55 protein-coding genes, 3 tRNA genes and 1 other RNA gene (2 of these 59 only partly in view) are annotated in these 55,518 nt (G+C 67.6%); 35 read left to right on the plus strand and 24 right to left on the minus strand.

Translation table 11 applies throughout. From position 1 onward, the window contains the following. The 5 genes from AC1DXI_RS07165 to AC1DXI_RS07185 all read left to right on the plus strand — a co-directional run. On the plus strand, positions 1-48 hold the final stretch of the coding sequence (locus AC1DXI_RS07165; protein WP_476938036.1) for a YraN family protein. It extends 309 nt beyond the left edge of the window; the window shows 48 of its 357 coding nt (coding positions 310-357); its start codon lies beyond the left edge, outside the window; the stop codon is at positions 46-48. Then, positions 49-1,596, plus strand: coding sequence for a YifB family Mg chelatase-like AAA ATPase (locus tag AC1DXI_RS07170; RefSeq protein WP_476938037.1), 1,548 nt, complete (start codon positions 49-51; stop codon positions 1,594-1,596). It begins immediately after the preceding gene. 45 nt (positions 1,597-1,641) lie between these two features. Then, entirely contained in the window at positions 1,642-2,829 is a 1,188-nt protein-coding gene (gene dprA, locus AC1DXI_RS07175; protein ID WP_476938038.1) for a DNA-processing protein DprA, read from the plus strand. Between the two features lie 129 nt (positions 2,830-2,958). Continuing rightward, complete coding sequence (locus AC1DXI_RS07180) at positions 2,959-3,858, plus strand: tyrosine recombinase XerC (protein ID WP_476938119.1); 900 nt, start codon at positions 2,959-2,961, stop codon at positions 3,856-3,858. Positions 3,859-4,238: 380 nt separating this feature from the next. Then, positions 4,239-4,742, plus strand: a complete 504-nt coding sequence (locus AC1DXI_RS07185; protein WP_026266435.1) for a DUF3145 domain-containing protein — start codon at positions 4,239-4,241, stop codon at positions 4,740-4,742. A gap of 122 nt (positions 4,743-4,864) precedes the next feature. Here AC1DXI_RS07185 and fabF read toward each other — a convergent pair whose 3' ends face one another. The 6 genes from fabF to aceE form a co-directional block, all read right to left on the minus strand. Further along, the gene (gene fabF, locus AC1DXI_RS07190) at positions 4,865-6,100 is read right to left on the minus strand and encodes a beta-ketoacyl-ACP synthase II (RefSeq protein WP_018773435.1); all 1,236 of its coding nucleotides are present in this window, start codon (positions 6,098-6,100) and stop codon (positions 4,865-4,867) included. 167 nt (positions 6,101-6,267) lie between these two features. Further along, complete coding sequence (locus AC1DXI_RS07195) at positions 6,268-6,513, minus strand: acyl carrier protein (protein WP_018773434.1); 246 nt, start codon at positions 6,511-6,513, stop codon at positions 6,268-6,270. 200 nt (positions 6,514-6,713) lie between these two features. After that, complete coding sequence (locus AC1DXI_RS07200) at positions 6,714-7,775, minus strand: beta-ketoacyl-ACP synthase III (RefSeq protein ID WP_026537071.1); 1,062 nt, start codon at positions 7,773-7,775, stop codon at positions 6,714-6,716. Beyond that, positions 7,772-8,701 carry an ACP S-malonyltransferase gene (locus tag AC1DXI_RS07205; RefSeq protein WP_018773432.1) on the minus strand — a complete coding sequence of 310 codons (930 nt, stop codon included), beginning with the start codon at positions 8,699-8,701 and terminating at the stop codon, positions 7,772-7,774. Before AC1DXI_RS07205 ends, AC1DXI_RS07200 begins: the two co-directional genes overlap by 4 nt. Positions 8,702-8,788: 87 nt before the next feature. Further along, positions 8,789-10,033, minus strand: a complete 1,245-nt coding sequence (locus AC1DXI_RS07210; RefSeq protein ID WP_018773431.1) for a PucR family transcriptional regulator — start codon at positions 10,031-10,033, stop codon at positions 8,789-8,791. A 229-nt stretch (positions 10,034-10,262) separates the two neighbouring features. Further along, positions 10,263-13,016, minus strand: a complete 2,754-nt coding sequence (gene aceE / locus AC1DXI_RS07215) for a pyruvate dehydrogenase (acetyl-transferring), homodimeric type (RefSeq protein WP_476938039.1) — start codon at positions 13,014-13,016, stop codon at positions 10,263-10,265. A gap of 436 nt (positions 13,017-13,452) precedes the next feature. On the opposite strand from aceE, the gene AC1DXI_RS07220 reads away from it, so the two are divergent. The 4 genes from AC1DXI_RS07220 to AC1DXI_RS07235 all read left to right on the plus strand — a co-directional run bounded on the left by AC1DXI_RS07220 (position 13,453) and on the right by AC1DXI_RS07235 (position 15,514). Next, positions 13,453-13,872, plus strand: a complete 420-nt coding sequence (locus tag AC1DXI_RS07220; protein WP_018773429.1) for a DUF3052 domain-containing protein — start codon at positions 13,453-13,455, stop codon at positions 13,870-13,872. A 44-nt stretch (positions 13,873-13,916) separates the two neighbouring features. Then, positions 13,917-14,411 (plus strand): peroxiredoxin, encoded by a 495-nt coding sequence (locus AC1DXI_RS07225; RefSeq protein ID WP_476938120.1) that lies wholly within the window; start codon positions 13,917-13,919, stop codon positions 14,409-14,411. Positions 14,412-14,415: 4 nt separating this feature from the next. Continuing rightward, positions 14,416-15,348 (plus strand): NAD-dependent protein deacetylase, encoded by a 933-nt coding sequence (locus AC1DXI_RS07230; protein WP_476938040.1) that lies wholly within the window; start codon positions 14,416-14,418, stop codon positions 15,346-15,348. Between the two features lie 90 nt (positions 15,349-15,438). Continuing rightward, positions 15,439-15,514: transfer RNA gene (locus tag AC1DXI_RS07235), tRNA-Val, on the plus strand. Between the two features lie 68 nt (positions 15,515-15,582). Here AC1DXI_RS07235 and AC1DXI_RS07240 read toward each other — a convergent pair. Further along, positions 15,583-15,768 (minus strand): hypothetical protein, encoded by a 186-nt coding sequence (locus AC1DXI_RS07240; protein WP_476938041.1) that lies wholly within the window; start codon positions 15,766-15,768, stop codon positions 15,583-15,585. 160 nt (positions 15,769-15,928) lie between these two features. Between AC1DXI_RS07240 and AC1DXI_RS07245 the strand changes: the two genes are divergently transcribed. The 5 genes from AC1DXI_RS07245 to AC1DXI_RS07265 all read left to right on the plus strand — a co-directional run bounded on the left by AC1DXI_RS07245 (position 15,929) and on the right by AC1DXI_RS07265 (position 21,179). Next, complete coding sequence (locus AC1DXI_RS07245; protein ID WP_476938042.1) at positions 15,929-17,242, plus strand: glycosyltransferase; 1,314 nt, start codon at positions 15,929-15,931, stop codon at positions 17,240-17,242. A gap of 93 nt (positions 17,243-17,335) precedes the next feature. Then, positions 17,336-17,614 (plus strand): hypothetical protein, encoded by a 279-nt coding sequence (locus AC1DXI_RS07250; protein WP_018773424.1) that lies wholly within the window; start codon positions 17,336-17,338, stop codon positions 17,612-17,614. Between the two features lie 246 nt (positions 17,615-17,860). Continuing rightward, positions 17,861-18,691 carry a fumarylacetoacetate hydrolase family protein gene (locus tag AC1DXI_RS07255; protein WP_476938043.1) on the plus strand — a complete coding sequence of 277 codons (831 nt, stop codon included), beginning with the start codon at positions 17,861-17,863 and terminating at the stop codon, positions 18,689-18,691. A gap of 174 nt (positions 18,692-18,865) precedes the next feature. Beyond that, a complete protein-coding gene (locus AC1DXI_RS07260) occupies positions 18,866-19,663 on the plus strand; it encodes an IclR family transcriptional regulator (protein WP_476938044.1) in 798 nt (265 codons plus the stop codon). A gap of 166 nt (positions 19,664-19,829) precedes the next feature. Beyond that, positions 19,830-21,179, plus strand: a complete 1,350-nt coding sequence (locus tag AC1DXI_RS07265; RefSeq protein ID WP_476938045.1) for an MFS transporter — start codon at positions 19,830-19,832, stop codon at positions 21,177-21,179. 117 nt (positions 21,180-21,296) lie between these two features. Here the strand turns inward: AC1DXI_RS07265 and AC1DXI_RS07270 are convergent, their stop codons facing one another. Then, positions 21,297-22,361 carry a D-2-hydroxyacid dehydrogenase gene (locus tag AC1DXI_RS07270; protein ID WP_476938046.1) on the minus strand — a complete coding sequence of 355 codons (1,065 nt, stop codon included), beginning with the start codon at positions 22,359-22,361 and terminating at the stop codon, positions 21,297-21,299. Between the two features lie 64 nt (positions 22,362-22,425). Here AC1DXI_RS07270 and AC1DXI_RS07275 point away from each other — a divergent pair, with 64 nt between their 5' ends. Genes AC1DXI_RS07275 through AC1DXI_RS07285 form a run of 3 tightly spaced genes read left to right on the plus strand, consistent with a single transcriptional unit; the run spans position 22,426 to position 25,245 of the window. Continuing rightward, the gene (locus AC1DXI_RS07275; protein ID WP_476938121.1) at positions 22,426-23,397 is read left to right on the plus strand and encodes an NAD(P)-dependent oxidoreductase; all 972 of its coding nucleotides are present in this window, start codon (positions 22,426-22,428) and stop codon (positions 23,395-23,397) included. 13 nt (positions 23,398-23,410) lie between these two features. Continuing rightward, positions 23,411-24,181, plus strand: a complete 771-nt coding sequence (locus AC1DXI_RS07280; RefSeq protein WP_370122576.1) for an SDR family oxidoreductase — start codon at positions 23,411-23,413, stop codon at positions 24,179-24,181. After that, a complete protein-coding gene (locus AC1DXI_RS07285; protein ID WP_476938047.1) occupies positions 24,181-25,245 on the plus strand; it encodes an L-idonate 5-dehydrogenase in 1,065 nt (354 codons plus the stop codon). Before AC1DXI_RS07280 ends, AC1DXI_RS07285 begins: the two co-directional genes overlap by 1 nt. Positions 25,246-25,280: 35 nt before the next feature. On the opposite strand, the gene AC1DXI_RS07290 is transcribed toward AC1DXI_RS07285, so the two are convergent. After that, complete coding sequence (locus AC1DXI_RS07290; protein WP_476938048.1) at positions 25,281-26,009, minus strand: FadR/GntR family transcriptional regulator; 729 nt, start codon at positions 26,007-26,009, stop codon at positions 25,281-25,283. Positions 26,010-26,284: 275 nt separating this feature from the next. On the opposite strand from AC1DXI_RS07290, the gene gndA reads away from it, so the two are divergent. Together gndA and AC1DXI_RS07300 are read left to right on the plus strand one after the other, a co-directional pair. Further along, complete coding sequence (gene gndA, locus AC1DXI_RS07295; protein WP_018773415.1) at positions 26,285-27,721, plus strand: NADP-dependent phosphogluconate dehydrogenase; 1,437 nt, start codon at positions 26,285-26,287, stop codon at positions 27,719-27,721. 115 nt (positions 27,722-27,836) lie between these two features. Next, entirely contained in the window at positions 27,837-28,679 is an 843-nt protein-coding gene (locus AC1DXI_RS07300) for an oxidoreductase (protein WP_476938049.1), read from the plus strand. Positions 28,680-28,715: 36 nt separating this feature from the next. On the opposite strand, the gene epsC is transcribed toward AC1DXI_RS07300, so the two are convergent. From epsC to msrA, 3 genes are all read right to left on the minus strand, one after another. Continuing rightward, complete coding sequence (gene epsC, locus AC1DXI_RS07305) at positions 28,716-29,300, minus strand: serine O-acetyltransferase EpsC (protein ID WP_018773413.1); 585 nt, start codon at positions 29,298-29,300, stop codon at positions 28,716-28,718. 34 nt (positions 29,301-29,334) lie between these two features. Further along, positions 29,335-30,270: a cysteine synthase A gene (gene cysK / locus AC1DXI_RS07310; RefSeq protein ID WP_476938050.1), complete on the minus strand. Its 936-nt coding sequence runs from the start codon at positions 30,268-30,270 to the stop codon at positions 29,335-29,337. Between the two features lie 65 nt (positions 30,271-30,335). After that, on the minus strand, positions 30,336-30,860 hold the full coding sequence (msrA, locus tag AC1DXI_RS07315; RefSeq protein WP_476856936.1) for a peptide-methionine (S)-S-oxide reductase MsrA: 525 nt from the start codon (positions 30,858-30,860) through the stop codon (positions 30,336-30,338). 99 nt (positions 30,861-30,959) lie between these two features. Here msrA and AC1DXI_RS07320 point away from each other — a divergent pair, with 99 nt between their 5' ends. Further along, positions 30,960-31,883, plus strand: a complete 924-nt coding sequence (locus AC1DXI_RS07320; protein ID WP_476938051.1) for a Nif3-like dinuclear metal center hexameric protein — start codon at positions 30,960-30,962, stop codon at positions 31,881-31,883. Positions 31,884-32,006: 123 nt separating this feature from the next. Further along, positions 32,007-32,744, plus strand: a complete 738-nt coding sequence (locus AC1DXI_RS07325; protein ID WP_018773409.1) for a zinc ribbon domain-containing protein — start codon at positions 32,007-32,009, stop codon at positions 32,742-32,744. 7 nt (positions 32,745-32,751) lie between these two features. Here the strand turns inward: AC1DXI_RS07325 and AC1DXI_RS07330 are convergent, their stop codons facing one another. The 3 genes from AC1DXI_RS07330 to AC1DXI_RS07340 form a co-directional block, all read right to left on the minus strand. After that, positions 32,752-33,516 carry a YaaA family protein gene (locus AC1DXI_RS07330; protein WP_476938052.1) on the minus strand — a complete coding sequence of 255 codons (765 nt, stop codon included), beginning with the start codon at positions 33,514-33,516 and terminating at the stop codon, positions 32,752-32,754. A 72-nt stretch (positions 33,517-33,588) separates the two neighbouring features. Then, positions 33,589-34,497, minus strand: a complete 909-nt coding sequence (locus tag AC1DXI_RS07335; protein ID WP_476938053.1) for an alpha/beta hydrolase — start codon at positions 34,495-34,497, stop codon at positions 33,589-33,591. Positions 34,498-34,527: 30 nt separating this feature from the next. After that, the gene (locus AC1DXI_RS07340) at positions 34,528-35,379 is read right to left on the minus strand and encodes a slipin family protein (protein WP_476938054.1); all 852 of its coding nucleotides are present in this window, start codon (positions 35,377-35,379) and stop codon (positions 34,528-34,530) included. Positions 35,380-35,489: 110 nt separating this feature from the next. Here AC1DXI_RS07340 and rnpB point away from each other — a divergent pair. The 8 genes from rnpB (at position 35,490) to AC1DXI_RS07380 (ending at position 42,842) form a co-directional block, all read left to right on the plus strand. Next, positions 35,490-35,883: RNase P RNA component class A (gene rnpB, locus AC1DXI_RS07345), an RNA gene on the plus strand. Between the two features lie 150 nt (positions 35,884-36,033). Then, entirely contained in the window at positions 36,034-37,704 is a 1,671-nt protein-coding gene (locus AC1DXI_RS07350) for a GMC family oxidoreductase (protein ID WP_476938055.1), read from the plus strand. 229 nt (positions 37,705-37,933) lie between these two features. Then, a complete protein-coding gene (locus AC1DXI_RS07355; protein ID WP_476938056.1) occupies positions 37,934-39,424 on the plus strand; it encodes a glyceraldehyde-3-phosphate dehydrogenase in 1,491 nt (496 codons plus the stop codon). A gap of 88 nt (positions 39,425-39,512) precedes the next feature. After that, the gene (locus AC1DXI_RS07360) at positions 39,513-39,722 is read left to right on the plus strand and encodes a hypothetical protein (protein WP_018773403.1); all 210 of its coding nucleotides are present in this window, start codon (positions 39,513-39,515) and stop codon (positions 39,720-39,722) included. 109 nt (positions 39,723-39,831) lie between these two features. Next, on the plus strand, positions 39,832-40,629 hold the full coding sequence (locus tag AC1DXI_RS07365) for an HNH endonuclease family protein (protein WP_476938057.1): 798 nt from the start codon (positions 39,832-39,834) through the stop codon (positions 40,627-40,629). 107 nt (positions 40,630-40,736) lie between these two features. Beyond that, positions 40,737-41,633, plus strand: coding sequence for a polyphosphate kinase 2 (gene ppk2 / locus AC1DXI_RS07370; protein ID WP_476938058.1), 897 nt, complete (start codon positions 40,737-40,739; stop codon positions 41,631-41,633). A gap of 30 nt (positions 41,634-41,663) precedes the next feature. Further along, complete coding sequence (locus AC1DXI_RS07375) at positions 41,664-42,122, plus strand: DUF1579 family protein (RefSeq protein WP_476938059.1); 459 nt, start codon at positions 41,664-41,666, stop codon at positions 42,120-42,122. A 9-nt stretch (positions 42,123-42,131) separates the two neighbouring features. Then, positions 42,132-42,842, plus strand: coding sequence for an alpha/beta fold hydrolase (locus AC1DXI_RS07380; RefSeq protein WP_476938060.1), 711 nt, complete (start codon positions 42,132-42,134; stop codon positions 42,840-42,842). Between the two features lie 67 nt (positions 42,843-42,909). On the opposite strand, the gene def is transcribed toward AC1DXI_RS07380, so the two are convergent. The 4 genes from def to orn all read right to left on the minus strand — a co-directional run bounded on the left by def (position 42,910) and on the right by orn (position 45,676). After that, on the minus strand, positions 42,910-43,482 hold the full coding sequence (def, locus tag AC1DXI_RS07385; RefSeq protein WP_079554719.1) for a peptide deformylase: 573 nt from the start codon (positions 43,480-43,482) through the stop codon (positions 42,910-42,912). A 40-nt stretch (positions 43,483-43,522) separates the two neighbouring features. After that, complete coding sequence (locus tag AC1DXI_RS07390; protein WP_476938061.1) at positions 43,523-44,677, minus strand: acyl-CoA dehydrogenase family protein; 1,155 nt, start codon at positions 44,675-44,677, stop codon at positions 43,523-43,525. Between the two features lie 93 nt (positions 44,678-44,770). Continuing rightward, positions 44,771-44,843, minus strand: a tRNA-His gene (locus tag AC1DXI_RS07395). Positions 44,844-45,043: 200 nt separating this feature from the next. After that, positions 45,044-45,676 (minus strand): oligoribonuclease, encoded by a 633-nt coding sequence (orn, locus tag AC1DXI_RS07400; RefSeq protein ID WP_476938062.1) that lies wholly within the window; start codon positions 45,674-45,676, stop codon positions 45,044-45,046. A gap of 168 nt (positions 45,677-45,844) precedes the next feature. On the opposite strand from orn, the gene mptB reads away from it, so the two are divergent. Then, positions 45,845-47,470 (plus strand): polyprenol phosphomannose-dependent alpha 1,6 mannosyltransferase MptB, encoded by a 1,626-nt coding sequence (gene mptB / locus AC1DXI_RS07405; protein WP_476938063.1) that lies wholly within the window; start codon positions 45,845-45,847, stop codon positions 47,468-47,470. Here the strand turns inward: mptB and AC1DXI_RS07410 are convergent. Next, a complete protein-coding gene (locus AC1DXI_RS07410; protein ID WP_476938064.1) occupies positions 47,467-48,150 on the minus strand; it encodes a DNA alkylation repair protein in 684 nt (227 codons plus the stop codon). The genes mptB and AC1DXI_RS07410 overlap by 4 nt on opposite strands. Before the next feature lie 78 nt (positions 48,151-48,228). On the opposite strand from AC1DXI_RS07410, the gene map reads away from it, so the two are divergent. Next, positions 48,229-48,996, plus strand: coding sequence for a type I methionyl aminopeptidase (map, locus tag AC1DXI_RS07415; protein WP_476938065.1), 768 nt, complete (start codon positions 48,229-48,231; stop codon positions 48,994-48,996). Here map and AC1DXI_RS07420 read toward each other — a convergent pair. Together AC1DXI_RS07420 and AC1DXI_RS07425 are read right to left on the minus strand one after the other, a co-directional pair. Further along, positions 48,993-49,625: a GNAT family N-acetyltransferase gene (locus AC1DXI_RS07420; RefSeq protein ID WP_476938066.1), complete on the minus strand. Its 633-nt coding sequence runs from the start codon at positions 49,623-49,625 to the stop codon at positions 48,993-48,995. The genes map and AC1DXI_RS07420 overlap by 4 nt on opposite strands. 32 nt (positions 49,626-49,657) lie before the next feature. Then, entirely contained in the window at positions 49,658-50,167 is a 510-nt protein-coding gene (locus AC1DXI_RS07425) for a LapA family protein (protein ID WP_476938067.1), read from the minus strand. Positions 50,168-50,471: 304 nt separating this feature from the next. On the opposite strand from AC1DXI_RS07425, the gene AC1DXI_RS07430 reads away from it, so the two are divergent. Continuing rightward, positions 50,472-51,488 carry a magnesium and cobalt transport protein CorA gene (locus AC1DXI_RS07430; protein WP_476938068.1) on the plus strand — a complete coding sequence of 339 codons (1,017 nt, stop codon included), beginning with the start codon at positions 50,472-50,474 and terminating at the stop codon, positions 51,486-51,488. A gap of 63 nt (positions 51,489-51,551) precedes the next feature. On the opposite strand, the gene AC1DXI_RS07435 is transcribed toward AC1DXI_RS07430, so the two are convergent. Then, positions 51,552-51,624: transfer RNA gene (locus AC1DXI_RS07435), tRNA-Arg, on the minus strand. A 244-nt stretch (positions 51,625-51,868) separates the two neighbouring features. Here AC1DXI_RS07435 and AC1DXI_RS07440 point away from each other — a divergent pair. The 3 genes from AC1DXI_RS07440 (at position 51,869) to ettA (ending at position 54,872) form a co-directional block, all read left to right on the plus strand. Next, a complete protein-coding gene (locus tag AC1DXI_RS07440) occupies positions 51,869-52,435 on the plus strand; it encodes a single-stranded DNA-binding protein (RefSeq protein ID WP_476938069.1) in 567 nt (188 codons plus the stop codon). A gap of 353 nt (positions 52,436-52,788) precedes the next feature. After that, on the plus strand, positions 52,789-53,094 hold the full coding sequence (locus AC1DXI_RS07445) for a DUF6993 domain-containing protein (protein ID WP_476938070.1): 306 nt from the start codon (positions 52,789-52,791) through the stop codon (positions 53,092-53,094). 95 nt (positions 53,095-53,189) lie between these two features. Beyond that, the gene (ettA, locus tag AC1DXI_RS07450; RefSeq protein ID WP_026266424.1) at positions 53,190-54,872 is read left to right on the plus strand and encodes an energy-dependent translational throttle protein EttA; all 1,683 of its coding nucleotides are present in this window, start codon (positions 53,190-53,192) and stop codon (positions 54,870-54,872) included. Between the two features lie 173 nt (positions 54,873-55,045). Here the strand turns inward: ettA and AC1DXI_RS07455 are convergent, their stop codons facing one another. Next, positions 55,046-55,518, minus strand: the 3' portion of a protein-coding gene (locus AC1DXI_RS07455; protein ID WP_476938071.1) for an acyl-CoA thioesterase. It continues 505 nt past the right edge of the window; 473 of the gene's 978 nt are visible here — the last part of the coding sequence; its start codon lies off the right edge, out of view; it ends in the stop codon at positions 55,046-55,048.

Here is a 55,518-nt window from a genome sequence, read left to right on the forward strand (position 1 = left end):
GACGGCATCGGCGAGCCCGCCGTCGAGCACCTCAAGGGGGTGGGGTAGATGGCCCTGGGCCGGACCTACTCCGTCGCCCTCGTGGGCCTCAACGGCTACATCGTGGAGGTCGAAGCCGACATCGGCCAGACCCTGCCGGCGTTCGTGATCCTGGGCCTGCCGGACGCCTCGCTGAACGAGGCAAAGGAACGGATCCGCTCCGCGGCCCAGAACTCGGGGATCCCGCTGAGCCGCCGGAAGATCACGGCCAACCTCATTCCGGCATCCCTGCCCAAACGCGGTTCGGGATTCGACCTCGCCATCGCCATGGCCGTGCTGCTGGCGGCGAACGACATCCGGCCCACCGGCCGCACGGTCTTCATCGCCGAACTCGGCCTGGACGGCAGGCTGCGGCCCGTGCGCGGCATCGTGCCGGCCGTGATGGCCGCGGTCCGGGCCGGCTACCCCGAGGTCGTCGTGGCCCGGGCCAACGCGGCCGAGGCCGAGCTGGTCCCCGGCGCGCAGGTCCGGGGCTACGCCACACTGGCCCGGCTCGCGTTCGACTGCGGCGCGGACCCGCAGGACCTCGCCCTCGACTTCGAACCCGAGACCGAGGACTCCGGCCACCCCGAACCCGGCACCGGTCCCGCCCTGGCGCCGGACATGTGCGATGTCTCCGGCCAGGCCGCGGCGCGGCGTGCCCTGGAAGTGGCCGCAGCCGGTGCCCACCACCTGCTGCTGACCGGACCGCCAGGCGCCGGGAAAACGATGCTCGCCGAGCGGCTGCCCGGGCTTCTGCCGGACCTGGGCGACACCGAGGCCATGGAGGTGACCGCCATTCACTCGCTGTGTTCGCTGCCGTCGGGCTCCGTGCAGCTGCTGCGCCGCCCGCCCTACGAGAACCCGCACCACACCGCGACGGCGGTGGCCATCATCGGTGGCGGGTCCGGGCTGCCGCGGCCCGGGGCAGCGTCCCGTGCGCACCGCGGAGTGCTCTTCCTGGACGAGGCCCCGGAATACGACCGCGGCGTCCTGGACGCCCTGCGGCAGCCGCTGGAAAGCGGAGAGCTGGTCATCCACCGCTCGGCCGGGTCCGCGGCCTATCCCGCCCGGTTCCAGCTGGTCCTTGCCGCCAACCCCTGTCCCTGCGGCAAGGCGACGGGCAAAGGAGTGGACTGCATCTGCACGCCCACGATGCGCCGCCGGTACCAGGCCCGGATGTCCGGGCCGCTGCTGGATCGGGTCGACATCCAGCTCGAAGTCGAGCGGGTCTCGTTCGTCGGCTTCGGCCAACCTGCGGCCGAGGAAGGTACCGCCAGCATCGCGGAAAGGGTCCGTGCGGCCCGGACCCGCCAGCTGGACCGGCTGCTGCCATTCGGGATGGAAACCAACGCGCAGGTGCCGGGGCGGCTGCTGCGCGGGGCGCTCCGGCTCGATGCCCCCACCACCCGCATCCTGGACTACGCGCTGGAGCGCGGAGTGCTGACAGCACGCGGCTACGACCGCGTGCTGCGCCTGGCCTGGACCCTTGCGGACCTGTCCCGGAACGACGCCCCGGACGCAGACGACGTCGGGCAGGCGCTGGGCCTCCGCCAGGCCGCTGCGGTCTCACCCTGAGCCGGCCCTTACGAAGCCCACCCCAGCCCCGTGAAAGGTACCACCATGATCGATGACGAACGAACAGCCCGGGCCGCCCTGTCCCGCCTGTTCGAGCCGCAGGACGCGGCGGCGCTGGCACTGGTCCAGGCGGTAGGGGCGCAGGACGCCCTGCGGATTGCCAGCGGCGCTCTGGCCGCCGGTCCCGGGCTCGAACAGGAGATCACCGGAATCCTGGCGGACAGCGGGTCCGGCAGCGGCTGGTCCGGGCTCAGCGAGGGGCTGAAGCGTTGGGCCCCGCGCGCGCCCGACCTCGCACCGGAGCGGGACCTGGCCACCATGCAGCGGCTCGGCGGACGGCTCATCATTCCCGCGGATGACTTGTGGCCGCGGCAGCTGGCGGACCTCGGACTGCAGGAGCCGCTGTGCCTGTGGTGGCGCGGCGTGGAACAGGAGTTGCCCCCGGCGGCCCGGTCCATAGCCCTCGTGGGCTCCCGGGACAGCACCAGCTACGGGGCATCGGTGACCGGCGACCTCGCCTACTCGCTGGCCCAGCGTGGCTTCACCATCGTCTCCGGCGGTGCCTACGGGATTGATGCCCACGCCCACAGGGCGGCCCTGGCCGGAAGCGCGGGCGGTGTGCCCACCATTGCCGTCATGGCCGGGGGAGTGGACCGCTTCTACCCAGCCGGCAATGAGGACCTGCTGCGGACCGTGGCGAACCACGGCGCGGTCCTGGCCGAGGTCCCGCCCGGGTCCGCGCCCACCCGCTACCGGTTCCTGCAGCGGAACCGACTCATTGCGGCGTTGGCCTCCGTCACGGTCGTGGTCGAGGCCCGGTGGCGCTCCGGTGCCCTCAACACGGCCCACCATGCCGAAAGCCTGGGCAGGGCCGTGGGCGCCGTGCCCGGATCCATCCACAGCGCCAACTCCGCCGGCTGCCACCGGCTTCTGCGTGAAGGCGGCGCGGTGTGCGTCACGGACGCCGGGGAAATCGCCGAGCTCGCCTCCCCGAGCGGCGAGGCGATGCCCCCGGACAAGGCAGGCCGGTCCCAGGCCCACGATGGCCTGACCCTGGAGGACCTGATCCTGCTCGATGCCCTGCCGCTGCGGACCACCACCTCGGTTGAGAAGCTGGCCACGGTCGCCGGGCTGAGCCCGGACTCGGTCCGCGCAGGCCTTGGCCGGCTCGGGCTGCTGGGGCTGGCCGAATCCCGGCACGGCAGCTGGAAACGCTCAGGGAAGGCGGACTGAGATGGCTGGCTTCACCGGGAAGAAGCGGCTCGCCGACCGGCTCCTTGAATGCCGGGGGAATACTGCCAGAGTAAGAGGGTGTCTACACAGGATCCCCCCGCTGCCCCGCCTGCCGCGCTCGACGGCGATATGCAGATCGCCGCCGTACGCTTCGGCCGCTACCTGGAAGCCGAGCGGGGCCGGTCCGCCCATACAGTGCGGGCCTATCTCTCCGACGTCGAAAGCCTGCTGGCGCACGCCGCCACCGAGGGGGTCCGCGACCTCGCCGGGCTGGAGCTCGGGACGCTGCGGCGCTGGCTTGGCGCCCAGAGCGAGTCCGGGAAGTCCCGCGCCACCCTCGCCCGCCGTGCCGCTACCGCCAGGGCCTTCACCGCCTGGGCTGTCCGCGAGGAGCTGATCGAAGCCGACCCCGCCCTGCGGCTCAAGGCCCCCAAGCGGGAGAAGTCCCTGCCCGGCGTCCTGCACCAGCAACAGGTCCGGCGGCTCGTCGACGACGCCGAATCCGCCTCGGCCGAGGGGGATCCGCTGTCCCTGCGCAACCGCGCCATGGTGGAGCTGCTCTACGCCACCGGTGTCCGGGTCGGCGAGCTGGCCGGCATGGACGTCGACGACCTCGACCCGGACCGCAGGACCCTCCGGGTGCTTGGCAAGGGCAACAAGGAACGCACGGTGCCTTACGGGCTGCCGGCCGCGCTCGCCGTCGACGACTGGCTCCGCCGCGGCCGGCCGGTCCTCGCAACCGGGACCAGCGGCCCGGCGCTCTTCCTGGGCGCGCGCGGCGGACGGGTGGACCAGCGCCAGGTCCGCAGCGTGGTCAAGGAGATGCTGGAACGGCTGGGAGACACCGCCGCCACCGGGCCGCACGCGCTGCGGCACTCCGCAGCGACCCACCTGCTCGACGGCGGGGCAGACCTGCGCGCCGTGCAGGAAATCCTCGGGCACAGCAGCCTTGCCACCACCCAGATCTACACCCATGTGTCCGTCGAGCGACTGCGGCAGAGCTACCAGCAGGCGCACCCCCGGGCCTGAGGATCGCCGGCGCGGCGCGTCCGGGCGGCCGGAAATGCCCACAAGCCGGCGCGGATTCCTGCCCGGGATTCCGCCCGCAAACCGGCCCGGCGCCAAGCGGACCAGGGTCCGCCTACAGGTCTGCTGAACCGGGCACGGCGCGCCGCAAAAGACGCGCCGAATCGCACTGGCGTAATTAGGAGGGGTAGGGCAGAATGAAACTCACGCCCGGGAAGTTTCAAGTTGAACTTGAAGCTGGAATGCAACACGTCCCAGCTTTGAACCCGGTTGTATATTAGTAGTCTGGCAGGGACCGCCGGCACAATTTCGGATCCGCGCAACAGACAGACATCCAGGCACAGGTCGTTGGGGAAGACGTACCTACAGCTATGGAGGATGGAATGTCTGTTGCACTGACCCGCGGTGTGTTGTTCGTTCACTCGGCCCCGACTGCCTTGTGCCCCCACGTCGAGTGGGCCATAGGGTCTGTCGTGGACAAGCGGACGGACTTGGAGTGGACCGCTCAGCCTGCCGCGCCCGGAATGTTCCGGGCCGAGCTGTCGTGGACCGGAACGCCGGGCACGGGGGCTCAATTGGCGTCCGCTCTGCGAGGCTGGGCGCACCTGCGCTATGAAGTCACTGAGGAACCCAGCCAGGGGGTGGACGGCGGCCGCTGGTCGCACACCCCGGAGCTGGGGATCTTCCACGCCACCACCGACGTCCACGGCAACATCATGGTGTCCGAGGACCGCATTCGCTACGCCTACGAATCCGGCGCCGGCGACCCCTCGGCCGTCTACCACGAGCTCTCGCTCGCCCTGGGCGAGGCCTGGGACGAGGAACTCGAGCCGTTCCGGCACGCCGCCGAAGGCGCCCCAGTGCGCTGGCTCCACCAGGTCGGCTAGGGCTTCACCGGGCGCACCACCGCAGCAATTCCATAGCTAGGCGCCAAACGAGCGATGGCGGCAATGTTCATGAAGAACATTGCCGCCATCTGCGTTCCGGGCGGGGGAGCGGGCAGGAGCAGCTACACGCTGCGTACCGCGATCACGGCGTTGTGGCCTCCGAAGCCGAACGAGTTGCTCAGTGCGGCGATGCTGCCGGCCGGCAGGTCGCGGGCCGACGTGACGACGTCGAGCGGGATTTCCGGATCCTGGTTCTCGAGGTTGATCGTCACCGGCGCCTTGCGGTCGTAGATGGCCATGACAGTCAGCACGGCTTCCACGGCACCGGAGGCGCCGAGCAGGTGCCCCATCTGGGACTTGGTGGCCGAGACCGCGACGGAGTCCACGTGCTTGCCCAGGGCGGCCTTGAGGGCCGCGTACTCGGGCTTGTCGCCGACCGGGGTGGAGGTGGCGTGCGCGTTGACGTGCACGATGTCTTCGGGCTGGATGCGGCCGTCGAACATGGCAGCCTTCAGCGCGCGGGTGGCGCCCAGGCCCTGGGGGTCTGGGGCGGTGATGTGGTAGGCGTCGGCGGTGACCGACGTGCCGGCCAGTTCAGCGTAGATCCGGGCGCCGCGGGCCAGGGCGTGTTCCTCGGCCTCCAGCACCAGGGCACCGGCGCCTTCGCCCATGACGAAGCCGTCGCGGTCAAGGTCGTAGGGGCGTGAGGCGTGCTCGGGATCGTCGTTGCGGCGCGAGAGGGCCTGCATGGAGGCAAAGGCGGCGATCGGCATCGGGTGGATGGCGGCTTCGGCGCCGCCGCAGACAACGACGTCGGCCTTGCCGGCGCGGATCAGGTCCAGGCCCACGTGCACGGCCTCGGTGCCGGACGCGCAAGCGGAGACGGGGGTGTGGGCGCCGGCTCGGGCGCCCAGGTCCAGGCTGACCGCCGCTGCGGGGCCGTTGGGCATCAGCATGGGCACGGTCATGGGCAGGACGCGGCGGGGACCCTTTTCGCGCAGGGTGTCCCAGGCATCCAGGAGGGTCCAGACGCCGCCGATGCCGGTCGCGAAGGCAACTGCCAGGCGGTCGTGGTCGATTTCGGTGATGCCGGAGTCGGCCCACGCCTCGCGGGCTGCGACCACGGCGAACTGGGTGGACGGGTCCATGCGCTTGGCCTCGACCCGGGTCAGGACGTCCAGGGCAGGGGTGGAGGCGCGTGCGGCGAAGTGGACAGGCAGCTCATACTTGGCCACCCAGTCGTCCTCAAGCGTGTGCGCGCCGGAGACGCCCTTAAGCGCGTTCTTCCACATTGTGGGGACATCGCCGCCGATGGGTGTGGTGGCACCCAGACCGGTAATGACTACTTTGCGTGCCATGGGATCACTCTCTGTCGGTGCGCCTGCCGTATCCGGAACCGTGAAGGGGATGGCCGGGGCCTGCGAGGGGAAAACGTTGGGGTCGTTCTATTGCTGGTGGTCCGGTCCGGGCACTGCTGCAGCGCCCGGACCGGCACCGGGGTCCGCCGTCGCCGGCGGAAGCCAGACTAGGCCTGGGCGTTGGCGATGAAGCTGACGGCGTCGCCGACGGTCTTGAGGTTCTTGACCTCTTCGTCCGGGATGCGGACGCCGAACTTCTCTTCGGCGTTGACCACGATCGTCATCATCGAGATGGAGTCGATGTCCAGGTCCTCGGTGAAGGACTTGTCCATTTCGACAGCCTCCGTGGCCAGGCCGGTCTCTTCGTTGACGATTTCAGCCAGGCCGGCCAGGATTTCTTCGTTGCTAGCCATTGATGGCTCCTTTTCTGGTTATTGCCCTCGGCTGCCGGTGAAATGCCGGCAGCCTAAGGGCGGAAATGATTCAAACCGAGGGTTCGGCTTGGTGCGGGAATGCTTGCGAGCACAGCATGCGGGGCGAGCCCTGAAAGAAGGACATGCGGTGCAAGGGTGAAACGGGCGGAACGTATTTAGTTCGGAAAAGCGGTGGCTGCCTAAGGAAGCACGACCACCTGGGCGCCGAAGACCAGACCGGCTCCGAAGCCGATCTGCAGCGCCAGCCCGCCGCTGAGCTCGGGGTTTTCCTCAAGCAGGCGGTGGGTGGCCAGGGGGATGGACGCCGCCGACGTATTTCCGGCGTCGGCGATGTCGCGGGCGATCTTGACGGTCTCGGGCAGCTGCAGCTTCTTGGCCATCTCATCGATGATGCGCATGTTGGCCTGGTGCGGGATGAACGCGGCGAGATCCTCGGACCTGATGCCGGCGGCGTCCAGGGCCTGCTGGGCCACCTTGGCCATCTCCCACACGGCCCAGCGGAAGACAGTCTGGCCGTCCTGGCGCAGGGTCGGCCACAGGGACGCGTCGGTCACGGCCGCTTCCTCATCGCTGACGGCGGCGCCGTGCTTGCCGGTCAGGGCTAGCTCGCGGATGTCCAGCATGGAGTGGGTCATGCCGATGGCATCCCACTTGCTGCCGTCCGAACCCCACACCGAGGGGCCGATGCCCGGGGTGTCGGACGGGCCGATCACGACGGCGCCCGCGCCGTCGCCAAGCAGGAAGGAAATGGTCCGTTCCGTGTTGTCGATGACGTCGGAGAGCTTTTCGGCACCGACCACCAGGACGTAGGAGGCCGCGCCGGAGCGCACCAGGGCGTCGCCCTGGGCGATGCCGTAGCAGTAGCCGGCGCAAGCAGCCGAGATGTCGAAGGCCGGGGCCGGCGTCGCGCCGAGGCGGTCGGCGAGGCTCGCTGCAGCGGACGGGGTCGCATACGGGTGGGTGACCGTGGAGACGATCACGGCGCCGAGCTGGGAGGCCTCGATGCCGGCCTTCTGCAGGGCTTCACGTGCGGCGCCCTCCGCCATGTCAATGACGCTGACATCGGCGGGTGCGCGGTGCCGGGTGATGATGCCGGTGCGCTGGCGGATCCACTCATCGGAGGAGTCGATCCACTGGCACACGTCCTCGTTGGTCACGATCACGCTGGGCCGGTAGGCGCCGATACCCATGATGCGGGTGTTTGCCTGCACGGGTGCCTGCTTCAGAGTGGGAACGCTCATGCCCCTCCCTCCAGTTCTGCAAATAGGGCCAGGGCCGCGGAAAGATCGTCCGGGGTCTTGACGGTGACTGTCTTGACGCCGGGCATGCCGCGCTTGGCCAGACCGGCCAGTGTCCCGGCGGGAGCCAGTTCGATCACGCCGGTCACCCCGCGCTGCACCATCGTCTCCATGCACAGGTCCCAGCGGACCGGTCGGGAGACCTGGGCGATCAGGCTGTCGACGGCGGCGGCGCCGTCGGTGACTTCCGCGCCGTCGAAGTTGGACAGCAGCGGTACCTGCGGGTCCTTCGGGTGCAGCGACGGACGCAGGGCCTGCAGGGCCGCGCCGGCGGGGGCCATGTGTGAGGTGTGGAACGCGCCGGCGACCTTCAGCGGAATGACCCGGGCCTTGGCCGGCGGGTTCTCCGCCAGGGCCTTCAGTTGCTCCAGGGTGCCGGCGGCGACGGTCTGGCCCGCCCCGTTGACGTTGGCGGCCGTGGCCCCCGCGGCGCCAATGGCTGCCAGGACCTCGGCGGGGTCGCCGCCCACGACGGCACTCATGCCGGTTGGGGTGGCGGCAGCAGCTGCCGCCATGCTGTTGGCGCGTTCGCGGACAAACGTCATCGCTTCGGATTCCGACAGGACACCGGCGAGGGAAGCCGCGGTGATTTCGCCGACGGAGTGGCCGGCGAGGATGACGGGAAGTGTGCCGAGTTCGACGTCGAACAGCGACTTTGCGGTCACCAGGCCCGCAGCGACGATCAGGGGCTGCGCGACCGCGGTGTCCTTGATGGTCTCCTCATCGGAGGTGGTGCCGTGCGCGGTGAGGTCGATGCCTGCTATTTCGCTGAGGGAGGCCAGGAGGCCTGCGACGGGTGGCAGTTCCAGCCAGGGGGCCAGAAAACCAGGGGTCTGGGAGCCCTGTCCAGGGCAAACGATTGCAAGCACGTAACCAGCTTTCCAAATTACCGCGTGAACATTCGTGTTTTCATGCACCAAGCTCACTGGGTCAGTTTGTAGGAAGTCTACAACGGTTCAGGAGCCGTTGCGGGGAGGCTGCCGCTCCGTGGGGGCCTTCGGCGGGGCAGAAAGCCGGCCCACGACGAGGGCGGTCTGGAGCACGAACGCCTCCCGCGGCAGCAGCGGATCCCAGCCGGTGACGTCGCAGACGCGCTTGAGCCGGTAGCGCACCGTGTTGGCGTGGACGAAGAGTTCCCGGGCCGTGGCCTCGAGCGAATGGCCCAGTTCCAGGTACGTGCCGAGGGTCTCCACCAGCCCGTTGGAGGCGGCCAGCAGCGGGCGGTAGATGTTCTTGACCAGCGAGCGACGGGCGGCGTCGTCGCCGGAGATCACCCGCTCGGGGAGCAGGTCATCGGCCGCCACCGGGCGCGGCGCGGACGGCCATGCGCGGGCCGCGGTGAGGCCGGCAAAGGCCGACTGGGCGGAGCCGCTGGCTTCGAGGAGGGACCCGGCCTCCGGGCCGTAGACCACCGGGCCGGGGGCAAAGAGTTCGCTGAGCTTCAGGTACGCGGTCTCCCGGTCGTGGACCCCGCCGAGGATCAGGATGAGCCGGTCGCCCTGGATCCCCACGAGGGCGTCCTCGGCGAAGCGCCCGGCGGTGCGCCGCAGTTCGCTGACGTAGCTGGCGCTTGGTTCGGACGGGGAATTCCCGACCATGACGGTGAAGCGCTCCTGTGCTTTCCAGCCCAGGGCCGCGATCCTGGACCGCAGCGCGTCGGTGTTTTCGCCGCGGAGGATGGCATCGACAATCAGGGCCTCCAGCCGGGTATCCCAGGAGCCGCGGGATTCCGCGGCGCGGGCGTAAACGTCGGCGGCCGCGAACGCGACCTCCCGCGAGTAGCGCAGCACGGCTTCCCGGAGGGCCCCCTGGTCCGCTTCCGGGGCGATCACCGGGACCTGGTCCTCGACGACTTCGACCACGATCCGGATCAGCTGGAGCGCCTTCTGCAGGCTGATGGAGCGGGTCAGCTCGGTGGGGGCGGTGCCGAAGACGTCGGAGAGGATCCACGACGGCGAACTCGGCCGCTCGTACCAGGTGACGAAAGCCGCGATGCCGTTCTGGGCCACCATGCCCAGGGCGGAACGTTCATCCGAGTTCAGCCGGCCGTACCACGGCAGGGACTTCTCCAACTGGCGCAGCGTCGTCGTCGACAGTTGGCCCACGCTGGCCCGGAGCTTCTTGAGGGTTTCGGCTTTCTCCGGAGTCATCGCCCTCGAGCTCGGCTTGCGTTTTTCGGGAGTGGTGATCGGCTCTGCCATGCATTGAGCATACGGCGCGCGCCGCCCAAGCTCCATTTGTGCGAAGGCTACAACTGCCCTTGTCCTGCATCACAGCGTCCCGCAGCAGTCCAAAGCGCGCGCAACAAGGGAGGCGGGAGGGGAGATGAAAGGGGAGGAGGAGGCAGGCGGGGCGGTTAAACGCCCGACGGCGGCCCCCACCTTTCGGTGGGAGCCGCCGTCGAACATTCGCTCTTGCGCTGGAGCGCGGTTAGGAGTCGCCGCCCGCGTTGCCGGTGGTGCCGGCGTTCACGTTCAGCAGACGGTACTTCTCGATCGCCTGGGCCGGCGCCTGGGCGTCGACCTCGCCGCGGCGGGCCAGCATCTGCAGGGAACGGACCACGATCGAGTGGATGTCGTTCTTGAAGAAGCGGCGTGCCGCGGCACGGGTGTCGGAGAAGCCGAAGCCGTCCGCGCCGAGCGAGGCGAACTCGTTCGGGAGGAACTGCCGGATCTGGTCCGGCACGGCCTTCATGTAGTCGGTGACCGCAACAATTGGCCCGGTGGCACCGGCGAGCTGCTGGGTGACGAACGGGACGCGGGCGGGCTGGCCGGGGTTGAGGAAGGAATCTTCCTCGGCGGCCATGGCGTCGCGGCGCAGTTCGGTCCAGGAGGTCACGGACCAGACGTCCGCTGAGACGCCCCAGTCCTCGGCGAGGACCCGCTGGGCTTCGAGGGCCCAGGGAACAGACACGCCCGAGGCAAGGATCTGTGTGCGCGGGCCGTCAATCTTGGCCGGCGCCAGCAGGTAGATGCCCTTGACGATGCCCTCGACGTCGAGTTCCGCCGGTGCCGGCGGCTGCACGATCGGCTCGTTGTAGACCGTGATGTAGTACATCACGTTCCGCGACGGGTCGTTGTCGTCAGGGCCGGGACCGTACATCCGGTTGAGGCCGTCACGCATGATGACGCCCATCTCGTAACCGTATGCCGGGTCGTAGGTGACGACGGCGGGGTTGGTTGCCGCCAGCATGGGGGAGTGCCCGTCGGCGTGCTGCAGGCCTTCGCCGGTCAGCGTGGTGCGCCCTGCCGTGGCGCCGATGATGAACCCGCGGGTCATCTGGTCGGCGGCTGCCCAGAAGGAATCGCCCGTGCGCTGGAACCCGAACATCGAGTAGAAGACGTAGACCGGGATGAGCGGCTCGCCGTGCGTGGCGTAGGACGTGCCGGCGGCGGTGAAGGCTGCCACGGACCCGGCCTCGTTGATGCCGGCGTGCACGATCTGGCCGGAGATGGACTCCTTGTACGCCAGGACGAGTTCGCGGTCCACGGAGAGGTAGTTCTGGCCGTTCGGGTTGTAGATCTTCGCCGTCGGGAAGAACGCGTCCATGCCGAACGTGCGGGCCTCATCGGGGATGATCGGCACAATCCGCTGGCCGAACTCCTTGTCCCGCATGAGGTCCTTGAGCAGCCGGACAAATGCCATGGTGGTGGCGGCGTGCTGCTTGCCGGAGCCGCGGTTGGCGACTTCGTAGGCCTTCTCATCCGGGAGGGTGACGTCGGCGTGCTTGGAGCGCCGCTCGGGGACGAAGCCGCCGAGCTGCTTCCGGCGGTCCATCAGGTACTGGATCTCCGGGGAGTCCATGCCGGGGTGGTAGTACGGCGGCCGGTAAAGGTCCGCTTCTAGCTGCTCGTCCGTGATCGGGATGCGCAGGTGGTCGCGGAAGGCCTTGAGGTCCGCGAGGGTGAGCTTCTTCATCTGGTGGGTCGCGTTGCGGCCCTCGAAGTGGGTGCCCAGGCCGTAGCCCTTGACCGTGTGCGCCAGGATGACCGTGGGCTTGCCCTTGAACTCGGTGGCGGCCTTGTACGCGGCGTAGACCTTGTTGTAGTCGTGCCCGCCGCGCTTGAGGTTCCAGATCTGGTCGTCGGTCAGGTCCTGGACCATTTCCTTGGTCTGCGGGGTCTTGCCGAAGAAGTGCTCGCGGACGAACGCGCCGGATTCGGCCTTGTACGTCTGGTAGTCGCCGTCGACGGTCTCGTTCATGATCTTGACGAGCGAGCCGTCCTCGTCCTTGGCCAGCAGGTCATCCCACTCGCGGCCCCAGACGACCTTGATGACGTTCCAGCCGGCACCGCGGAAGAACGCTTCGAGTTCCTGCATGATCTTGCCGTTGCCGCGGACGGGACCGTCGAGGCGCTGGAGGTTGCAGTTGATGACGAAGTTGAGGTTGTCGAGCTTGTCGTTGGCCGCGAGCTGCAGCAGGCCGCGGGACTCGGGCTCGTCCATTTCGCCGTCGCCCAGGAACGCCCAGACCTGCTGGTCCGAGGTGTCCTTGATGCCCCGGTTGTGCAGGTACCGGTTGGACTGGGCCTGGTAGATGGCGTTCATCGGGCCGATGCCCATCGAGACGGTGGGGAATTCCCAGAACTCCGGCATCAGGCGCGGGTGCGGATAGGAGGACAGGGCGTGCCCTTCCTTGGACTTCTCCTGGCGGAACCCGTCCAGGTCCTCCTCGGAGAGCCGGCCCTCCATGAAGGCGCGGGCGTACATGCCGGGGGAGGCGTGGCCCTGGAAGAAGACCTGGTCGCCGCCGCCGGGGTGGTCCTTGCCGCGGAAGAAGTGGTTGAAACCGACCTCGTACAGGGTCGCGGCGCCGGCGTAGGTGGAGATGTGGCCGCCGACGCCGATGTCCGCCCGCTGTGCCCGGTGCACCATCACGGCGGCATTCCAGCGCAGCCAGGCACGGTACTTGCGTTCGATCTCTTCATCGCCAGGGAATGCCGCTTCCTGGTCGACCGGGATGGTGTTGACGTAGTCCGTGGTGGTGACCATCGGAACACCCACGCTCTGCGCGCCGGCCCGCTGGAGCAGGCTGCGCATAATGTACTGGGCACGTTCGGTGCCTTGTTCCTGAATCAGGGTATCCAGGGACTCCAGCCATTCGGCGGTCTCTTCCGGATCACGATCAGGCAGCTGGTTTGTCAACCCGCTGAGGATATGGGAGGTATCTTCTCCTGCAGCCACGTCCAACCTCTCTTTGAGCGCATCTATCGGCACCCTCAGCTCCGGGCAGGGTGACTGCCTGGCGTGAACGCGACGTGTGCGACATATCGGTTACAACAGCCCGGTCGTATGCGCCGGGCAAGGTCCAATCACGGTACGCCTGCCTGTATCAGCCGGGCGGTTGCCCGCGCAGGCGTAGTCGTCATCAGCCACTCTAGCCGTGCGGACTGATGGATGCGTAGCCGCCGTATGGACCCGCCGCCGTATTTCACGGGCATACTGGTTGTGTGACGAAGCGCTGCCCTGCAGCCTCCGGATCGTCCTGTGTGACGCAGAATATGGCGGATCGCGGTGCCAACAGCTTGAAGCGAGAGCTCAAAGGGTGTTGGCTTGGAGTAATGGAAATCACTAGTGCCATTGAAAACATGAAGCAATTCAAAAAGCATAGGAGCAACACGTGAGCGAGGCCGACGCCGCCACTTCGGTAAATGTGGCGGAGAAACTGGGTTTCAAAGACGGGGACCTGATTCAGGAATTCGGTTATGACGACGATGTCGACTTCGACTTGCGGGACGATATCGAAGATCTCACGGGCTCTGAGCTTCTCGATGAGGACGATCACGAGGTGGTCGACGCCGCCATTCTCTGGTGGCGGGCAGGTGACGGAGACCTTGTGGACACGCTGGTCGATTCGCTGACCACTCTCACCGAGGGTGGCGTGGTCTGGGTCCTGACTCCCAAGTCCGGCCGGGACGGCTACGTCTCGCCCGCCGACATCCAGGACGCCGCGCCCACCGCAGGTCTTCACTACACCACCTCCGCCGGCGTCTCGAAGGACTGGAGCGCCACCCGGTTGGTCACGCGGAAGAACAAGTGACCCAGGCGGTACAGCACGAGGCCCCTGCGGTGTCTGCCGCTGCGCTGCCCGCCGCCGTGAGTCCTGTTCCCGGCGGGGTGCCCGGCGTCGGCGATGCCGCACCGGATTTCGAGCTCGCCAATCAGTTCGGCGAACCGGTGCGCCTCTCGGACTTCCGCGGCCGCAATGTCGCCCTAGTCTTCTATCCGTTCGCTTTCTCCGGCATCTGCACCGGGGAACTGTGCGAAATCCGGGACAACCTGGCACTGTTCGAGGCTGCCGATGCCGTCGTGTTGGCGGTCTCGGTGGACAGCAAGTTCGCCCAGCGGGCCTATGCCGAAAAGGAAGGCTACGGCTTCGACCTGCTCGCCGACTTCTGGCCCCACGGCGCCGTGGCCACGGCTTATGGGGTGTTCGACCCTGACAGCGGCATGGCGCGGCGCGGCACCTTCATCATCGACGCAGCGGGAATCGTCCGCTACGTCGTGGTGAATCCCCGCGGCCAGGCCCGGGACTTCGCCGAGTACCGGGCTGCCCTCGCGGGACTCGGCGGGAACTGACCCGGTGAGGCAGCGGCGGCCAGGAATCGGCATGACCGGGTTTGCCAGCCTCCCGCCGATCACGGCCGCCGGGACCGCCGCGGAGCTCCAGCGCACCGAACTCGAGGCCCTGCAGGACATCCACGGACTCCTGTCCGGGGGCCAGTTCGCCGTGCTGACCGGCGCCGGCCTGAGTACGGATTCAGGCATCCCGGACTACCGCGGGCCCGGCGCCGCGCCGCGGACCCCCATGACCTACCAGGAATTCATCGGTGAGCCGGGAAACCGGCAGCGCTACTGGGCCCGCAACCACATCGGCTGGTCACACCTGCGCAGGGCGGATCCCAACGCGGGCCACGCCGCGGTAGCCCGGTTGGAGCAGCAGGGGCTGCTCACCGGACTCATCACCCAGAACGTGGACCGGCTCCACGAGGACGCCGGCAGCGTCAACGTGGTGGACCTGCACGGCCGGTTCGACCAGGTGGTGTGCCTGGACTGCCACCGGCGGTTCAGCCGCCGGATGCTGGCCGGTGTCCTGGAGGAACTCAACCCCGGGTTCCTCGAACGGGCGCAGGCCGCCGGGGTGGTTGACATGGCACCGGACGCCGATGCCGCCGTCGAGGACACCCGACTGATTGAATCGTTCGTCGTCGCCCGCTGCCCGGCCTGCGGCGGCACCCTGAAACCGGACTTCGTGTACTTCGGGGAAAACGTGCCCAAGGACCGGGTGGAGCGCTCCTCCGCCATGGTCGACGCCGCCCGGGCGCTCCTGGTGGCCGGCTCCTCACTCACCGTGATGAGCGGCCTGCGTTTTGTCCGCCACGCGGCGAAGCAGGGCAAGGCCGTGGTCATCATCAACAGAGGACCGACCCGCGGCGACGGCCTTGCCACCATCAAGCTGGAGGCAGGCGTCAGCGGGGCCTTGACCTGGCTCGCCGCCGAGCTGCCGCCCTTGTAGCGACGGCCGGGCCGATTGGCGCTGGGCCGGTGACATCCGGTACAGTGACTGTTCGTTGGTTGAAGCGCTGAAGCGTGGAAACCGCGGTTTGGGTCTTTAGCTCAGCTGGTAGAGCGCCACGTTTACACCGTGGATGTCATCGGTTCGATCCCGGTAGGACCCACCACAGAAAACCCCGCCTTTCCGGACCACATGGTCCGGAAAGGCGGGGTTTTGTGCGTCCGGTTGATCCGTTCAGGCGCTTTTCGGGGCCGGTTCGTTGGGGCCGCTGATGGGCGCTACGGTCCCTTCAAGGAGGGCGTAGGCGTTGGCGAGCCGCTGTATCGCCTGCGACTGGTTGGTAGAAACGCCTACCTTCACGATCGAATCCAGCACAATAGCTTTCGCCTTCTCCAGTTTCTGAGTGTTCGATTCAGCCATCTTGGATTCCCTTTGGTCGTTTCCGGGGCGCCCTGTGCGCCCCGGCACGCGTCGAACCTACCACCTGCCGGGCGCCATGCGGCAAATCTCAGTCATTATTGACGCCGCATCGCCGGGCGGACAGAATGCGGTTCGGAATAGGACCGGCGCATACAGTTAGATGAGTATTCAGCACCGCAACACTGGGGGTTTCGACATGTTCTACGGCGTCACGCGCTACAGCCTTTTCTCGCCCGGATCGCTGTCCTGGAAAACATCCAGCAACGGTGTGTTTAAGAGTCCCGATGACTACATGGGGTATCTGTTCTCGGAAAGACGCCTTCAGTTGCGCGAAGAAATGTTCTTTACCCGGTCCGTGCCGGCGCTGGCCGCCATGGCCGAGGCGCATGACTACACGCATTTCGTCATGTATTCCGGACTTTTGCCTCAGCGCCATCAGGAGGTGCTGTTCGAGGCCGCCGCGAAGTACCCGTTCCTGGTCCCGGTGGAGTGGAACGACGTCGTCCGCGGAACAGGCATCGAAGAGATGCAACCCCTGATCGAGCAAGACCTCGCCGGCAAAGTCGGCGCCGACGACGGCGTTCAGCCGGTGGCGTGGTTTCGCTTGGACGACGACGACGTGCTCGCCGCCGACTACCTGGAACGGCTTGAAACCTACCGGACCCTGGACCACGTGGGCATGGCCGTTTCGTTCGGGCTCGGCCTCACGGCCTACAGGGCCAACCACGAACTCGTGAATCTGCGGGAGTACTACCACCCGAAATCAGCCCAAGGCATGGCGTTCATATCTGCGTACGAGCCAGGCAAGGGCCGCCTGGACATCAATGCGCCAGGTCCCCACGACGGTGTGGACCAAGTGATGCCCACCATCCTGGATTCCAGGGAGCACATGTTCTTCCAGGTGCGCCACGGCGATCAGGATTCAACGTTGAACAACACTCCTTATGAACGCATCGCCGCGTCCCTGGCGCGGTTGGACAAGCTGCCGGCCACGCGGGCGGCCGGGATCTCTGCGGAGAAATGGCCTACCCTCTACGAGGACATCATCCGCGGGGAGCCGGCGGTACATGAGTCGTCGTTCCCCGGTGCGGAACCCCTGCGCCTGAGCACGGAGACTGCGCTGGTGTTTCCTTTTGTGCCGGAGATCGCCGAAGGGCTGCTCGAGTTCGAGTTCGAGTTCGAATCGGCGCAGGAGCTCACGGGGGCCTTTGCCGTTGTCTCCTACGAACTCAGGGGTGCCGACGGCGCAGAGGTCGAGGAACTGGGACTTAAGCTTGGGCTGCAGAAGAGCCCCGAGTACGGGATGTACCGACTGGCGTGGTCGCGTGAGTCCCACGGTGTTGTGCGCCATAGCCTTCCCCTGCCGGAAGGCCTCAAGATTGCTGGCATCACGCTGAGGGGCAAGAAAAGCCAGCCGGCAGATGTTTACATCCGCTGGTGCGAGCCGCGCGTGGTGTCCCTGCACGCCGGCTAAGGACTCAGACCGGGAGGGGGTCCCGGCCAAGGCTCCCGCAGGGCCGCGAAAATGTCAGGGCTCCGCCCTACTGTGACGGGCATGGAGCACGTGATGGTGAAAACAGGCCCGGACGGGCGGCCCCTGGCCGTGGTCCGCGGCGGCAGGGAATGGTTGATCGGGGCCGAGCCCGTGCGCTGGTTCGAGCGGGTCAGCTGGTGGGAAGCCGAGCGCCGGATGCCCAAGGGCCTGAGTCGCGTGGACGTCGAGGTGTGGCAGGTCCAGGCAAGGCTCGGCCGCAACCGCGGTTCGGCCCTGACCACCATGGAACTGATCCGGGACGGCCTCGGCGGGGGCTGGCGGCTGCGGGGGGCCGTTGCGGACGCCGCGTAGGCTGCCGGCGCGGGCAACGATCGACGAATCCGGCCCGCTCAAAATGGGCCCCGGACACTGGAAACACCCGGGCATTGGAAAAGCCTTCCACCGCGACTATTGGGGGATGCCGCGGTGGAAGGCTTGTAATGAATATACCGTGAACGATTGGAAATGTGAAACACCGGCGGTGTTTCTGTGCGCCAGAATTACGCCAGTCGATGGCCTAATCGAGGGCCCCGGAACCCCGCCGCCTAGGATGTTTTCATGACCGCCACGAGTGCCCGCCGAATCGCCAGAGTCCGCCCCCTTTCCCCTGTTGCCGGGGACGAATACTTCTTTGTCGCCAACGACGCAGCGGACTTTGGCGGTGCGGCCGGCAAGGTGTGGGCGGTGACCACCTCTCCGTTCCCCGGTTCCCCTGCCAATGCCGGCAGCCTGCCCCGCAGCGGTTGGGAAGTCGGCGCGACGGTGGAGGAATCGGCCTTCACGTTCCTCGCGCCCTGTGTCCCGGCCAACGTCCTGGGCATGGCGCACAATACGGGTGCCGCGGGCCGCGGACTTCCGCCGCAGGCCTTCCACAAGGCGGCCACCAGTGTGGTCGGCCCGGGGGACGCGGTTGAACTCCGGCCGGGTGTGGGCCGCGTCGAGCCGGAGGCCGAGCTGACAATCGTCATCGGAAGCAGGGCCCGCGCACTGACGCCCGGCAACGCCATGGGCGCAGTCCTGGGCTACACGATCGGAAACGACGTCTCCGCCAGGAACCTCCAGGAATCCGACGAGCTGTGGATCAGCGCCAAGAGCCAGGACACGTTCACACCCGTGGGGCCTTGGATCGTCACAGACCTGAAGGGTGAAGACCTGGTGATCGGCATCAGACACAACGGTCAGGATCTCCAGGCAGCCAGCTCCGCCGACCTTGGCTGGAAGGTGGAGGAAATCCTCACCTACCTCACCTCCTTCATGACCCTTCACCCGGGCGACCTGGTGCTGACGGGATTCCCCGCTGAGTGCGCGCCGATCGTTCCCGGCGACTCCGTCACGTGCCACATCGCCGGCATCGGCGAGCTGACGAATCCCGTGGTGTCTGCCGCCTGACGGACCGGCGGTCCCCGGCGAGGACCGCTGACAGGGGAGCATGGGGGGCGGGTGCGCGGGCCCCGCCGGGTCCCGGTTCACGGCGCCAGACATTATGATGGTTACTGCTCAGCTGACTGGACGGCATTCGAACGAGTGGCGCGGCGACTGGCGCGCGATACCTGAAGGAGAATTATGGCCGATTCCCGAGTTTCCCGACCCTCCGACGGATTGGGGAGCGCGTCACCCGCACCGGCTGTCACCCGTGCCGCCGCCGTGCTGGAAGCCCTGGCGGCTTCCACGACGGGACGGCTCACGCTCAGTGATCTGGCTAGGGAACTGGGAATCCCGAAGTCCTCCACCTCCAACCTCCTGCTCGCGCTCGAGGAGGCGAGGCTGATCAACCGCCAGGGTGCGGAGTTCACCCTCGGCCGGAAATTGGTTGAGCTCGGCGCTGCCTACCTCAGCCGCCTCGACGAGGTCCAGGAGTTCTACCGTTTTTGTGAACAGGCCCCGACGCTCTCGGGGGAAACGGTCCGGATCGCCATGCTGGACGGAACGAATGTCATCTACCTCGCCCGCTACGAAGGGCACCCGGCGGTTCGCCTGACGTCCAACATCGGCGACAAGATGCCCGTGTCTCTCTGTGCCGTGGGCAAGGCCCTGATCGCGCGGCTGCATGACCATGACGTCGACGAGATGTTTCCCGACGACGCTGCCCTTCCGGTCCTGACGCCGAAGTCGCTGCGCACGGGAGCCGAACTGAAGGCGCAGCTCACGCTCATCCGGGAGCAGGGGTACGCGTTCGAGGACGAGGAATCCACCACCGGCGTCGTGTGCCTGGCCGTTGCCGTCCCGACCCGGGGCGCCCACGGGCCCAGCCTCGGCCTTTCGGTCACCGCGCTGAAGGCGACTTACTCGAACGAGCAGGGCGCCATGATGGTCAAGGAACTCCAGGACCTCGCCCGGTCCCTCGGCAATCCCATGGGCTAGGCACCCTGCCGCGGGACGGTCCGGGACGCCCCGGGAATAAATCTGATTATTCATTGGCTAGTCGATCACTATGCTGTACTCTGTTCAGCATAGTGATCGACTCCTTGGGGGGTTGCTCACACCCACCAGACCAACGGGGGTCTGGAGTGTTCTTGAGGGAGTGCTTGTGACAACTAGTACTAATACACCGCTCGCTGAAGCGGACGGCGACGTCGTCGATCCGGAACAGCTGCGACGGGCAACGCTTGCCAGCTCCGTGGGCTCCGCGCTGGAGTACTACGACTTCTACATCTACGGCCTGGCCTCGGCCCTGATCTTCGGCCCGCTGTTCTTCAAGCCGCTCGGCGAGGACGGAGCCCTGATCGCATCCTTCGCCACGTACGGCGTGGGCTTCGCGGCCCGGCCCTTCGGCGGGATGGTCTTCGGCTACATCGGCGACCGGTTCGGCCGCAAGATGGTCCTGATCCTCACCATCGGCCTGATGGGGACCGCCAGCTTCGCCATCGGCCTGCTGCCGACATACGAACAGGCTGGCATGCTGGGCGCCGTTCTCCTGGTGACGCTGCGCATCCTGCAGGGACTGGGTGCCGGCGCCGAACAGGCCGGCGCCACCACGCTGATCTCCGAAGTTGCGCCGCGCCGCCGTCGTGGCTTCTTCGCTTCGCTCCCGTTCGTCGGCATCCAGCTGGGCACCCTGCTCGGCGCCGGAACGTTTGCGCTCATTGCCATGGCCGACAAGGCCGTCCTGGAAGGCTGGCTGTGGCGGGTGCCCTTCCTGGCCAGCGTGCTCCTGGTTGTGGTGGCCATCTTCATTCGGCTCCGCCTGAAGGAAACGCCCGTCTTCCAGGAACTGGAAAAGCACAAGAATGTGGTCAAGAACCCCATCGGCCAGCTGTGGAAGCACTCGAAGAAGAACGTGCTGATCGGCATCGGCCTGCGGATGGGCGAAAACGGCAATTCCTCGATCTACTCCGCCCTGCTCATCGCGTTCCTGGCGGCCAAGGACGGCGTTTTTCCCGGCGACAAGTTCATCGGTCCGGTCGGCCTGCTTATCGCCGCAGGATTCGCCGCCGTCATGGTGATCACGTTCGGCGCGCTGTCCGACCGGTTCGGCCGGGTGCCCGTCTACCGCTACGGCGCGCTGTTCCAGGCGCTCATCGCGCTGCCGGCGTTCTACCTGGTGACGCTGGGCAATGTCACGCTGGTCTGGATTGTCATGGTGGTGGGAATCGCCCTCGGCGTCCAGTCAATGCTCGGACCGCAGTGCCCGCTGCTGCCTGAACTCTTCGGCTCGCAGTACCGCTTCACCGGCGTGGCCATGAGCCGGGAGCTCTCCGCCGTCCTGGCCGGCGGGCTGGTCCCGCTGGTCGGCGCCGCGCTGCTGGCCGCCACGGACCATTCCTGGCTGGTGCTCGCCATCTACTCGCTGGTCCTGGCGCTGATCTCATTCGTCACCACGTTCTTCACGCCCGAGACGGTGGGACGCGACCTTCTCCTGACGGAGGATGCGCACTAGCCGGCATCCGGGTTGCAGACCCGCCGTCCGCGGCGGCCCTGGCCGTGGCCCCTTCCACCAGGAAGAGGCCACGGCCCGTTTCCGGCGGGGCCGCCCTGGTGCAGTGCGGGGGTGGACTCAGTAGAAGTGCACCGTGTCCACCAGGTGGGGGAGTTCGCCGCCGTCGAGGTAGGTCCGCAGGTTGCTGCAGAAGCGTTCGGTGATCAGCCGGTTTTCGGCGGCACTGAGCGCCGAGGTGTGCGGGGACACCATCACCCTGGGGTGGGTCCACAGCGGGCTGTCCTGCGGCAGTGGCTCCACGGCGAAGACGTCCAGGCAGGCATAGGAGACCTGGCCGTTGCCCAGTGCCTCCAGGAGCGCCTCTTCATCCACCACGGTGCCGCGGCCCACATTGACGAAGACCGTTCCGGGCTTCATGGCGGCGAAGACGTCGCGGCTGAAGAGTTTCTCCGTGTACGGCGTGCCGGGCAGGGTATTGACGACGGCGTCTGCGGTGCCCAGCAGGCCGGCGAGGCCGTCGTTGTCCGTGACGGTCTCGATCCCGTCGATGGCCTCCACGGTCCGTTTGGTCCCGCTGACGCTCATGCCCAGGGCGCGGGCGATCCGTGCGGTCTCGAGCCCGATTTCGCCCAGTCCGGTGACCACCAGGCGGGAGCCGTTGACCAGGCGGGTGGGGGTGCGGAGCTCGGGCCAGAGCTTGGCCGCCTGGTCCTGGGCCAGCTCGGCGCTGCGCTTGAAGCCGTTGAGGATGCCCAGGGCGGCGAACTCGGCGAGCGGCAGGGCGTGCACCCCGGCCGAGGTGGTGACCTTGAACTTCTGCAGCGTCGCGGCATCCAGCCCCGATGCCTTCACGGCACCGCCGGCGCCGGCCGCCATGGCATGGATCCACTCAAGCCGGGGATTGCTGCCGGCGATCCGGGCGAGGCCTGCCGGGCTTTCGTTGGGGAGCCCGTACAGGACCTGGGCCTTGTTGAGCATGTCCCAGTACCGCTCTTCCTGCTCCGGCGTCCGGCGGAAATCCGGGTCACCCGAATGATCGGCGGGAAAACGTTCCGGCGGCAAGAGCTCGGGCTCGTAGAGGACGGTCACGGACGGATCTGCGGCGCGGATGCGGTCCACCAGCTCTGCTTCGAGCGGGACGGCGATCGCGACGGTGGTTTTGGTCGTCATAGTGTTCATCATACTGAATGGAGGCTAGGATGCTGAACAGAATTCCAAGTTTAACCACGACGAAGTGAGGCAACGCATGGAGCTGGACCGCAGGGAGGCCGGGTTTGTCGGCCTCGGACTGATGGGCGCGCCGATGGCCGCCAACCTCCTCGCGGCAGGATGGACCGTCACTGCCTGGAACCGTTCGCTGGCGGCGCTGGACGCCTTCGAGGCCCTGGGCGGCTCGCGCGTGGCCCGGGTCGAGGCGCTCCGCGACCAGCCCGTCATTGTCTTCATGCTGCCGGATCTGTCCGACATTGAGGAGGCGAGTGCCGCGCTCCTGGCCGGCTGGGGCGCCAGCCCGCCCGCGCCCGGAACCGCCGTCGTGGTCATGAGCAGCGTCTCGCCGTCCGGCGTGCGGGACTTCGGGGCGCGGGTCGCGGAGGCAAGCGGAGGCAACGCCGTCGTCGTCGATGCGCCCGTCAGCGGCGGGACCCAGGGCGCGGCGGACGGGACCCTCGCCATCATGGCGGGCGCCAGCGAAGATGACTTCCGCCGGCTTCAGCCGCTCTTCGGCGCGATGGGCAGCACGGTGCGGCGGCTGGGACCGCTGGGATCGGGGTCGCTCGCCAAGGCGTGCAACCAGCTGATCGTGGGAACGACGACGGCGGCGCTCGCCGAGGCCGCGGAGCTCGCCGAACGCTCCGGCATGGAAGTGCCGGCCCTCTTCGAGGTGCTCGCCGGCGGACTGGCCGGCAGCCGGGTCCTGGACATCGTGGGGCCACGGCTCGCCGCCAAGGACTACGAGCCCACCGGACCCGCCAAGTTCATGCACAAGGACCTCTCCTTCGTGCTCGAAAGCGCCGCAGCGGCCGGTGCCGCGGTACCGATGGCGGCCGCCGGCGTCGAACTCTACGCGGAACTCAAGCGCCAGGGGCTGGGGGACCGGGACCTCGCCGTGGTGCGGCAGGCCATCGCCAATCTCAGCGGCACGGGCAGCGGGAGCGCCACCACGACAGGCAACACCACAACCAGCACAACAGCCATTCCAGCAGCAAAGACCAAATGAGGATCAGTGAACTATGAGTGGACTTTTTGACCTGACCGGGCGTGTGGCCCTGGTGACCGGTTCGAGCCGGGGGATCGGCAACGCCCTGGCCCGGGCGCTGGCCGATGCCGGCGCCACCGTGGTGCTCAACGGCATCAACCCCGAGCGGCTCAAGGCCGCCGAGTCCGCGATGGCCGCGGACTACGCGCCGGGCCGGGTGCACAGCTGCGCCTTCGACGTCACCAGCGACACCGGGGCTGCCCGGGGGATCGCCTGGGTGGAGGAGAACGTGGGACCGCTGGCCATCCTGGTCAACAACGCCGGCATCCAGCACCGGGTCCCGATGCTTGAGCTCGACGTGGCCGACTGGGAACGGGTCATCTCCACGGACCTGACCAGCGCGTTCCTGGTGGGGCGGGAAGCGGCCCGGCACATGATCCCGCGAGGCCGGGGCAAGATCATCAACATCTGCTCGGTCCAGACCGACCTCGCCCGGCCCACCATCGCCCCCTACATTGCGGCGAAGGGCGGACTGCGGAACCTGACCCGGGCCATGACCGCGGAATGGGCCGCCTCGGGCCTGCAGATCAACGGGATCGCGCCCGGCTACATCCACACCGAGATGACGCAAAACCTCGTCGACGATGAGCAGTTCAACGCCTGGATCCTGGGCCGGACCCCCGCGCATCGCTGGGGGACCGTGCAGGACCTGGCCGGACCCGCCGTGTGGCTGGCCTCCGACGGGTCGGACTTCGTCAACGGCCAGACCATCTTCATCGACGGCGGAATGACGGTGGTGGTCTGATGGGCGCCGTGGCAGAACTTCCGGCCACGGCCGCGGCGGTGGTGGCCCACGCGGCGGGCGACCTGCGGATCGAGGACATCCCCGTGCCCGCACCGGCGCCCGATGAAGCCGTCGTCGACGTGGCCTTCGGCGGCATCTGCGGCTCCGACCTGCACTACTGGCTGCACGGCGCCGCGGGCGAATCCGTCCTCAAGGCTCCCATGGTCCTGGGCCACGAGATCGTGGGGACCGTGATCCGCGCGGCCGCTGACGGCTCGGGGCCGGCGCCCGGCACGGCCGTCGCGGTGCATCCCGCCACGCCGGGCCCGGGCGGCGCCCGATACCCGGCAGAGCGTCCCAACCTGTCACCGGGCTGCACCTACCTGGGCAGCGCCGCACGGTTTCCCCACACGGACGGGGCGTTCAGCCGCTTCGCCGCGCTGCCGGCCCGGATGCTCCGGCCGCTGCCGGCCGGGCTGGAGCTGCGGACCGCGGCCCTGGCGGAACCGGCCAGCGTCGCCTGGCACGCCGTCTCGCGAGCCGGGGACGTGGCGGGAAAGACGGCGCTGGTGATCGGCAGCGGCCCCATCGGGGCCCTAGCCGTCGCCGTCCTCAAACGCGCCGGCGCCGGCCGGATCGTGGCCGTGGACATGCACGAGCGGCCGCTGGAGATAGCCCGTGCCGTGGGAGCCGACGTGGTCCTCAAGGGGGACGACGCCGGGGCGATCGCCGCGGTTGAGGCGGACGTCGTCATCGAGTCCTCGGGCAGCCACCACGGCCTGGCCTCGGCCATCCAGGGCGCGGTCCGTGGCGGCAGGGTAGTCATGGTGGGCCTGCTGCCTTCCGGCCCGCAGCCGGTCCTGATCTCCCTGGCCATCACGCGCGAGCTGGAGCTGCTGGGCTCCTTCCGCTTCAATGACGAAATCGACGACGTCCTAACGGCGCTCGCCGACGGCTCCCTGCGGGTGGATCCGGTGGTGACCCACACCTTTGGGCTGGACCGCGGACTGGAAGCGTTCGAGGTCGCCAGGAACGCGGCTGTCTCGGGGAAGGTGCTGCTGGACTTCAGGCCGGTCCCGGCGTGAGGGGCGCCGCCGCCGGCGCCCGGACGGCCAGTGGCTTAGTGGCGCTCGACCGGGACAAACACCCGCGGCTGGTTCTTCCAGCTCGGCTCCATCTCCGAGATGGTCTCGCGCATGATCCGGTTCGAGGCCTCGCGGGCGGCGGCGGCATCCCCGGCGGCGATGGCCTCGGCGACCTCGACGTGCCACCGCAGCGCGGTCTCGCGCGGGTGGTCCGGCATCAGGCCGTGGATGGTGCGGCCGGTCAGCGTCTCGGTCACCTGGCCCACCATGTTGGCGAACATCTCGTTGCCGGAGCCGGTCAGCAGCAGGGAGTGGAACAGGATGTCCAGCTCGAGGAACCGGGGCACGTCCCCGGCCTGTCCGGCGTCGCGCATGGCGTGCGAGATCTCCACGAGTTCGCGGCGGAGCTCTTCGGGGGCGTTGGCCGCGGCCAGCTCGGCGGCCACCGGCTCGACGGCGGTGCGGAGCTCGGCCAGGGAGCGCAGCTGGGCGCCGCGGCCCTCGCCGGCCAGCCGCCAGCGGATCACGAGCGGGTCGAAGKGGTTCCACCGGTTCGAGGGCAGCACGCGGATGCCGACGCGCTTGATGGTTTCCACCAGGCCCAGGGACTGGAGGACCCGGACCGCCTCCCGGACCACCGAGCGGGAGACCTTGAGTTCGTCCTCAAGGTGCTCGGCGAGCATGACGTGCCCGGGCGGAAGCTCGCCGGCCACGATCCGGGTCCCGAGGTGCTCAATGGCACGGTGGTGGAGGCTGGTTGACATAGTCGTAAGCATAATGCGGCGGGCCTGGTCCGGGCTGACCGGAGGGGCGGACGCCGGTGATCATAGACTGTTTATGACGCGCAGCATTCCGCTCCGTGGGCGCGGCTTTCCCGCAACCCGCGGAAATACATATGGTTTAAGGACAGCCACAATCCTTAAGAGCGGGTTCCGCCCTCCGCGGCGCAACCTGCCGGGTCCTAGATGAACGTCTGAGACGAATAGCCGTACACGTGGTCTACAGAAATCATCGTGTACAGAAATGAATTGGAGTTTTGATGTCAGCACACATCGGTGTTACCGGCCTCGCGGTGATGGGGGCCAACCTCGCACGCAACCTGGCCCGGAACGGCTTCACCGTTGCCCTGCACAACCGGTCCGTGGAAAAGACAGACACCCTGCTCGCCAAATACGGCGATGAGGGCGACTTCGTCCGCACCGAGACCCTCCAGGAACTCGTTGATTCACTGGAGAAGCCGCGCCGCGTGCTGATCATGGTCAAGGCCGGCAAGCCGGTCGACTCCGTGATCGAGCAGCTCGAGCCGCTGCTGGAAGCGGGCGACATCATCATCGACGCCGGCAACTCGCACTACGAGGACACCCGCCGCCGCGAGGCTGCGCTCGCCAAGAAAGACCTGCACTTCGTCGGCATCGGCGTCTCCGGTGGCGAGGAAGGCGCCCTCAACGGCCCCTCGATCATGCCGGGCGGTTCCAAGGAGTCCTACGACGCCCTCGGCCCGCTGCTGGAAAAGATCGCCGCCCACGTCGACGGCCAGCCCTGCTGCGCCTGGATCGGCACCGACGGCGCCGGCCACTTCGTCAAGATGGTCCACAACGGCATCGAATACGCCGACATGCAGGTCATCGGCGAGGCCTTCGACCTCCTGCGCTCCGGCGCCGGGATCGAACCGGCCGAGCAGGCCAAGATCTTCGAAGAGTGGAACAAGGGCGACCTCGCTTCCTTCCTGATCGAAATCTCCGCCGAGGTCCTCGGCCACGTCGACGCGAAGACCGGCAAGCCGTTCGTCGACGTCGTGGTGGATGCCGCCGGCCAGAAGGGCACCGGCCGCTGGACGGTCATCTCCGCGCTCGAACTCGGCTCCCCGACGTCGGGCATCGCCGAGTCCGTCTTCGCCAGGGCCCTGTCCTCCCAGGCCGAGCAGCGCGTGCTGGCCCAGGAGCTGCTGGCCGGCGGCGAGGCCGCCGTCGAGGTCCCCGAGAGCTTCGTCGAGGACGTCCGCCAGGCGCTCTACGCCTCCAAGCTGGTCTCCTACGCCCAGGGCCTGGACATGCTCACTTCCGCGGCCAAGGAATACGGCTGGGACCTGAAGCTGGATGAAATCGCGTCGCTGTGGCGCGGCGGCTGCATCATCCGCGCGGAGCTGCTCAAGGAGATCACCAAGGCCTACGCCGCTGCGGAGAAGCCGGCCAACCTGCTCTTCGCCCCGGCGTTCACCAAGGCGATCGCCGAGGTCCTCCCGGCCTGGCGCCGCGTGGTGTCCACCGCGGTGCAGCTCGGCATCCCGGTTCCGGTGTTCTCCTCCTCGCTGGCCTACTACGACGGCCTGCGCCGCAAGCGCCTGCCGGCCGCCGTCATCCAGGGCCAGCGCGACCTCTTCGGGGCGCACACCTACGGCCGCGTCGACGCCGAGGGCACGTTCCACACCCTCTGGGGCGAGGACAAGTCCGAGATCGAGGCCGTCGACACCCACTGACCCACCCCGGTTCCGACGCGACGGCCGGCACTTTCCAGTTACTCTGGGAGGCGCCGGCCGTCCGTGTTTCCGGCTGCTCCTGCCCCAGGAGTTCAGCGCCCAAGGAGTTCAGCCCATGCCCCAGCCCGTAGCGTTTGTCACCGGTGCCTCCACCGGGATCGGCTTCGAAACCGCGAAAAAGCTTGCCTCCGCCGGTTTCACCGTCTATGCCGGGGCCCGCCGGGTGGAGCTAATGGAGCAGCTGTTGGCATCCGGGGTCAAGGTGGTGGCCCTGGACGTGACCGATGAGGCCTCGATGAGCGCCGCCGTCGGGGACGTGCTGGCCGCGCACGGCCGGATCGACGTCCTGGTCAACAACGCCGGCTACGGGACGTACGGTTCGCTCGAGGAGGTGGAACTGGCCGAGGGCCGGCGGCAGTTCGACGTGAACGTCTTCGGCCTGGCGCGCATGACGCAGCTCGTGATCCCCGCCATGCGGGCCGCACGCACGGGCCGGATCATCAACGTCTCATCCATCGGCGGCAAAATGTACGAGCCGCTGGGCGCCTGGTACCACGCGACCAAGTTCGCCGTGGAAGGCCTGAGCGATTCGCTGCGGATCGAGCTCAAGCCGCACGGCATCGATGTGGCCATCATCGAGCCGGCCGGGACGCAGTCCGAGTGGGGTGCCATTGCGGCGCAGGGGCTGCTGGCCAGCTCCGGGAACGGCCCCTACGCGGCCCAGGCCAAGGTGGTGGCGGCGGCGCTGGGCACCACGGACAACCCCGCAACGTCGTCGCGGCCCGAGCTCGCGGCCGGGGCGATCCTGCACGCCGCGACCGCCCGGCGGCCCAGGACCCGGTACCCGGTGGGTGCCAGCGCCCGCGGGATCCTGCTGCTGCGCCACCTGCTGCCGGACCGGGCGTTCGACGCCGTCCTGTGGAACATCTACAAGCGGTTCCCCGGCAGGGCTGCCTAGATACCCGGTTCCGTCTGGAGCCGCTCTGGAGTTCGTCTAGATCCGGTATTCGATCAGGTATTCGGCCGGGTCGACGGCGGGCTTGGTCTCGCGCTGCGCGTCGCGGTGCCGCCATGTGGCCGGCACGCCGGTGACGATTGATTCGGCCGGGGCGTCCTTGACCACCACGGCGTTGGCGCCGACGGCGCTGTCCCGGCCGATGGTGATGGGGCCCAGGATCTTGGCGCCCGCGCCGATCACCACGCGGTCCTCGATGGTGGGGTGGCGTTTGATCTTGGCGAGCGAGCGGCCGCCGAGGGTCACGCCGTGGTAGATCATGACGTCCTCGCCGATCTCGGCCGTCTCGCCGATGACCACGCCCATGCCGTGGTCGATGAAGAAGCGCCGGCCGATGGTCGCGCCGGGGTGGATCTCGATGCCGGTCAGGAACCGGGCGAGCTGGGAGATGAGCCGCGCCGGGAAGCGCAGGGCGGGGTTTTGCCACAGCCGGTGCGTCAGGCGGTGGAACCAGATCGCGTGCAGGCCGGAATAGGCGAAGAAGTTCTCAAAAGAACCTCGAGCCGCCGGGTCGTGGGACCGGGCGGCGTCGAGGTCTTCCTTCAGTCTTGCGAAGAAGCTCACAAAGACCTTTCTGGGCAATCGTGGGTCAGCGGACTTAGCCGCGGATGTCGTCGTACAGCACGGTGGAGATATAGCGCTCACCAAAGTCGCACACCACGGCAACAATGAGTTTACCGGCGTTCTCCGGGCGCTTGGCGAGCTCCAGGGCCGCCCAGACGATGGCGCCGGAGGAGATGCCGCCCAGGATGCCTTCCTTGATGCCGAGATCGCGTGCCACCCGGACGGAATCTTCCAGCGTGGCGTCGATGACCTCGTCGTAGACGTTGGTGTCCAGGATGTCGGGAATGAAGTTCGCGCCGAGGCCCTGGATCTTGTGCGGGCCCGGGGCGCCGCCGTTGAGGATGGCGGAGTCCTTCGGCTCGACGGCGACGATCTGGACCTCCGGATTGCGTTCCTTCAGGACCTGTCCGACGCCGGTGACGGTGCCGCCGGTGCCGACGCCGGCGACGAAGATGTCCACCTTGCCGTTGGTGTCGGCCCAGACTTCCTCGGCCGTCGTGCGGCGGTGGATCTCCGGGTTGGCCTCGTTGGCGAACTGCTGGGCCCAGATGGAGTTCTCCGTGTTGGCCACGATCTCCTGGGCCTTCTCCACGGCGCCGCGCATGCCCTCGGAACCGGGGGTCAGGACAATTTCGGCGCCATACGCGCGCAGCATGACCCGGCGCTCGGTGGACATGGTCTCCGGCATGGTCAGGATGACCTTGTAGCCGCGGGCCGCGCCCACCATGGCCAGGGCGATTCCGGTGTTGCCGGACGTGCCTTCGACGATGGTGCCGCCGGGCTTGAGGGCACCGGACTTCTCGGCAGCGTCAACAATCGCGACGCCGATCCGGTCCTTGACGCTGTTGGCCGGGTTGTAGAACTCCAGCTTGACGGCCACGGTGGCGTCAAGGCCTTCGGTCAGCCGGTTCAGCCGGACCAGCGGAGTTCCGCCTACCAGCTGGGTTACATCGTCATAGATCGGTGCCATGTATGTATGCCTGTCTTTGAAGAGGGTTGACTGAGGTCAGCCTAACGAGCGCCTACAGGCCCTAGCTAAGCATTAAGCCATGCAGAGTAATATTTCCTCGCCTTGGCCAGCTTCGGGTTAATGATGACCTGGCAGTAGCCCTGCTCCGGGTATTTGGCGAAGTAGTCCTGGTGGATTTCCTCGGCCATATGGAACTGCGGCAGCCTGCTGACCTCGGTGACGATCGGGTGCCGCCACAGGGCCTGGTTCCGCTCGATCGCCTCCTCGAACAGGATCTTCTCCTCGGTGGTCTCGTAGAACATTGAGGAACGGTACTGGGTCCCGACGTCGTAGCCCTGCCGGTTCAACGTGGTGGGGTCGTGGAGGGCGAAGAACATGTCCAGGATGACCTCGGCGGGAATGACGTCCTCGTCGAACGTCACCGCCACCACCTCGGCGTGGCCTGTGGTCCCGGAGCACACAGAGTAGTAGTCGGGGCTGCGGTCATGGCCTCCGGTGTAGCCCGATACGACCGAGCTGACACCCTTGGTTTTCTGGTAGACGGCGTCGAGGCACCAAAAGCAGCCTCCGCCGAGGACAAAAGTTCTCATGATCTCTTCAATGGTTCGAGGGCCTCGATGATTCCCCACCCACCTTACGAGAGTGTTACGAGTGACCGGGCCGCCCGCGGATAGGGTAAAAATGGGGGTATGGAACCTGTGAACACCGATGTTTCAGCGGAATCCGACCGCCCTGCTGCCTCCGTCGACGGCGATAGCGGCACCGGGGAGGCCACGGGCGCCGCGACGCTGGGCCTGATCCAGCTGGCAGTGGAGGAGCTCTGGCCCGAATCCCTCGCCGAGGACTGGGACGAGGTGGGCCTGGTGGCCGGCCACCCGAACGCCGAGGTGCACCGGGTCATGTTCGCGGTCGATCCGACCCTTGACGTGATCGAGGAAGCCATTGACTTCGGTGCCGAGCTGCTCATCACGCACCATCCGCTGTTGCTCAAGGGCGTGACGTCCGTTGCCGCGAACACGGCCAAGGGCAAGGCCGTGCACCGCCTCATCGAGTCCGGGACCGCGCTGCTGACCGTACACACCAACGGTGATTCCGCCGTCGGGGGAGTTTCCGACGTCCTGGCCGACGCGCTGGGCCTGCAGAACGTGGCCCCGCTGACGCCCGCAGCGAACGGGCTCCCCGAGGAAGGCATCGGCCGCGTCGGCGACCTTGAAGAGGTCCTGACGCTGGGTGATTTCGCGGCCCGCGTATACGGCATCCTGCCCTCGGTGGCCGGCGGCGTCCGGGTCTCGGGGGATCGGGACGGGCTGATCCGGCGGGTGGCTGTCTGCGGCGGCGCCGGCGATTCCCTCTTCGGCGAGGTGCGGGCCAGCAACGCGGACGTCTACGTCACGGCGGACCTGCGGCACCACCCGGCATCGGAAGCCCGGGAGGCGGCGGTCAACGACCGGCCGTACCTGATCGACGTTTCCCACTTCGCCAGCGAATGGCTGTGGCTGCCTGCGGCCGCCGAAGCGCTGGGCAATGTGCTCACCGACCAGGGCCACGACGTCGAGATCCGGGTCAGTGCCACCAACAGCGACCCGTGGGACTTCATTCTGACTCCGGGCTAAGCCTGGCGTGCGAGGGGCCCCGGGTGAGCGTAGCGAGGCCGGGGAGCACGCTAGGCGCTAGAGTCTAAGGAGCGCCGGGACGGTGCCCGGCTTCGGCCGGATTGGATTTAGCGGAGGTAAATAGTGGCCAAGGCAGCACCGGCGGAACAGTTGAAGTTGCTCGAACTGCAGGGACTCGATGCCAAGCTCAAGTCCTTGTCCAACCGCCGGCGAAGCCTTGAAAGCGATTCCCGCATCACGGACCTGGAAGCCGCCCTCAGCGTGGCCAACGGTGAGCTCGGTGCCGCGAAGGTGGCCGTCCACGACGCTGAACTGGAACTCAAGCGCTCAGAGGCCGACGTCGAGCAGGTTGCCTCCCGGATCGAACGCGACGAGGCCAGGCTCAACAGCGGCACGGGGCTGTCCAAGGACCTCGTCGCCCTCCAGCGGGACCTCGTCTCCCTGAACAAGCGCCGCTCGGACCTTGAGGACGTCGAGCTCGAAGTCCTCGAACGGCTCGACTCGCTCCGCGCCCGCCAGGCGGCCCAGCAGCAGATCGTGGACGACATCCAGGGCTCCTTCGGCTCCATCCGTGCCGAGCTGGACGAGCAGCTGGCCGAGATCGCCGCCGAAGCCACGGTGGTGCGGGGGCAGCGTGCCGAGTTCGCCGCCGGACTCGACGCCGGAATGCTCGCCGTCTACGAGAAGACCCTGGCCAAGCGTGGCGTCGGCGCCGCCCGGCTCTTCCACGGCACCTCGGAAGGCTCCGGTATGCACCTGAGCCCGGGCGACCTGGCCGAGATCAAGGCCGCCGCCGAGGACGACATCGTGTTCTGCCCCGACTCCGGCTGCATCCTGGTCCGCTCGGCCGACTGGGCCTAAGCAGTTCCTAGCCCGGCAGGATGATGTTCAGGGTGTGCGGCTTCCGGGCCGTGCCCGCAACGAGTTCGGCAACCCATTTCTCCGCCGCCGCCTTCTGCAGCTGTGCGGGGGATTGGGGCGCCTTGCCCCGGCGGCTGAGCAAATGGCGTGCCAGCTCACCCCGGGTGTGCTTGGCAAAGTGGCTGACCACCTTGCGCACGCCGGCGGTCTCGGTGAAGACGTTCACAGCCACCGTCTGTTCCGGCGGGGGAGTCCAGGCCGCGGCGTAGGTGCTGGACCGGCAGTCCACCAGCAGCTGGCCCGCGGCGGCCGCGGCCAGCACGTCGCCCAGTTGCGGCTTCCAGAACGAGGCGAGCCGTCCGACGTCGGGCAGCGATGTCCCCATCGACAGCCGGTAGGCCGGCACACGGTCCGCGAAGCGGATGGCGCCCCACAGGGCGGAGACCACCAGCACCGATTCGTCGGCCCTCTTTCGCTGCGCCGGGGTCAGCGAGTTGTAGCCGAGGGCGTCAAAGAGCACCCCGGAATACACCTGGTGGGCCGGGGCGGCAGGTTCTGCGTGCAGCCGTGTGTTGCGTTCGACGTCGGCACTCAGGGAAGCGCCGACGCCCAGCAGCGCCAGGGCGTCCTCGTGGGCACTGACGGTACCGAGCGCCTCCAGGACCTTGGCGCGCGAGCTGTTGAGGGCGGGAAAGCTCAACGCGGTCCAGTCGGCGGCGTCCCCGCCGGTCGCGGGAGTCTTGCCCTCGGAGGGCGGCAGCAGAATTAGCACCGTACGATCTTACCGGCGGCTGCCTTCCCAGGACCGCCGTCCGGGGCCCGGGGGCCGGCGATTGGCGGCGGTTCAGGCGAGGTTGTAGCCGAGAAAGGACACGACCCCGGGCAGGATGGTGCGCCAGTAGCCGTAGTCGTGGCCGCCGGGCTGGAAGCCGCCCTCGATTTCGCCCGGGAGTCCCGCCCGGTAGTGGCGAACAGTGGCGGCAAGCTCGTCCGCGGTGCCGCAGTCGATCCGTTTGGGCAGCGCTGCGAGCCGGGGCCGGAGCGCGAAAACGTCGTGGGCGGCGAAGTCTTCCGGGCCGTCGAACGCGGTATCCTGGCGCGGGTCGTAATGGTCCCAGACCGCAGGACTCATGGCCGCGACGGCCCGGACCCCGGGGAGCCGGCCCTGCGAGGCGAGCAGAAGGGCACCGAAACCCCCCATCGAGAGGCCGACGAGGCCGATCCTGCCAAGGTCGAAGCCCTGGCCGCCGAGGAACGGAACAAATTCCTTCACCAGCATCGACTGCGTGTCACTGCCGTCGGCGCGCGGGTGCCACCAGGTGTTTCCGCCGTCCACGGCCGCGATCGCGAAGGGCGCGCCGCCGGCGTCGAGGTGCCGTTGCAGTGCCTCGTGGGCCGCCAGGTCCTCCAGCAGAGCCGTGTGACTGCCGCCCAGTCCGTGAAGAAACACGGCCAGGGGGAGTTCGGGCGGCGCGCCGCCGGGCGGCAGCTCCGGCGTCGCCAGCGACCAGTGGCTCGCGGTCCCCGGACGGAAAGCCGAGACGAACGAACCCGTGCTGGTACGGACCGTCAGCGGGCCGGCGTAGGTCCGCGGTGCCGTCGTCGGGCTCGTGGGGTTCGCTGGCGCGGGGCTTGCCGGCCGGGACGTTTCGGTGGGCGCGAGCCCGCCCGTGCACGCCGCGAGGGCGGAGGCGCCCAAACCGATCCCTGCCAGCCCCAGCAGGCGGCGCCGGTTCAGGGCAGACTCGTCCATCCCTCGATAATAGGCGCGCCGGTCCGGGCGCTACGCGGCCTTGATCGGTGACGCCGGTGATTCCGCCGGTGTCGCTGCGGGTGCAGCCGCCGGCATCCCTGCCTTGGCCGCGTGGTCCTCGCGGGCCAGGAAAGCGGCCAGCTCGGCGATGGTGCTCATCAGGGGCGCGGGGAAGACGACGGTTGAGTTCTTGTCCACCCCGATCTCCACCAGGGACTGCAGATTCCGCAACTGCAGGGCGACGGGGTGGGCCATCATCGTGTCGGACGCCGCGCCGAGCGCCACGGCTGCGATCGCCTCACCTTCGGCCGAGATGATCTTGGCCCGCTTCTCCCGCTCGGCTTCCGCCTGCCGGGCCATCGCCCGCTTCATGCTCTCAGGAAGCTGGATGTCCTTGAGTTCGACGAGCGTTACTTCGACGCCCCATTCCAGGGTCATCGCGTCAAGGATTATGCGGATGTCGCTGTTGATGCGCTCGGTCTCCGAGAGCGTCTGGTCCAGGCTGTGACGGCCCACGACCTTGCGCAGGGTGGTCTGGGCGATCTGGTTGATGGCCGCCGCCACGTCTTCGATCGCCACGACGGACTTCACGGCGTCGATCACCCGGTAGTAGGCCACTGCCGAGATATCGACGCTGACGTTGTCCTGGGTGATGATGCCCTGCGACTGGATCGGCATCGTCACGATCCGCAGGCTCACCAGCTGAAGCCGGTCCACCACCGGGATGATGAACCGCAGGCCGGGCATCCGGACAGCGACCACCCGGCCCAGCCGGAACAGGACGCCTTGTTCATACTGCCGCACAATCTTGATCGACATCTTGGCCAGAACAACCACCAGGACGATGGCGAGCAGCCAGCTGATGATGGCGGTCCAATTCATCGAGATCGCTTCCTTGACTAGCAGGAATCCTGCTCCAATTCTCCCACCGGCCGCCCCAAAAGGCCCCGGTGCGGCCGCGCCGGCCGGGAGAACGTAGAATAAGCAGCGGATGGGTTGACCAGGCGGCCGCGCGTCACGCAAGTGGCTCGAGGAACGTCCGGGCTCCGCAGAGCAGGGTGGTGGGTAACGCCCACTCGGGGTAACCCGCAGGCCAGTGCCACAGAGAAAAGACCGCCTGCGTGCGGCGTGTGCTTGCACAGGCTGCAGGGCAGGTAAGGGTGAAACGGTGGTGTAAGAGACCACCAGCTTCCCGGGTGACCGGGAAGGCTAGGTAAACCCCACCCGGAGCAAGGCCAGACAGGGCACGTTTGAGGGCTGCTCGCCCGAGTGTCCGGGTAGGCCGCTGGAGGGCGTCGGCAACGGCGTCCGTAGATGGATGGCCGCTACTCCCGCGCCGGCAACAGCGCGGGAACACAGAACCCGGCGTATCGGTCAACCCATCCACCCAACGCCGACTGCACCGTCCCTTCCGCCGCGTGCCGCCCACCTGCGGCGTTGCACGCTACCCCCGGATGCTTGACATCATGGCCGCGGAACTAACACACTTCAATCAACGCTTCAAGGAGCGGTAGTCTCGGCGATGGTTGAGGAGTCATGGTGCCGGACGATGCTGATTACGACTATGTGATCGCCGGGGGTGGTTCCGGCGGCAGCGTTCTGGCCGGCAGACTTAGCGAAGACCCTTCGATACGCGTGCTCCTGCTCGAGGCAGGAAGATCCGACCGCCATCCGTTCATTCACATGCCCGCGGGCTTCCCGAGACTCAAGGGGGGCCCGTATCAGTGGGCTTACAACAGCGTTCCGCAAAAACACAGCAACGGCCGCAGCATCGCGCTTCCTCAGGGCCGGGGACTCGGCGGCGGCGGCTCCATCAACTCCCAGGTCTTCACCCGCGGCGTGGCTGGGGACTACGACGGGTGGGCCGCGGACTACGGATGCGAGGGCTGGTCCGCCGCCGAGGTGTCCAAGTATTTCATCCGCTCGGAATCAAACTCCAGACTCTCAGGACCGCACCATGGAACCCAAGGGCCCCTCGGCGTCTCTGACCTCCGGCGTCCGCACACGCTCTCGGCGGCCTTCGTGCAGGCGGGCCAGGAGTTCGGGCTGCCCTACAACAGCGATTTTAACGGGGCGAAGCAGCTCGGCGTTGGCTTCTACCAGACCACCACCAGGAACGGCCGCCGGTGCAGCGCAGCCGTCGCCTATTTGAAACCCGCGCGCAAGCGGCCCAATCTCACGGTGCGCGTCAACGTGACCGTCTACAAGGTGGTCATCACGAACGGCCGCGCCGTAGGCATCCAGACGATTGAAGGCGGAGTCGCGCGAACCTACGGTGCCCGGCGCGAGGTGCTGATCGCCAGCGGAGCGTTTGGTGCGCCCAAGTTGTTGCAGCTTTCAGGCATTGGCGACCCGGCAGACCTGGCTGCCGCCGGCATCGACGTGATCCACGCCCTGCCCGGGGTCGGGAAGAACCTCCAGGACCACCTTGACCTTGACATCATCTACGAACTCACCGATGACCACAGCCTGGACCGGTTCAATCGGGTACGCCCGGCGACCGTCCTGGCGGGCCTCGAGTATCTGGCTTTCCGTTCGGGACCGTTCGCATCCAACCTCGTCGAAGCGGGTGGCTTCAGCTACGCCAACACAGCTGAGAAATCCCCGGACCTGCAGTTCCACTTCCTGCCCGCAGCGAGGTCGGAGCCGGGCATAGCGTCGCTGCAGCCCGGGTTCGGCATGACGCTGAACTCCTATTTCCTGCGCCCCCGCAGCCGGGGGACAGTCCGGGTCGCATCCTCAGACCCCACACAGTCGCCGCTCATCGATCCAAATTTCCTCGCGGACGACTATGACCTGGAGATGACGATCGCCGGCGTGCAGCAGAGCCGCCAGATCATGGAGCAGACATCGATGGCGGCGTTCATCAAGAAGGAGCACATCGGCGACGGCTCCCGCGTGGCCACCCGCGACGAATACGTGAATTTCGTGCGCTCCTACGGACGGACCTCGTACCACCCGGTCGGCACTTGCGCTATGGGTACCACCGACGATTCCGTAGTCTCCCCGCGGCTGAAGGTCCACGGGCTGGAGGGGCTGCGGGTCGTTGACTCCTCGATCATGCCCCGGCTGGTCAGTGCCAACACGCAGGCACCCACCATCATGATCGCGGAAAAGGCCGTCGACATGATCCTTGAGGACGCAGCCGGGCTGACGCCCGGCGCGGATGGTTTTGCCGACTTCGACGTGGCCCCAGACAGTGTGTGAGTCAATTCACGCGCAACAGGCACCCCACCCGGCCTGGCCGCCCGTAGAATTGATGGTGAACGTAGAAGTTCTGCCGCCGGGTCTGCGTTCGCAGCCGGCGGTTTTTCTTTGCGCTCGATGAGGCGCCCGGGGTGGACCGAATCCCCGCCGGTGCCCGGTACCGGACACCCTCCGGCGGCCGACTTCCCCCTACGAGGACGTAGGGGGTGGATTCTAGGAAGGTAGTTCTGTGAGCCAGACGTCAGATTCTTGTCTTGATACGTGGATGGGCCGTGAGGCGCTCGCCGAGGCGATGATCCCCGTGATCGGCCGGCTGTACCGCGAGAACAACGTGGTGACCTCCATCCACGGACGCAGCCTGATCAACAAGTCCACCATGAATATCCTCAAGGCCCACCGCTTCGCCCGCCGGATGAGCAAGGAAGAACTGCGCCTCGAGGAGACGGCCCCGCTGCTGGAGGCCCTGACCAAGCTTGACCTCGGCGCCGCGGCGATCGACATTGCCCGCCTCACCGAGAAGTACCGCGCCGAGGGCGACGGCGCCAGCCTGGATGAGTTCCTCCGCGCCGAACTGGCCGAGGTTGTCGGCAAGCGCGGTGGCGACGACCGCACCAGCACCGACGTCGTCCTCTACGGCTTCGGCCGCATCGGCCGGCTCCTGGCCCGCCTCCTGATCGAAAAGGCGGGCGGCGGCCACGGCCTGCGCCTGCGCGCCATCGTGGTCCGCCGCGGTTCCGATAACGACCTCAGCAAGCGCGCGAGCCTGCTGCGCCGCGACTCCGTCCACGGCTCGTTCGAAGGCACCATCAAGATTGACCTCGAAAACGACACCATCACGGCCAACGGCGTCCAGATCCAGGTCATCTACTCGGACAACCCCTCCACGGTGGACTACACCGCCTACGGCATCCACGACGCGCTCGTCGTGGACAACACGGGCCGCTGGCGCGACGCCGAGGGCCTGTCCCAGCACCTGCTGAGCAAGGGTGTTGCCCGCGTTCTCCTCACCGCACCGGGCAAGGGCGATCTGAAGAACATCGTGCACGGCATCAACCACGGCACCATCGCCGACTCGGACACGATCGTCTCGGCGGCGTCCTGCACCACGAACGCCATCACCCCTGTGCTCAAGGCGATCAACGACCGCTACGGCGTGGTCCACGGTCACGTGGAGACGGTCCACTCCTTCACGAACGACCAGAACCTGATCGACAACTTCCACAAGGGCGACCGCCGTGGACGCTCTGCCGCGCTGAACATGGTGATCACCGAGACCGGTGCCGCCAAGGCAGTCGCCAAGGCTTTGCCGGAACTGCTCGGCAAGCTCACGGGCAGCTCCATTCGCGTCCCCACCCCGGACGTCTCGCTGGCCATCCTGAACCTGAACCTGGAGAACGGCACCACCAAGGACGAGGTCAACGACTACCTGCGGGAAATGTCGCTGCACTCCGAGCTGCGCAAGCAGGTCGACTACATCGATTCGCCCGAGGTTGTCTCCACAGACTTCGTCGGCTCACGCCGGGCAGGCATCGTCGACGGCCTGGCCACGATCTCCAACGACAAGAACCTCGTCCTCTACGTCTGGTACGACAACGAGTTCGGCTACAGCTGCCAGGTGGTCCGCGTCATGGAGGAAATGGCCGGGGTCAACCCGCCGTCCTTCCCCGCCAAGGACGCCGCGTCCATCCTCGAGGCCGCCGGGCTGCCCGTCGAGGTCTAGCCAGGGCCAACGACCCTGACCGGGACTGGTTCCGCCTTTCCCGGCCGATGCACTGGAATCGGCCGGGAAAGGGACCCACAATGGAGCCATGGAACCGAACCCGGCTGTTGAACACGAGACCACCCTGGAACACGCGCTGGACGTCGCGCGGAGCAACGCGAAAGAAGCGAAGCGGCTGCTGGACGACGCCCTCGTCAAACGCCAGTCCGGTGAAGTCAACGACGACCGGGTGACCCAGCTCCAGGGCCTGCTGGATCTGGCCAACGAAGACCTGAAACGGGTCACACGGGAGCAATAGGCCCCCGCGTTCCGCCACCGGTCCCCAACACTGTGGACAACCGCCCGAGTGGCATGGCGTCCGCATAGGCTCAGGGCGTGCAGCCAAAACGCCGCGAGCGGCCGCCCACATGACCGTCACGTGGATGGATTTCCGCCGCGCCCGCCGCCACTCCCGCCAGGCCTGGATTCTCCTGGCCGCGGCCTGCCTGGCCGTCCTGGGCGGTCTGGTCTGGTTCTTCACGGCTGGCCAGTTTGCCGCCGCGGAGCCGCAAATCGCCGGCCCCCGCGAGGCCCCCGTCATTGCCCGAGGGTGGATGAACGCGGTGGACGCCGTCCGGGCCGTGCCGGAGGGAAGTGCTGCCGGCGTGCTCGACACCCTGGCGGTCAAGGGACGGGCGGCAAAGAACAACTATGACCGGGGCGCCTTCGGCCAGGCGTGGCTCGACGTCGACCGCAACGGCTGCGATACGCGCAACGACATCCTCCGCCGCGACCTGGCGGCCGCCGAATTCGCCAGCGGCTCCCGGTGCCAGGTGGCCGGCGGCACGTTCCAGGAACCGTACACCGGCCGCATGATCGCGTTCCGGCGCGGCGCCGAAACCAGTGCCGCGGTGCAGATCGACCACGTCGTGGCGCTGGGGGACGCGTGGCAAAAGGGCGCCCAGCAGCTCACCGCGCAGCAGCGCGAACACCTGGCCAACGATCCCCTCAACCTGATCGCCGTCGACGGTCCCGCCAACCAGGACAAGAGTGCCTCCGACGCCGCCACCTGGCTGCCGCCAAACAAGGCTTTCCGCTGCCACTACGTCGCCCGCCAAATTTCGGTCAAGGCGGCCTACCGGCTGTGGGTCACGGCCGCAGAAAAGGAGGCGATGAAACGGATCCTGGCCTCTTGCCCAGGGCAGCAGACGATTGTGCCGCGGTGAGGACCCGTCGCGGCTTCCGGGCTGGAGGACCCTTGCAGCCGGTCTCCTGCCCGGCGAGAATGGGCGCGGCGGGACAAACCGCGCGCCGGAATGCTGGAACGGAAACCATGGCACATCGCACGGACGATTCAGGCAAGGGGCACACCGGCCACAAGGCCGGCCACAAGGCCGGCCACAAGAAGGGCTCTGCACGGCGGCAGGCGCGGCTCGACGCCGGAATCTACGAGGCCGAACTTCTGCGGCTCCAGGCGGAACTGGTTGCCCTCCAGGAGTGGGTCCGGAGCACGGGGGCGCGGGTCCTCATTATCTTCGAGGGGCGGGATGCAGCCGGCAAGGGGAGTGCGATCAAGCGGGTCACCGAGTACCTGAATCCGCGGTTTGCCCGGATAGTCGCATTGCCGGCGCCGACGGAGCGCGAACGCGGTGAATGGTACTTCCAGCGCTATGTGGCGCATCTGCCGGCCGCCGGGGAAATCGTCCTGATGGACCGCTCCTGGTACAACCGCGCCGGCGTCGAACACGTGATGGGCTTTTGCACCCCGGCGGAGCACAAACGCTTCATGGCCCAGTGCCCGGTTTTTGAACGGCTCCTCATCCAGGACGGCATCCTGTTCTTCAAGTACTGGTTCTCGATCAGCCACGGGGAACAGGAGCGGCGGTTCAAATCCCGGATGGATGATCCCATGCGGCAATGGAAGCTCTCGCCGATGGACCGGGAGGCAATCCTGCGCTGGGAAGACTACTCAAGGGCCAAAGACGACATGTTCGTACAGACAGACACCGCGGAATCTCCCTGGTACGTGGTGGAAGCCGAAGACAAACGCCGGGCAAGGATCAACCTCATCGCCCACCTGCTCTCCAGCATCGACTACACCGAAGTACGGACAGAACAGGTGACCCTGCCGGAGCGGCCGAAGGCCGTCAACTACACGCGCCCGCCGCGGGAACTGTTCCGCTACGTCCCGGACTTCGCGGCGAGCCTCGAAAAGCCGGCCAAGGACTGAGCGGGATCGATTGGCTCAGTAGACTGCAGCATGGACATTGTGAAATACGTGACACCGATCCTTGGCACCTGGCAGGGACAAAACCGCTTGCGGCTCATGCCCACGGACGACTACAAGGCTTCGGCGGCCACCGCCACGGTGACGGTTACCGCCGCACACTTCGCGAGTGTCGCCTACACCTGGTCAGACGGTGAGAGCCCGCAGGAAGGCCTCCTGATCCTGGCCGGCGGCGCGTCCGGCGCGGATCCCGCCACCGCTGTGTGGCTGGACTCCTGGCACACGGGCAAGGCGCTGATGCAGTTCTCCGGCACTGTGGGCGCCGACGGTGTCCTCCGGCTCAATGGCTCCTATCCGGCGCCGACCGGCCCGGACTGGGGCTGGCAGATCCACCTGCACCCGGCGGACGGCCCGGGCGGACGCATCACCATGCACAACCTGGTCCCGGGCGAGGACCCCTATCAGGTGGTGGAGCTGGAACTCCACCGGTAGGGTACCGGCATGGACATCATCCTCGTACCCGGATTCTGGTTGGACGCCTCGTCGTGGGCGGACGTCACCCCGCCGCTGACCGCGGCCGGGCACAAGGTCTACCCGCTGACATTGCCGGGACTGGAGTCGGCCGATGCGCCGCGCGCCGGCATCGGCCTGCGCACCCACATCGACGCCGTCGTGGCGAAGATCGATTCCTTCGACGCCCCGGTGGTCCTGGTAGGCCACTCCGGCGGCGGAGCCATCATCCACGGCGCCGTCGATGCCCGCCCGGACCGGGTGGCCCGGGCAATCTACGTGGACAGCGGGCCACTGGGGGAGGGCGGGGTCATCAATGACGAACTTCCGGCCGACGGCGACGACGTGCCGCTGCCGCCGTGGGAGCTCTTCGAGGACGCGGACCTCACCGACCTGACCGACGAACTGCGTGCCATGTTCCGTGCCCGCGCCATCCCGCAGCCCCGCGGCGTGGCCCAGGACCGGCAACAGCTCACGGATGAACGCCGCTACGAGGTCCCGGTCACCGTCATCGCCTGCGAATTCCCGTCCGCGATGCTGACGGAAATGATCGCCGGCGGCCACCCGTACGTGGCCGAGCTCGGACGGATCCGCGAGGTCGACTACGTGGACCTGCCCACCGGCCACTGGCCGCAGTTCACCAAGGCTGCTGAGCTCGGCGCCGCCATCCTGGCCGCCGTCGACCGGACCCCGGGGAGCTAACCGCCCGGGCGCCATCCCGCCGATCTCCCTCCAGCCCCGCCAGCCCCCGGCCGTCAGCGCCCGGTTTTCAGTGGCCGAACGGGTCCGGGTCCACCCCTGGCATCCAGGTCAGGCCGGGAACACCCCAGCCGCTGCGCTTGGCCTGCTTCATGGCCCGGCGCGCATAGCGGTCAATCAGGCGGTTGACGTAGAGCTTGCCGTCGAGGTGGTCGTACTCATGCTGGATGACCCGGGCGAACCAGCCGGTCGCCTCGAATTCCACCGGCTTCCCGTCCCCGTCGAAGCCCTGGACCCGCGCCCATTCGGCCCGCTTGAGCGGATACTGGCCGCCGGGGAAGGACAGGCAGCCCTCCTCTTCCTCGTCGGGGTCCGGCAGGGCGCCGGAGATCTTGGAAAGTGTCAGGACAGGGTTGACCACGACGCCGGTGGGCGCGGCGCCGTCGTCGTTGTCGTACTTGTACACGAAGAGCCGCTTGCCGACCCCCACCTGGGGAGCCGCCAGCCCGACGCCGTTGGCGGCGTCGTTGGTCTCGAACATGTCGGCGATCAGGGTGCGGAGCTCGTCGTCGAAGACTTCGACTTCCGCGGCCCGGCGGTGCAGCACGGGCTCGCCCCAGATCGTGATGGGCAGGACGGTCATATCAGAAAAGTTCCTCGGGTGCTGGTGGAGTCGCGGCCGGTCAGCCGGCGATGGTGCGGCCGACGACGTCGCGCATGATTTCGTTGGTGCCGCCGAAGATCGTCAGCAGCCGGGCGGCGAGGTAGGCCTGGGCCACCGGGTATTCCATGATGTAGCCGTAGCCGCCGTGCAGCTGCAGGCAGCGGTCCGTGACGGACTTGGCGCGCTCGGACGCCCACAGTTTGGCACGGGCAGCGCCTGCGGCGTCGAGCTCTCCGGCGTTGAACGCCAGGATGGCCTGGTCCACGTACGCTTCGGTGACCTCGACCTCCGTAAGGATGTCGGCAAGTTCGAAGCGGCTGTTCTGGAAATCGATGATCCGCTCGCCGAACGCGTTGCGGTCCTTCGTGTAGCGGACAGTCGCCTCGTAGGTGGCGCGCACGACGGCGGAGCTTGCCACGGCGATGGCCAGCCGGCCCTGGGGGAGCTGTTCGGCCGCGTACTGCAGGCCCTTGCCCTCCTCGCCGACGAGGTCGGCGTGCGAAACACGGACGTTGTCGAAGAACAGCTCGGCCGTGTCGGAGGCTTTGAGGCCCATTTTGTCCAGCTGCTTGCCGGTGTTGTAGCCCTCACCCTTCTGGACCATGAAAAGCGAGAACGAGTCGCGGTTTCCGCGTCCGGTGCCGCCGTCGGTGCGGGCCAGGACCAGGGAGGCGTCGCCGGAGATGCCGTTGCCGATAAACGTTTTCTGGCCAGTGATCAGCCAGTCGTCGCCGTCGCGGACTGCCTTGGTGCGGATGCCGCGCAGGTCGGAGCCGGCCCCCGGTTCGGTCCAGGCGACCGAGGTGACCTTTTCGCCGGAGACCATGCCCGGGAGCCAGCGGGCCTTGAGGTCATCGGAGCCGTAGGCCAGCAGGTGGGGAAGGACCATGTCATCGTGCAGGTGGAAGGCCAGGCCGACCGCGAGGTGGTTGCTCTTGGCGAATTCCTCGTCGAGCACTGCCCGGAAGCGGTAGTCGGACATCCCCATGCCGCCGAACTCTTCCGGCACGGCCAGGCCCAGCAGGCCCTGCTCGCCGGCAGCGGACCACAGTTCCCGGGACATCATGTGGTCCTCGTCCCACTGGGTGTAGTGGGGAGCGACCGCGCGCGCGTTGAACTCGGCGGCCATCTCACGGAACATCTCGTGGTCTTCTTCAAAGAGCTTGCGCTTCACTGCGATTCCTTCCCATACAGACAACAAAGGCCGCACCGGATAACCGGTGCGGCCTTTGGAAAAGGTCGGACAATCACTGCCGTCCTTCATGAGGGTGAGCGACGGGGGTTGAACCCGCGACCTCCTGGACCACAACCAGGCGCTCTGCCAACTGAGCTACGCCCACCATGTGCCATATCAGGCCCTCCGGCGAACCGGCTGGCTGGAAAGGCAACGACAAATAGCTTACCTGCTGTTTGGGGGTGGTTTTGCCACTTTTGCGATTTTCGCCAAAATTTCCGCGAAACGTGGCGCAGATTACTTTTCTGCGCCACGTCCCCGTCGGCGTTTCATCGGCCCCGCAGCGAGGGGGAGGGTGTGCGGCCGCTACCCGGCGGGGGTCGGCTCGGCTGCTTCGCCGCCCATGACGCGCTTGGCGATCCGCTGCGCCGTGGCACTGTCCGGGCCCGGCGCGGGGACAAACACGGCCTCGCGGTAATACCGGAGTTCGTCGATGGAGTCCTTGATGTCGCCGAGCGCCCGGTGGCCCCCCAGCTTGGCGGGGGACTGGAAGTAGGCCCGGGCAAACCAGCGGCGGGAGAGTTCCTTGATGGTGCTGACGTCGATGACCCGGTAGTGCAGGTGCTCCACCACGTCGGGCATATCGCGAACAAGGAACACGCGGTCGGTGCCCACCGAGTTGCCGCCGAGCGGGGCCTTCCGCGGGTCCGGCACCCATTTCTTGATGTAGTCGAGCACGGCTGCCTGCGCTTCGGCCATCGTCTTGCCGTGCGGAAGCTCCGCCAGCAGGCCGGACCGCGTGTGCATGTCGCGGACAAAGTCGTTCATCTGGGCCAGCGCGGCGTCGTCGGGCTTGATCACGACGTCGACGCCGTCCCCCAGGATGTTGAGCTCCGAATCGGTCACCAGGGCGGCCACCTCGATAAGGGCATCATTCTTGGTGTCCAGGCCGGTCATTTCGCAGTCGATCCAGACGATGCGTTCGTTAGTAATAGGCACTCGCCCAGCCTACCGTTCCGACGCCACAGAGCCGTCCGGTGCTAGGATTTCGAATACGCGGCCGCCGAATTATTTCGGCACTTATTTCTTCAACGCGGCGCCCCGGGCCGGACAATGCGGCCGGCTGTGGGCGGAATTGTGGCCCACAACAGATTGGACGATCCTGACATGACGGCGCCTGTGCCTGCGGCGGGGGAAACGGCTGCCGGTACGTCCAGCCCGTCCACGTCCCGCCCCTCCGCGTCTGCCCGGACTGCGCTCACCCGGACCGCGGCCTCCCCTGAGGGGGAAGGGGCCGTCGGCGACGTCGAGAACCCGCGGTCGCCGATCCTTGCCGGGTTCCTGGGCTCGCTGTTCATGACGATCGGTTCGATCGGCGTCGGCTGGCTTGCCCCCGCGTCCGAACTCCGCCGCGTCCCGCTGTTCATCTGGATGCGCACCGAGGCCTTGGGCGTCGCCCTCTGCATCGTCCTGCTCGCCTTCGGCGGCATGCTGCTGGTCCGCGCCTGGCTGCGGCTCGGCCAGCGCGTCCGGGTCTGGGGGGCCGGCGCCCGCAAGGCCACGCTCCAGGCGACGGTGGCGTGGGGGCTGCCGCTGATGTTCTCGGTGCCGCTGTTCAGCCGCGACGTCTACGCGTACATCGGCCAGGGCAGGCTCATGGTGGAGGGCTTCAACCCCTACGAAAACGGCATTTCGGCGCTGTCCAACTACTTCCAGCTGGGCGCCGACAGAATGTGGACCGAAGCCCCCGTCCCCTACGGGCAGCTGTTCCTATGGATCGAACAGTTCGTGGTCTGGGCCACCAACGTGCACCCCGAAGGCAGCATCATGCTGTTCCGGATCGCGGCCCTGGTGGGCGTGGTCCTCTGCGTGATCTACGTGCCCAAACTGGCCGAACTGCACGGCGTGAACCCGAACCGGGCCCTGTGGCTGACGGCGGCCAACCCGCTGTTCCTCACCAACTTCATCGCCAGCGTCCACAACGACGCCCTCATGATCGGCCTGGCCCTGGCCGGCCTCTATTACTGCGCCACCCGCCGGGTCATCCTCGGAATCGTGCTGGTCACACTCTCCATCTCCGTCAAACCCATCACGGTGGTCTTCCTGCCGTTCATCGGCCTGCTCTGGGCGGGCAAGGGTGCCAGCTGGCCGCGCAAGTTCGTCTTCTGGGCACTCACGGCCGGCCTCAGCCTGGCCCTGCTGTATCTCATGAGCCGGGTCAATGGCTTCGGCTTCGGCTGGATCAACGGGCTGTCCGCCCCGGGCAGCATCTGGATCTGGTACGCGCCCGTCGGCCTAGTGGGCCTGATCGTGGCCTCCATCTCCAACGCCTTCGGGCTCGACGGCTGGGGACTGGCCAAGTGGGCGTTCGACGCCGGCAAGCTGCTCGCCGTCGGGATCGTCGCCTGGCAGATCTTCCGCGGCGACTACGACCGCCTGATGCGCCGGCTCACCCTGGCGTTCGCCGCCGTCGTGCTGCTGTCCCCGATGATCCAGTCCTGGTACATCGTTTGGCTCATTCCGCTTTTCGCCGTCACGGGCATCCGCGACGACTGGCAGGTCAAGGCGCTGTACTTCATCGTGTCCTTCTTCATGGTGTACGCGATCTCGGACCAGCTCGATGTCTTCCCGTACCTGCAGACCGCGGACCTGGGCCTGGCCCTGGCGCTGGCCCGCAACGCCGCGGCGATCATCGCGTTGCTGTTCGCGCTGTACCTGATCTTCCTGGACCCGAAGACCAAGCTGCTGTTCACCAAGTCGGACGAGCCGGTCACCACGCGGCCGATCATCTAGGCAGGCAGGTTCCTGAGCGCTTCCTTACACGAGAGCGCACTGAGCTCGTCGGCATGCCGCCGCACGAACGCCCGCACCCAGGCCGGATCTGTCCTGGCGTATTGGCGCAGCGCCCACCCGATCGCCTTGCGGATGAAGAACTCCCGATCGTCGAGGTTGGCCTCGATCACAGCGGCCAGGAGGGCCGTGTCCGTGGCGGCCTTCGCCCCCAGCTGTGCGGTGATGGCGGCCCGCCGGACCCAGAAATCCTCGTCCCGGCTCCAGCGTTCCAGCACCGGCGTCAGTTCTGCCCGGTGGGCCTGCAACAGGGCGCCCAACCGGTGCGCCACCCCGTCCACCAGGTCCCACCAGGCGCCGGTGCGGATGATTTCCTCATAAATGGCCAGCATGCTCAGTTCCCCGGCAACGGGCTTGAGCCCCGTGAGCTCGATCGCGGCGTAGCGTTCTTCACGGTGGTTTGCGTTGCGCCACAGCACGAGCACCGTGGACTGCAGTTCCGCCAGGCTGGCCGGCGGGTGGTCCGCGGCCGCGGCCCTGACTATGCTACGGACCACGGGAACCCTCACGCCCAGGGACGGCATCTGCGATTTCATGTAAGCCTGTGCCCCCGCGGCGCGGCCAGGATCGGCAGCAGCTTGCAGGCTGCCGCGGATCGCGTCAATCAGTTCCGTGGTGGTCATGAGGCCACTGTAGACATTCCGCGGCGGGCTTTAGAGTTGAACCCAGCAAGCCGCGGCTCCGCGTCGGAAGGGAATGCCATGTCCATGATCAAGAGTCCCGAAGAGATCGCACTGATGCGCGAGGCCGGCCGGGTGGTCGCCACCACCCTCGCCCGGGTCCGGGAGGCGGCCGCCGTCGGCGTTTCGCTCAAGGAGCTGGACGATGTCGCCGCAGCGTCAATCGCCGACGCCGGAGCCACCCCGGCGTTCCTGAACTACCGGCCGCGCTGGGCATCAGTGCCGTTTCCCGGGGTCATCTGCACGTCCGTCAACGACGCCGTCGTGCACGGCATCCCCAACGGGTACCGGCTCCAGGACGGGGACCTCCTGAGCGTGGACTGCGGCGCCTTCCTGGCCGGGTGGTGCGGCGATGCGGCCATCAGCTTCATCGTGGGGACCGCGGACCCGGTGGACCAGGCCCTCATCGACGCCACGGACGCCGCCCTGGCGAGGGGGATCGACGCGGCAAGGATCGGGAACAAGATGGGCGACCTCGCCTACGCGATCGGTGGGGCGGCGCGCCGGGCAGGCTACGGGCTGCTCGCCGACCACGGCGGCCACGGGATCGGCCGGACCATGCACGCCGAGCCGCCCGTGCCCAACGACGGACGTCCCGGCCGCGGCATCAAACTGACCGAGGGCCTGGTCATCGCCATCGAGCCGATGCTGATTCTCGGCCGCAAGGACGATTACTACCATGACGACGACGAATGGACCCTCCGCTCAGCGAACGGCCGCCGCGCCGCGCACAGCGAGCACACCGTGGCCATCACCGCCGACGGGCCGGTGGTCCTGACCCTGCCCTAGCGCCCGCGGTCCCCGCCGGGCGGGGGCACCGTCAGGCGGACGACGGCGCGTCCCGGCACCGCGCCGCTGACCACCGTGAAGCCGGCCGCCAAAAAGAGCCCCAGGGTGCCGTGGTAGAGATCCGCCGGGCCGGCCTTGGGCCGTTGCGCGGGGTCGACCGGATGCCCCTCCACCACCGTTGCGCCGTGCGCGAGGGCGTGTTCGACGGCGGCGGCAAGCAGCGCTCCCGCCACGCCGGTCCGCCGGTGGCCGGGGGAGACCACAAAGCAACTGACGGACCACACCTGGTGCCCGCCGGGATCCTTGGCGGCGTCGGGGGCCGACGCCAGCACCTTCGAGCGCAGGATCCTTGGGTAGCACCCGCGGGGCTCGACGGCGCACCAGCCCACGGGATACCCGTCACGGAAGGCCAGAACCCCTGGCTCCGGCTGGCCGCCGCCGAACTTCTCCCGCAACAGGTTCTTCCGCTCATCCGGGGTGGACGCGGACCACTGGGGGCCGGTCAAGGCGAAGAACCGGCACCAGCAGCGTGAGGGTTCGCCGCGGACGCCGAAGAGACGCTCGACGTCGGGCCAGTCCGCCGCGGCGGTGGTGATGGCTGCCTGGGTCCGGAGTTCTGCTTCGCGCATGGAAAAGAGGGTAGCGCCTGGCGGCGTCAGCGTCAGCGCGTGCGGGTGCTCGTGCCAGGGCTCGCCTGGCGGCGGACACGGTGCGCGGCGAGCCGGAGCTGGATGATGCGGGCGGCTCCGGCGATGGCGACCAGCACTCCGCCGCCGACTGCCGCGATGAACAACGCGATGCCGAGCGGGACCGAGCCCTCGAGGCCAAAGAACTTCACCTGCACGTATTCCTGGTTCTGCAGGATGAACGCGATCAGCACGATCAGCACCACCAGTGCGCAGGCAACCGCGGCCCAGACCATTCCGGCTCGGGTGACCTGGCGCGTTTCCGGTGCGGTGACGGGAGCCGGCTCCGTGGGTGCCTCGGCACGGGAGGTTTCGGCGCGTCCCGCCGTCGTGGTGGCCACATCGGTGCTGCCGGCCGGGCCAACGGTGCCGGCGACCTGCTCGGCGGACCCGGGCCCGGTTGTGGGGTCAGCTGCCTCCGCGTACTGGGTGGTGGGGGTGTCGTCTGGGTTGGTGGGGTCGAATCTGCGGGGTGTTTCGGTCATGGCGGCCGTACCTTTCGATTGCGGGCAGGGAGCACAGGCTTTCGCTGCCGGCCTGCCCGTCAACTCAATACTAAGCGTGCTGAGGGCTGGCGGGGCTCCGGGCAGTGGGCGGCACGGTCCGGCGATCCCCCCACGCCAACAAGTTTGCTTTCGTGGTCTTTGGCGGCCGCCGGTGGGCGGCAATCTTTCCGGGGTTCTTCCCGGAAAAGCAGCGGCGCCCGCGGGGCAGTGCAGGCTGTTGGCACCGGCCCGGGGACGGTATAACGTCACAGCAAAGCGAATGCCTTGAAGAGGAGGCGCGGCCGTGACGATCATTGACAACGCCGTCTATGTGGACGGCCACCGGACCGCCGACCCGGAAGGGCTCGAGGAGACGTACTTTCTGCTGCGGCAGCGCCAGGGCATGGCCTGGATTGGGCTCTACCGGCCCGAAGCCGAGGAACTGCGCTCAGTGGCCGAGGAATTTGACCTGAGCCATCTGGCCGTGGAGGACGCGCTCGCCGGCCACCAGCGGGCCAAGCTTGAGCACTATGGCGAGACGTTGTTCCTGGTGCTGCGGCCCGCGCGGTACCTGGACGATGTGGAGAAGGTCGAGTTCGGCGAGATCCATGTGTTCTCCGGCCCGGACTTTGTGGTGACTGTCCGCCGGGCGGAATCTCCCGACCTGGCCCGGGTGCGCCGGCGGATGGAGTCCGAGCCGGAGTTCCTGGCGCTCGGACCGGATGCGGTGTTGTACGCGATTCTGGACCAGGTGGTGGATGAGTACGAGCCGGTGGCCGCGGGCCTGGAAAACGACATCGATGAAATCGAAGACGACCTGTTCGCCGCCGATCCCGGCGTATCGCGCAGGATCTATGAACTCTCCCGCCAGGTCATCACGTTCCAGCGTGCCACGGCCCCGCTGGCCGGAATCCTGCAGAGCCTTATGGGCAGCGGACCGGACGGGGTGCCGGACCCCGAACTGCAGGACCATTTCCGCGACGTCCTGGACCACGCCATCCGGCTGGGGGAGCGGGTATCTGCCTTCCGGGCGCTGTTGCAGAATGCGCTGGCCGTCAACGCAGCCCTGGTAGCCCAGCGGCAGAACGACGAAATGCGGCTCCTGACGGAGTCGAGCTTCGCCCAAAACGAGCAGGTCAAGCGGATCTCGTCGTGGGCTGCCATCCTGTTCGCGCCGACGTTGATCGCGTCGATTTACGGCATGAACTTCCGCGACATGCCCGAACTCGAATGGATCTTCGGCTACCCGATGGCACTCGCGCTCATGATCGGCATGGGCGGGATCCTGTTCCTGACGTTCAAACACAACAAGTGGATCTGATGCTCTGTTGAAACAAGAAGCGGCCCTGACCGTGCGTTGTCGCAGGTCAGAGCCGCTCTCTTGTGCCCCAGGAGGGAATCGAACCCCCGACCGGCGGATTAGAAGGCCGCTGCTCTATCCCCTGAGCTACTGGGGCGCGCTGGTGCCCACCGGCTGCTGCCGGTGACGCCTCAAAAAGTTTACAGTGCCGGACGGCCGGTGCGGGTCAACGGCGGCCGGTGGCCGGTCCTGCCGGACCGGACTAGTCCCCAACACGGCCCCCACTCCGTTGCCGGCAGCCGGTTTTCCACATGGCACAGCCGGGCACTCCCCGGCCACGGTCCACGGCGGGATGCTGGAACTGCCCGGCAGGGCACGACAATTCGAGACAGGACATGAGAATGAGCGACAACATTACGGTCCGTGGCTTCGTCGCCTCGGAGATCAGAAGCTCGACCACACCCGGTGGCGTGGCCACGGCGTCCTTCCGGTTCGGCGCCACCGAGCGCCGCTACGACCGCGGCTCCAGCACCTGGGTGGATGGCAACACCAACTGGTTCACCGTCCAGGGATACCGGCAGCTGGCCGGCAACATTGGCTGCAGCATCAAGAAGGGCCAGCGGGTCATCGTAGTTGGCAGGCTGAAGATGCGGAGCTGGGAGAAGGACGGCAGGGTCTACCACGTCGCCGAAATTGATGCGGAGTCAGTCGGCCACGACCTCATGTGGGGCTCTGCCAACTTCACCCGCTCAGCCGCAGCCGGCAGCCAGGCGGCCGCCGGACCCGGTACCCCAGATGCGCCCGGTAGCGGTGACGACGACGGCGGCGGACCGCAGAGCCAGCCAGGGGACGACGACGGGGACGGCGACCACGGTGCCGACCAGCACGGGACCTTCATCCATGACGAGAGCGGTGAGGAAGAGGAGGTGGACCACGAAACCGGAGAACTGAAAGGGGCCGCAGCCTGAATCCGCAGGACCGGCGGGCAGCGCCGTGGAGGCCGGGACTGGGCACTGCCGCGTGGCAGAATTGCCGGATGCAACACGCCAGGATCACTGCGGGACGGGCGGCAGCCACCTCCAGTGCGGGCGGGGCTGCCCGTCGCGGCGGCTGGGCCGTTGCGGCCGCCGTCTCCTTGGTGCTCCTGCTGTCGGCCTCGGCCTGTGCGACACCGGCCGGCAGCAGCGGAGCCCGGGCCTCTGAAGCCGCGGATTCTGAAGGCACACCTTCCGCAGTGTCCCGGGCCCCCGCAGTGTCCCCATTGCTGGTTGGGCCGACCGCCGGCGGGGCCGGGACAGCCAGCCCCGATATGAAACCCGGCATGAAACCCGACAGGGAATCCGCCACGAAATCCACGGTCGAGACGGCCCTGAACGCCGTGGTCCGCGGCGGGGGCCGGCCCGAAACGTCGGACATCCGCGCGTCGTTGGTTAACGCAGGGATTCCGGCCGACGCTGTGGAAGTCACCGCCGGGCGGACGCCCACCGGCCTGGCTGCCGACGCCGTCGAGGCCGGAGTGCGCGACGGCAGCAACTGCATCGTGGCCCAGATCCGCACCGGCACCGTCGCCGTCACTGTGCTGCCGGGCCTGGCCTCCGGCGGCTGCCTCGTGGGCGTCCGGGGCTGAGCAGAACCGTCGGCGGCCGACAAGGCGGCCGTTAAGTGGCCGATCCAGGCTCACGGAATGTGAGTTATCCCGGCCGAACCACTAGATTTGTAGGCATGGCGGAATTTATCTACACAATGACCAAGGCCCGTAAGGCTGTCGGCGAAAAACTCATCCTCGATGACGTGAGCATGTCCTTCTTCCCAGGGGCCAAGATTGGCGTTGTCGGCCCGAATGGTGCCGGTAAGTCCACCATTCTCAAGATTATGGCTGGCCTGGACACTCCCTCCAACGGTGAGGCCCGGCTTAGCCCCGGCTACACGGTAGGCATCCTGTTGCAGGAGCCGCCGCTGAACGAAGACAAGACCGTCTTGGGCAACGTCCAGGAAGGCGTTGGCGAAATCTACGGCAAGATCCAGCGCTTCAACGCGATCTCCGAGGAAATGGCCAGCCCCGACGCTGACTACGATGCCCTCCTGGAGGAAATGGGACAGCTGCAGGAAGCGATCGACGCGGCCGACGCCTGGGACATCGACTCCCAGCTGGAACAGGCCATGGACGCACTGCGCTGCCCGCCCGCCGACGCCGACGTCACCCTGCTCTCCGGTGGTGAGCGCCGCCGCGTCGCGCTGTGCAAGCTCCTGCTGCAGAAGCCGGACCTGCTCCTGCTCGACGAGCCCACCAACCACCTTGACGCCGAGAGCGTGCTGTGGCTGGAACAGCACCTCTCCAGCTACTCCGGTGCCGTTCTTGCCGTCACCCACGACCGGTACTTCCTCGACCACGTGGCCGAGTGGATCGCCGAAGTGGACCGCGGCCACCTGTACCCGTACGAGGGCAACTACTCCACGTACCTGGAAAAGAAGCGCGCCCGCCTGGAAGTCCAGGGCAAGAAGGACGCCAAGCAGGCCAAGCGCCTGACCGAGGAACTCGAATGGGTCCGGTCCAACGCCAAGGGGCGCCAGACCAAGTCCAAGGCCCGCCTGGCCCGCTACGAGGAAATGGCTGCCGAGGCGGACCGCACCCGCAAGCTCGACTTTGAAGAGATCCAGATCCCGCCGGGACCGCGCCTGGGCGGGCTCGTGCTGGAGGCCAAGGGTCTCCAGAAGGGCTTCGATGACCGCACCCTGATCGACGGACTGTCCTTCAGCCTGCCCCGCAACGGCATCGTCGGCGTCATCGGCCCGAACGGCGTCGGCAAGTCCACGCTCTTCAAGACCATCGTGGGCCTGGAACCGCTCGATGGCGGCGAACTGAAGATCGGCGATTCCGTCAAGATCTCCTACGCCGACCAGAGCCGTGGCGGCATCGACCCGAACAAGACCCTGTGGGAAGTCGTGTCCGACGGCCTGGACTACATCCAGGTCGGCCACGTCGAAATGCCGTCCCGCGCCTACGTGGCCGCCTTCGGCTTCAAGGGCCCGGACCAGCAGAAGAAGGCCGGGGTGCTCTCCGGTGGTGAGCGCAACCGCCTCAACCTTGCACTGACCCTCAAACAGGGTGGCAACCTGCTGCTCCTCGACGAACCGACTAACGACCTCGACGTCGAAACCCTCAGCAGCCTCGAAAACGCCCTGCTCGAATTCCCGGGCTGCGCCGTCGTCGTCTCGCACGACCGCTGGTTCCTGGACCGGGTGGCCACCCACATCCTCGCCTACGAAGGCGACGAGGAGAACCCCTCCAAGTGGTACTGGTTCGAGGGCAACTTCGAGTCCTACGAGGAGAACAAGGTGGAGCGCCTGGGCCCGGACGCGGCCAAGCCGCACCGGGTAACCCACCGCCGCCTTACCCGCGACTAAGCCCGCAAGGCTTACAGCACCACGAAAAAAGCCGGCTCCCCCTGAACCAGTTCAAGGGGAGCCGGCTTTTGCATGCCGCGGACGATGTGGGCCGTGGGCGCCGCATGCCACCCGCCGGAAGGGGAGTGCCAGCAGCCCTCGGGCTCGCGGAGCTGGTGCTGCACCGCTCTGGATTAGACGGCGGCCTGCACGCCGTCCTTCTGCGCGTTCTTGAGGCCGGTGTTCTCGAGGCCGGTGTTCTTGAAGTCGTTCGGGACGCGGATCATGCCTTCCTGGGCCACCGTCGCCACGTGCCGGCCGTCCCGGCTGAAGATCCGGCCCGTCGCCAGGCCCCGTGCGCCCTGCGCGCTGGGCGATTCCTGGACGTACAGGAGCCATTCGTCGACCCTGACCGGCCGGTGCCACCACATGGCGTGGTCCAGGCTCGCCACGGACATCCCCGGCGTAATCCAGCTCATCCCGTGCTTGCGGAGAATGGATTCGAGCAGGGTGTAGTCGCTCGCGTATGCCAGCGCGGCCCGGTGCAGGCCGGCGTCGTCGGGCATCGGACCGAAAGTCTTCATCCACACGGCGTTCCGGGCTTCCCGGGGTCCGTTGGCCGAGACATACAGCGCCGGATCGACGTGGCGGATGTCGAACGGCCGCT

Source organism: Arthrobacter sp. P1_H7 (assembly GCF_056405215.1).

Excerpts from the sequence above, each read along its gene's own strand:
- AC1DXI_RS07170 (WP_476938037.1), top strand. The coding sequence starts at position 49 with ATGGCCCTGGGCCGGACCTACTCCGTCGCCCTCGTGGGCCTCAACGGC.
- dprA (WP_476938038.1), top strand. The coding sequence starts at position 1,642 with ATGATCGATGACGAACGAACAGCCCGGGCCGCCCTGTCCCGCCTGTTC.
- AC1DXI_RS07180 (WP_476938119.1), top strand. The coding sequence starts at position 2,959 with ATGCAGATCGCCGCCGTACGCTTCGGCCGCTACCTGGAAGCCGAGCGG.
- AC1DXI_RS07185 (WP_026266435.1), top strand. The coding sequence starts at position 4,239 with ATGTCTGTTGCACTGACCCGCGGTGTGTTGTTCGTTCACTCGGCCCCG.
- fabF (WP_018773435.1), bottom strand. The coding sequence starts at position 6,100 with ATGGCACGCAAAGTAGTCATTACCGGTCTGGGTGCCACCACACCCATC.
- AC1DXI_RS07195 (WP_018773434.1), bottom strand. The coding sequence starts at position 6,513 with ATGGCTAGCAACGAAGAAATCCTGGCCGGCCTGGCTGAAATCGTCAAC.
- AC1DXI_RS07200 (WP_026537071.1), bottom strand. The coding sequence starts at position 7,775 with ATGAGCGTTCCCACTCTGAAGCAGGCACCCGTGCAGGCAAACACCCGC.
- AC1DXI_RS07210 (WP_018773431.1), bottom strand. The coding sequence starts at position 10,033 with ATGGCAGAGCCGATCACCACTCCCGAAAAACGCAAGCCGAGCTCGAGG.
- AC1DXI_RS07240 (WP_476938041.1), bottom strand. The coding sequence starts at position 15,768 with ATGGCTGAATCGAACACTCAGAAACTGGAGAAGGCGAAAGCTATTGTG.
- AC1DXI_RS07245 (WP_476938042.1), top strand. The coding sequence starts at position 15,929 with ATGAGTATTCAGCACCGCAACACTGGGGGTTTCGACATGTTCTACGGC.
- AC1DXI_RS07250 (WP_018773424.1), top strand. The coding sequence starts at position 17,336 with ATGGTGAAAACAGGCCCGGACGGGCGGCCCCTGGCCGTGGTCCGCGGC.
- AC1DXI_RS07255 (WP_476938043.1), top strand. The coding sequence starts at position 17,861 with ATGACCGCCACGAGTGCCCGCCGAATCGCCAGAGTCCGCCCCCTTTCC.
- AC1DXI_RS07260 (WP_476938044.1), top strand. The coding sequence starts at position 18,866 with ATGGCCGATTCCCGAGTTTCCCGACCCTCCGACGGATTGGGGAGCGCG.
- AC1DXI_RS07270 (WP_476938046.1), bottom strand. The coding sequence starts at position 22,361 with ATGATGAACACTATGACGACCAAAACCACCGTCGCGATCGCCGTCCCG.
- AC1DXI_RS07275 (WP_476938121.1), top strand. The coding sequence starts at position 22,426 with ATGGAGCTGGACCGCAGGGAGGCCGGGTTTGTCGGCCTCGGACTGATG.
- AC1DXI_RS07280 (WP_370122576.1), top strand. The coding sequence starts at position 23,411 with ATGAGTGGACTTTTTGACCTGACCGGGCGTGTGGCCCTGGTGACCGGT.
- AC1DXI_RS07285 (WP_476938047.1), top strand. The coding sequence starts at position 24,181 with ATGGGCGCCGTGGCAGAACTTCCGGCCACGGCCGCGGCGGTGGTGGCC.
- gndA (WP_018773415.1), top strand. The coding sequence starts at position 26,285 with ATGTCAGCACACATCGGTGTTACCGGCCTCGCGGTGATGGGGGCCAAC.
- AC1DXI_RS07300 (WP_476938049.1), top strand. The coding sequence starts at position 27,837 with ATGCCCCAGCCCGTAGCGTTTGTCACCGGTGCCTCCACCGGGATCGGC.
- cysK (WP_476938050.1), bottom strand. The coding sequence starts at position 30,270 with ATGGCACCGATCTATGACGATGTAACCCAGCTGGTAGGCGGAACTCCG.
- msrA (WP_476856936.1), bottom strand. The coding sequence starts at position 30,860 with ATGAGAACTTTTGTCCTCGGCGGAGGCTGCTTTTGGTGCCTCGACGCC.
- AC1DXI_RS07320 (WP_476938051.1), top strand. The coding sequence starts at position 30,960 with ATGGAACCTGTGAACACCGATGTTTCAGCGGAATCCGACCGCCCTGCT.
- AC1DXI_RS07335 (WP_476938053.1), bottom strand. The coding sequence starts at position 34,497 with ATGGACGAGTCTGCCCTGAACCGGCGCCGCCTGCTGGGGCTGGCAGGG.
- AC1DXI_RS07340 (WP_476938054.1), bottom strand. The coding sequence starts at position 35,379 with ATGAATTGGACCGCCATCATCAGCTGGCTGCTCGCCATCGTCCTGGTG.
- AC1DXI_RS07350 (WP_476938055.1), top strand. The coding sequence starts at position 36,034 with ATGGTGCCGGACGATGCTGATTACGACTATGTGATCGCCGGGGGTGGT.
- AC1DXI_RS07360 (WP_018773403.1), top strand. The coding sequence starts at position 39,513 with ATGGAACCGAACCCGGCTGTTGAACACGAGACCACCCTGGAACACGCG.
- AC1DXI_RS07365 (WP_476938057.1), top strand. The coding sequence starts at position 39,832 with ATGACCGTCACGTGGATGGATTTCCGCCGCGCCCGCCGCCACTCCCGC.
- ppk2 (WP_476938058.1), top strand. The coding sequence starts at position 40,737 with ATGGCACATCGCACGGACGATTCAGGCAAGGGGCACACCGGCCACAAG.
- AC1DXI_RS07375 (WP_476938059.1), top strand. The coding sequence starts at position 41,664 with ATGGACATTGTGAAATACGTGACACCGATCCTTGGCACCTGGCAGGGA.
- AC1DXI_RS07380 (WP_476938060.1), top strand. The coding sequence starts at position 42,132 with ATGGACATCATCCTCGTACCCGGATTCTGGTTGGACGCCTCGTCGTGG.
- def (WP_079554719.1), bottom strand. The coding sequence starts at position 43,482 with ATGACCGTCCTGCCCATCACGATCTGGGGCGAGCCCGTGCTGCACCGC.
- mptB (WP_476938063.1), top strand. The coding sequence starts at position 45,845 with ATGACGGCGCCTGTGCCTGCGGCGGGGGAAACGGCTGCCGGTACGTCC.
- AC1DXI_RS07410 (WP_476938064.1), bottom strand. The coding sequence starts at position 48,150 with ATGACCACCACGGAACTGATTGACGCGATCCGCGGCAGCCTGCAAGCT.
- map (WP_476938065.1), top strand. The coding sequence starts at position 48,229 with ATGTCCATGATCAAGAGTCCCGAAGAGATCGCACTGATGCGCGAGGCC.
- AC1DXI_RS07420 (WP_476938066.1), bottom strand. The coding sequence starts at position 49,625 with ATGCGCGAAGCAGAACTCCGGACCCAGGCAGCCATCACCACCGCCGCG.
- AC1DXI_RS07425 (WP_476938067.1), bottom strand. The coding sequence starts at position 50,167 with ATGACCGAAACACCCCGCAGATTCGACCCCACCAACCCAGACGACACC.
- AC1DXI_RS07440 (WP_476938069.1), top strand. The coding sequence starts at position 51,869 with ATGAGCGACAACATTACGGTCCGTGGCTTCGTCGCCTCGGAGATCAGA.
- AC1DXI_RS07445 (WP_476938070.1), top strand. The coding sequence starts at position 52,789 with ATGAAACCCGACAGGGAATCCGCCACGAAATCCACGGTCGAGACGGCC.
- ettA (WP_026266424.1), top strand. The coding sequence starts at position 53,190 with ATGGCGGAATTTATCTACACAATGACCAAGGCCCGTAAGGCTGTCGGC.